Origin of the sequence: Albibacterium profundi, from assembly GCF_042159835.1 — a bacterium.
GTDB lineage: Bacteria > Bacteroidota > Bacteroidia > Sphingobacteriales > Sphingobacteriaceae > Albibacterium > Albibacterium profundi.
The window spans coordinates 1038088-1095758 of sequence record NZ_JBBVGT010000002.1; the positions used below are offsets into that span (position 1 = coordinate 1038088).

55 protein-coding genes (1 of these 55 running past the window's edge) are annotated in these 57671 nt (G+C 41.1%); 29 read left to right on the forward strand and 26 right to left on the reverse strand.

Annotated elements, in window-relative coordinates:
- Nucleotides 1-636: the 5' portion of a murein L,D-transpeptidase catalytic domain family protein gene (locus WKR92_RS05990; RefSeq protein ID WP_375556912.1), read on the reverse strand. The gene continues 168 nt to the left of window position 1, outside the view; the window shows 636 of its 804 coding nt (coding positions 1-636); its start codon is at nt 634-636; the stop codon falls past the left edge of the window.
- A 182-nt stretch (nt 637-818) separates the two neighbouring features.
- On the opposite strand from WKR92_RS05990, the gene WKR92_RS05995 reads away from it, so the two are divergent.
- From WKR92_RS05995 to WKR92_RS06005, 3 genes are read left to right on the forward strand one after another with little or no spacing between them, the layout of a single operon-like run.
- Nucleotides 819-1238 (forward strand): cobalamin B12-binding domain-containing protein, encoded by a 420-nt coding sequence (locus WKR92_RS05995; RefSeq protein ID WP_375556913.1) that lies wholly within the window; start codon nt 819-821, stop codon nt 1236-1238.
- A 20-nt stretch (nt 1239-1258) separates the two neighbouring features.
- On the forward strand, nt 1259-2047 hold the full coding sequence (locus tag WKR92_RS06000; RefSeq protein WP_375556914.1) for an enoyl-CoA hydratase/isomerase family protein: 789 nt from the start codon (nt 1259-1261) through the stop codon (nt 2045-2047).
- Nucleotides 2048-2058: 11 nt separating this feature from the next.
- A complete protein-coding gene (locus WKR92_RS06005) occupies nt 2059-3129 on the forward strand; it encodes an AI-2E family transporter (RefSeq protein WP_375556915.1) in 1071 nt (356 codons plus the stop codon).
- A gap of 68 nt (nt 3130-3197) precedes the next feature.
- On the opposite strand, the gene WKR92_RS06010 is transcribed toward WKR92_RS06005, so the two are convergent.
- Nucleotides 3198-3776: a porin family protein gene (locus tag WKR92_RS06010; protein WP_375556916.1), complete on the reverse strand. Its 579-nt coding sequence runs from the start codon at nt 3774-3776 to the stop codon at nt 3198-3200.
- Between the two features lie 151 nt (nt 3777-3927).
- Between WKR92_RS06010 and WKR92_RS06015 the strand changes: the two genes are divergently transcribed.
- Nucleotides 3928-4143: a hypothetical protein gene (locus WKR92_RS06015; RefSeq protein WP_375556917.1), complete on the forward strand. Its 216-nt coding sequence runs from the start codon at nt 3928-3930 to the stop codon at nt 4141-4143.
- On the opposite strand, the gene WKR92_RS06020 is transcribed toward WKR92_RS06015, so the two are convergent.
- A complete protein-coding gene (locus WKR92_RS06020) occupies nt 4140-4679 on the reverse strand; it encodes an AAA family ATPase (protein WP_375556918.1) in 540 nt (179 codons plus the stop codon). The two genes, WKR92_RS06015 and WKR92_RS06020, sit on opposite strands and share 4 nt — an antisense overlap.
- Nucleotides 4680-4874: 195 nt before the next feature.
- Between WKR92_RS06020 and carB the strand changes: the two genes are divergently transcribed.
- Nucleotides 4875-7691, forward strand: coding sequence for a carbamoyl-phosphate synthase large subunit (gene carB / locus WKR92_RS06025; protein WP_375556919.1), 2817 nt, complete (start codon nt 4875-4877; stop codon nt 7689-7691).
- A 105-nt stretch (nt 7692-7796) separates the two neighbouring features.
- On the opposite strand, the gene radA is transcribed toward carB, so the two are convergent.
- From radA to WKR92_RS06045, 4 genes are all read right to left on the reverse strand, one after another.
- Complete coding sequence (gene radA / locus WKR92_RS06030) at nt 7797-9176, reverse strand: DNA repair protein RadA (protein WP_375556920.1); 1380 nt, start codon at nt 9174-9176, stop codon at nt 7797-7799.
- Between the two features lie 4 nt (nt 9177-9180).
- Nucleotides 9181-10734 carry an Rne/Rng family ribonuclease gene (locus WKR92_RS06035; RefSeq protein WP_375556921.1) on the reverse strand — a complete coding sequence of 518 codons (1554 nt, stop codon included), beginning with the start codon at nt 10732-10734 and terminating at the stop codon, nt 9181-9183.
- Nucleotides 10735-11126: 392 nt separating this feature from the next.
- Nucleotides 11127-11963 carry a tetratricopeptide repeat protein gene (locus WKR92_RS06040; RefSeq protein ID WP_375556922.1) on the reverse strand — a complete coding sequence of 279 codons (837 nt, stop codon included), beginning with the start codon at nt 11961-11963 and terminating at the stop codon, nt 11127-11129.
- Between the two features lie 22 nt (nt 11964-11985).
- Complete coding sequence (locus WKR92_RS06045; protein WP_375556923.1) at nt 11986-12276, reverse strand: HU family DNA-binding protein; 291 nt, start codon at nt 12274-12276, stop codon at nt 11986-11988.
- A 214-nt stretch (nt 12277-12490) separates the two neighbouring features.
- On the opposite strand from WKR92_RS06045, the gene mutY reads away from it, so the two are divergent.
- Nucleotides 12491-13567, forward strand: a complete 1077-nt coding sequence (gene mutY / locus WKR92_RS06050; protein ID WP_375556924.1) for an A/G-specific adenine glycosylase — start codon at nt 12491-12493, stop codon at nt 13565-13567.
- An 11-nt stretch (nt 13568-13578) separates the two neighbouring features.
- On the forward strand, nt 13579-14004 hold the full coding sequence (locus WKR92_RS06055; protein ID WP_375556925.1) for a single-stranded DNA-binding protein: 426 nt from the start codon (nt 13579-13581) through the stop codon (nt 14002-14004).
- A gap of 34 nt (nt 14005-14038) precedes the next feature.
- Here the strand turns inward: WKR92_RS06055 and aspS are convergent, their stop codons facing one another.
- The gene (gene aspS / locus WKR92_RS06060; RefSeq protein ID WP_375556926.1) at nt 14039-15790 is read right to left on the reverse strand and encodes an aspartate--tRNA ligase; all 1752 of its coding nucleotides are present in this window, start codon (nt 15788-15790) and stop codon (nt 14039-14041) included.
- Between the two features lie 32 nt (nt 15791-15822).
- Nucleotides 15823-17751 carry a 1-deoxy-D-xylulose-5-phosphate synthase gene (gene dxs / locus WKR92_RS06065; protein ID WP_375556927.1) on the reverse strand — a complete coding sequence of 643 codons (1929 nt, stop codon included), beginning with the start codon at nt 17749-17751 and terminating at the stop codon, nt 15823-15825.
- A gap of 165 nt (nt 17752-17916) precedes the next feature.
- On the opposite strand from dxs, the gene WKR92_RS06070 reads away from it, so the two are divergent.
- The 3 genes from WKR92_RS06070 (at nt 17917) to WKR92_RS06080 (ending at nt 21020) form a co-directional block, all read left to right on the forward strand.
- Entirely contained in the window at nt 17917-18669 is a 753-nt protein-coding gene (locus tag WKR92_RS06070) for a segregation and condensation protein A (protein WP_375556928.1), read from the forward strand.
- Between the two features lie 137 nt (nt 18670-18806).
- On the forward strand, nt 18807-20078 hold the full coding sequence (gene glyA, locus WKR92_RS06075) for a serine hydroxymethyltransferase (protein ID WP_375556929.1): 1272 nt from the start codon (nt 18807-18809) through the stop codon (nt 20076-20078).
- A 108-nt stretch (nt 20079-20186) separates the two neighbouring features.
- Nucleotides 20187-21020, forward strand: coding sequence for a siderophore-interacting protein (locus tag WKR92_RS06080; protein ID WP_375556930.1), 834 nt, complete (start codon nt 20187-20189; stop codon nt 21018-21020).
- Nucleotides 21021-21194: 174 nt separating this feature from the next.
- On the opposite strand, the gene WKR92_RS06085 is transcribed toward WKR92_RS06080, so the two are convergent.
- Nucleotides 21195-21893 (reverse strand): ComF family protein, encoded by a 699-nt coding sequence (locus WKR92_RS06085; RefSeq protein WP_375556931.1) that lies wholly within the window; start codon nt 21891-21893, stop codon nt 21195-21197.
- A 2-nt stretch (nt 21894-21895) separates the two neighbouring features.
- On the reverse strand, nt 21896-22942 hold the full coding sequence (gene rlmN, locus WKR92_RS06090; protein ID WP_375556932.1) for a dual-specificity RNA methyltransferase RlmN: 1047 nt from the start codon (nt 22940-22942) through the stop codon (nt 21896-21898).
- 165 nt (nt 22943-23107) lie between these two features.
- Here rlmN and WKR92_RS06095 point away from each other — a divergent pair, with 165 nt between their 5' ends.
- The 8 genes from WKR92_RS06095 (at nt 23108) to WKR92_RS06130 (ending at nt 32109) form a co-directional block, all read left to right on the forward strand.
- Nucleotides 23108-24280, forward strand: coding sequence for an amidohydrolase family protein (locus WKR92_RS06095; protein ID WP_375556933.1), 1173 nt, complete (start codon nt 23108-23110; stop codon nt 24278-24280).
- A 65-nt stretch (nt 24281-24345) separates the two neighbouring features.
- The gene (locus WKR92_RS06100; RefSeq protein WP_375556934.1) at nt 24346-25896 is read left to right on the forward strand and encodes a lipopolysaccharide biosynthesis protein; all 1551 of its coding nucleotides are present in this window, start codon (nt 24346-24348) and stop codon (nt 25894-25896) included.
- On the forward strand, nt 25886-26323 hold the full coding sequence (gene dut, locus WKR92_RS06105) for a dUTP diphosphatase (RefSeq protein WP_375556935.1): 438 nt from the start codon (nt 25886-25888) through the stop codon (nt 26321-26323). The genes WKR92_RS06100 and dut overlap by 11 nt, the downstream gene beginning before the upstream one ends.
- Before the next feature lie 19 nt (nt 26324-26342).
- Nucleotides 26343-28061, forward strand: a complete 1719-nt coding sequence (locus WKR92_RS06110; protein ID WP_375556936.1) for a tetratricopeptide repeat protein — start codon at nt 26343-26345, stop codon at nt 28059-28061.
- Nucleotides 28051-28830 carry a lipoprotein insertase outer membrane protein LolB1 gene (lolB1, locus tag WKR92_RS06115; RefSeq protein WP_511261554.1) on the forward strand — a complete coding sequence of 260 codons (780 nt, stop codon included), beginning with the start codon at nt 28051-28053 and terminating at the stop codon, nt 28828-28830. Before WKR92_RS06110 ends, lolB1 begins: the two co-directional genes overlap by 11 nt.
- Before the next feature lie 97 nt (nt 28831-28927).
- Nucleotides 28928-30238 carry a murein hydrolase activator EnvC family protein gene (locus tag WKR92_RS06120; RefSeq protein ID WP_375556938.1) on the forward strand — a complete coding sequence of 437 codons (1311 nt, stop codon included), beginning with the start codon at nt 28928-28930 and terminating at the stop codon, nt 30236-30238.
- 103 nt (nt 30239-30341) lie between these two features.
- Nucleotides 30342-30548 carry a Sec-independent protein translocase subunit TatA/TatB gene (locus tag WKR92_RS06125; protein WP_375556939.1) on the forward strand — a complete coding sequence of 69 codons (207 nt, stop codon included), beginning with the start codon at nt 30342-30344 and terminating at the stop codon, nt 30546-30548.
- 121 nt (nt 30549-30669) lie between these two features.
- Complete coding sequence (locus WKR92_RS06130; protein WP_375556940.1) at nt 30670-32109, forward strand: lytic transglycosylase domain-containing protein; 1440 nt, start codon at nt 30670-30672, stop codon at nt 32107-32109.
- A gap of 17 nt (nt 32110-32126) precedes the next feature.
- On the opposite strand, the gene WKR92_RS06135 is transcribed toward WKR92_RS06130, so the two are convergent.
- Entirely contained in the window at nt 32127-32633 is a 507-nt protein-coding gene (locus WKR92_RS06135; RefSeq protein WP_375556941.1) for a phosphoribosyltransferase family protein, read from the reverse strand.
- Between the two features lie 124 nt (nt 32634-32757).
- Nucleotides 32758-33327 (reverse strand): C40 family peptidase, encoded by a 570-nt coding sequence (locus WKR92_RS06140; protein WP_375556942.1) that lies wholly within the window; start codon nt 33325-33327, stop codon nt 32758-32760.
- Nucleotides 33328-33566: 239 nt separating this feature from the next.
- Here WKR92_RS06140 and pdhA point away from each other — a divergent pair, with 239 nt between their 5' ends.
- Both pdhA and WKR92_RS06150 read left to right on the forward strand, forming a co-directional pair.
- Nucleotides 33567-34562: a pyruvate dehydrogenase (acetyl-transferring) E1 component subunit alpha gene (pdhA, locus tag WKR92_RS06145; RefSeq protein ID WP_375556943.1), complete on the forward strand. Its 996-nt coding sequence runs from the start codon at nt 33567-33569 to the stop codon at nt 34560-34562.
- A 38-nt stretch (nt 34563-34600) separates the two neighbouring features.
- The gene (locus WKR92_RS06150; RefSeq protein WP_375556944.1) at nt 34601-36289 is read left to right on the forward strand and encodes a pyruvate dehydrogenase complex dihydrolipoamide acetyltransferase; all 1689 of its coding nucleotides are present in this window, start codon (nt 34601-34603) and stop codon (nt 36287-36289) included.
- Nucleotides 36290-36370: 81 nt separating this feature from the next.
- Here the strand turns inward: WKR92_RS06150 and WKR92_RS06155 are convergent, their stop codons facing one another.
- The gene (locus tag WKR92_RS06155) at nt 36371-36829 is read right to left on the reverse strand and encodes a low molecular weight protein-tyrosine-phosphatase (RefSeq protein ID WP_375556945.1); all 459 of its coding nucleotides are present in this window, start codon (nt 36827-36829) and stop codon (nt 36371-36373) included.
- A 108-nt stretch (nt 36830-36937) separates the two neighbouring features.
- On the opposite strand from WKR92_RS06155, the gene WKR92_RS06160 reads away from it, so the two are divergent.
- Nucleotides 36938-39046: a S9 family peptidase gene (locus WKR92_RS06160; protein WP_375556946.1), complete on the forward strand. Its 2109-nt coding sequence runs from the start codon at nt 36938-36940 to the stop codon at nt 39044-39046.
- 2 nt (nt 39047-39048) lie between these two features.
- Here the strand turns inward: WKR92_RS06160 and WKR92_RS06165 are convergent, their stop codons facing one another.
- Genes WKR92_RS06165 through WKR92_RS06180 form a run of 4 tightly spaced genes read right to left on the reverse strand, consistent with a single transcriptional unit; the run spans nt 39049 to nt 42893 of the window.
- Nucleotides 39049-40074 carry an asparaginase gene (locus tag WKR92_RS06165; RefSeq protein WP_375556947.1) on the reverse strand — a complete coding sequence of 342 codons (1026 nt, stop codon included), beginning with the start codon at nt 40072-40074 and terminating at the stop codon, nt 39049-39051.
- Between the two features lie 40 nt (nt 40075-40114).
- Nucleotides 40115-40885: a TatD family hydrolase gene (locus tag WKR92_RS06170; protein WP_375556948.1), complete on the reverse strand. Its 771-nt coding sequence runs from the start codon at nt 40883-40885 to the stop codon at nt 40115-40117.
- 51 nt (nt 40886-40936) lie between these two features.
- Nucleotides 40937-41866 carry an FKBP-type peptidyl-prolyl cis-trans isomerase gene (locus tag WKR92_RS06175; RefSeq protein WP_375556949.1) on the reverse strand — a complete coding sequence of 310 codons (930 nt, stop codon included), beginning with the start codon at nt 41864-41866 and terminating at the stop codon, nt 40937-40939.
- A 19-nt stretch (nt 41867-41885) separates the two neighbouring features.
- Nucleotides 41886-42893: a DHH family phosphoesterase gene (locus tag WKR92_RS06180; RefSeq protein WP_375556950.1), complete on the reverse strand. Its 1008-nt coding sequence runs from the start codon at nt 42891-42893 to the stop codon at nt 41886-41888.
- Between the two features lie 158 nt (nt 42894-43051).
- Between WKR92_RS06180 and WKR92_RS06185 the strand changes: the two genes are divergently transcribed.
- On the forward strand, nt 43052-43471 hold the full coding sequence (locus WKR92_RS06185) for a nucleoside-diphosphate kinase (RefSeq protein WP_375556951.1): 420 nt from the start codon (nt 43052-43054) through the stop codon (nt 43469-43471).
- 94 nt (nt 43472-43565) lie between these two features.
- On the opposite strand, the gene WKR92_RS06190 is transcribed toward WKR92_RS06185, so the two are convergent.
- Together WKR92_RS06190 and ahcY are read right to left on the reverse strand one after the other, a co-directional pair.
- A complete protein-coding gene (locus WKR92_RS06190) occupies nt 43566-44285 on the reverse strand; it encodes a pyridoxine 5'-phosphate synthase (protein WP_375556952.1) in 720 nt (239 codons plus the stop codon).
- A 3-nt stretch (nt 44286-44288) separates the two neighbouring features.
- The gene (ahcY, locus tag WKR92_RS06195; protein WP_375556953.1) at nt 44289-45602 is read right to left on the reverse strand and encodes an adenosylhomocysteinase; all 1314 of its coding nucleotides are present in this window, start codon (nt 45600-45602) and stop codon (nt 44289-44291) included.
- Between the two features lie 162 nt (nt 45603-45764).
- Here ahcY and WKR92_RS06200 point away from each other — a divergent pair, with 162 nt between their 5' ends.
- Nucleotides 45765-46175, forward strand: coding sequence for a BrxA/BrxB family bacilliredoxin (locus WKR92_RS06200; RefSeq protein WP_375556954.1), 411 nt, complete (start codon nt 45765-45767; stop codon nt 46173-46175).
- A 64-nt stretch (nt 46176-46239) separates the two neighbouring features.
- On the opposite strand, the gene cdaA is transcribed toward WKR92_RS06200, so the two are convergent.
- Nucleotides 46240-47031: a diadenylate cyclase CdaA gene (gene cdaA, locus WKR92_RS06205; protein ID WP_375556955.1), complete on the reverse strand. Its 792-nt coding sequence runs from the start codon at nt 47029-47031 to the stop codon at nt 46240-46242.
- An 89-nt stretch (nt 47032-47120) separates the two neighbouring features.
- Here cdaA and rsgA point away from each other — a divergent pair, with 89 nt between their 5' ends.
- From rsgA to WKR92_RS06220, 3 genes are read left to right on the forward strand one after another with little or no spacing between them, the layout of a single operon-like run.
- On the forward strand, nt 47121-48041 hold the full coding sequence (gene rsgA / locus WKR92_RS06210; RefSeq protein ID WP_375556956.1) for a ribosome small subunit-dependent GTPase A: 921 nt from the start codon (nt 47121-47123) through the stop codon (nt 48039-48041).
- A gap of 15 nt (nt 48042-48056) precedes the next feature.
- Nucleotides 48057-48515 carry a D-aminoacyl-tRNA deacylase gene (gene dtd, locus WKR92_RS06215; RefSeq protein ID WP_375556957.1) on the forward strand — a complete coding sequence of 153 codons (459 nt, stop codon included), beginning with the start codon at nt 48057-48059 and terminating at the stop codon, nt 48513-48515.
- The gene (locus WKR92_RS06220; protein WP_375556958.1) at nt 48515-48844 is read left to right on the forward strand and encodes a nucleotide pyrophosphohydrolase; all 330 of its coding nucleotides are present in this window, start codon (nt 48515-48517) and stop codon (nt 48842-48844) included. Before dtd ends, WKR92_RS06220 begins: the two co-directional genes overlap by 1 nt.
- 4 nt (nt 48845-48848) lie before the next feature.
- On the opposite strand, the gene WKR92_RS06225 is transcribed toward WKR92_RS06220, so the two are convergent.
- From WKR92_RS06225 to purD, 5 genes are read right to left on the reverse strand one after another with little or no spacing between them, the layout of a single operon-like run.
- Nucleotides 48849-49577, reverse strand: a complete 729-nt coding sequence (locus WKR92_RS06225) for a 2-phosphosulfolactate phosphatase (protein ID WP_375556959.1) — start codon at nt 49575-49577, stop codon at nt 48849-48851.
- A gap of 16 nt (nt 49578-49593) precedes the next feature.
- Nucleotides 49594-50673: a glycine cleavage system aminomethyltransferase GcvT gene (gene gcvT, locus WKR92_RS06230; protein ID WP_375556960.1), complete on the reverse strand. Its 1080-nt coding sequence runs from the start codon at nt 50671-50673 to the stop codon at nt 49594-49596.
- A gap of 47 nt (nt 50674-50720) precedes the next feature.
- Nucleotides 50721-51320 (reverse strand): ribonuclease HII, encoded by a 600-nt coding sequence (rnhB, locus tag WKR92_RS06235; protein WP_375556961.1) that lies wholly within the window; start codon nt 51318-51320, stop codon nt 50721-50723.
- 7 nt (nt 51321-51327) lie between these two features.
- Nucleotides 51328-54114 carry a DNA polymerase I gene (gene polA, locus WKR92_RS06240; RefSeq protein WP_375556962.1) on the reverse strand — a complete coding sequence of 929 codons (2787 nt, stop codon included), beginning with the start codon at nt 54112-54114 and terminating at the stop codon, nt 51328-51330.
- Between the two features lie 24 nt (nt 54115-54138).
- A complete protein-coding gene (gene purD / locus WKR92_RS06245) occupies nt 54139-55422 on the reverse strand; it encodes a phosphoribosylamine--glycine ligase (RefSeq protein WP_375556963.1) in 1284 nt (427 codons plus the stop codon).
- 194 nt (nt 55423-55616) lie between these two features.
- On the opposite strand from purD, the gene WKR92_RS06250 reads away from it, so the two are divergent.
- From WKR92_RS06250 to WKR92_RS06260, 3 genes are read left to right on the forward strand one after another with little or no spacing between them, the layout of a single operon-like run.
- The gene (locus WKR92_RS06250; RefSeq protein WP_375556964.1) at nt 55617-56381 is read left to right on the forward strand and encodes an enoyl-CoA hydratase/isomerase family protein; all 765 of its coding nucleotides are present in this window, start codon (nt 55617-55619) and stop codon (nt 56379-56381) included.
- Between the two features lie 11 nt (nt 56382-56392).
- Nucleotides 56393-57268 carry an SDR family oxidoreductase gene (locus tag WKR92_RS06255; RefSeq protein WP_375556965.1) on the forward strand — a complete coding sequence of 292 codons (876 nt, stop codon included), beginning with the start codon at nt 56393-56395 and terminating at the stop codon, nt 57266-57268.
- Nucleotides 57269-57315: 47 nt separating this feature from the next.
- Nucleotides 57316-57600 carry an ATP-dependent Clp protease adaptor ClpS gene (locus tag WKR92_RS06260; protein ID WP_375556966.1) on the forward strand — a complete coding sequence of 95 codons (285 nt, stop codon included), beginning with the start codon at nt 57316-57318 and terminating at the stop codon, nt 57598-57600.
- Nucleotides 57601-57671 lie beyond the last annotated feature (71 nt).

The following is a 57671-nucleotide window of genomic DNA, read 5'->3' on the forward strand; positions in this document are numbered from 1 at the left end:
TACCGCTGGGCAGCCATGACTCAAACCCAATCTGTTAAGGCTATTAATGGCCGATTGACTAACATAGGATGCCCCGTGCATAACGATGGCCCTGCTTCGGGCGTTGTCATTGAAGCCCGAGTCCATTCCATCCAGACGTAAAGAACGACCGTGCTTCCCATAGTAGACCTCGCCAGTTAGGTAGAAACCTAAGCTGCTCTGATGGGAATTGTTAATATTAGAAAAACTAGTCGCCATATCTCCGCCACTACCACGACCATGAGATACCCATGTGTTTAGCAGAAGACTGGAATTAGTCAAATCGACAATCCATAGACGCTTCTTCTTACTAGACTGACTAAAATCAGCAATCGATATAATATGTGAAGTAGACGACGAGTTACGATTTTCTTGGAGGTTCAAGTACCCTGTATACGCTCTTTCGAAAACATCGAAGCGAAGGCCACTTGAGGCCAAATCAGCATCCTGGTAGATTGTAGAAGCTTGTTGTTCTAAAATCATCTCTGGAGCTAAAACTAAATTTTCTTCTTCTTTGGGGTCAACATTAACAGGGTTTACCGGAACCCAGCTAAGAGTAACCATAGCGATAATAGCTAAAACTACTACAGGAAATGTCGACAACTTTAATCTTTTCATAATTCATTCCTCTCGATCCAATACAAAGATAAAGAAAATAACAGGAGCATAACAAACATTTTTATAACTAATAGGCAATTTCATATATAAATAGGAAACAAAATAACGCTTAAATGACATAAAGTTCTTTTTGATGCTTATGCAGATTCCATATAAAATCTTTAACTTTAGACAAAAAACCTATGTCAAAAGATTTTAACAGACCGATTCGCGTTTTAGTTGCCAAGGTTGGTTTAGATGGTCATGATAGGGGAGCAAAAGTTATTGCGACTATGCTACGTGATGCTGGAATGGAAGTGATTTACACAGGTTTACGTCAAACCGCAGAAATGGTGGTAAACACAGCTTTACAGGAAGATGTTGATGCAATAGGTGTATCGATATTATCTGGTGCCCACATGACCGTTTTCCCTAAGATCATACAACTGATGCGTGAAAAGGGAGTTGACAATGTACTCCTTACCGGTGGAGGGATTATTCCCAAAGATGATATGATCGCTTTACAAAATTTAGGAGTTGGCAAACTATTTGCCGCTGGATCTACATTGGGCGATATCGCCGACTATATAAAGGAATGGGTGGTAGAGAATAGAAATTATTAACAGTATATCAAGCGAAAATCATGATGGGAACCGACTATGAAAACCTTGCAATATCATTAGAGGAATCGATATGTTTGATTTCAATAGACCGAGAAAAAAAATTGAACGCCCTGAATAAGGCAACCCTCAACGAACTCCATCAGGCTGTAACCTCGGCTCTGCGAGATGAAAGCATATCTTCGATTATCATCACCGGAAAAGGAAGCAAAGCATTTGTGGCCGGAGCTGATATATCTGAGTTTTCTAATTACAATGCTGAAGAAGGGAAAGAATTAGCTGCTGAAGCGCAAACAAAGGTATTTGACGTTATACATCACGCTGGGAAACCAATTATCGCAGTTATTAATGGTTTCGCTCTCGGAGGAGGTTTCGAACTTGCGCTTGCGTGTCATATGCGGATTGCCAGCACATCGGCTAAGTTCGGTTTTCCAGAAGTTTCCTTAGGATTGATACCGGGTTATGGAGGCACTCAAAGGCTCACGCAGATCGTCGGCAGAGGTTTAGCTTTCGAACTTATTTTAACGGGTGAGATGATAACTGCAGAACGCGCGTACTCATTGGGGCTTGTTAACTATATTACCTCTCCGGAAGAGGCGATCGACAAGGCAAAGGAAATACTTGAGATCATAGGATCCCGATCTCCACAGGCGCTTGCTGCCGCTATTAAAGCAGTGAACGCTTCTCAACAAGCTTCTGGGTACGAGGTGGAGATCGATGAGTTTTCTAAGCGTTTTGGGACAGCAGAGTTCCGAGAGGGTGTAGCTGCATTTATCGAGAAGAGAAAACCTAATTTTAAGAAGAAACCTTAGCGAGATAACGGATGCCGATACCATTGTATAATTCCAAAGAGCGAAACCTGTTAACCTTAGGCATCCTAGTCATCTTAGGTGCTTTTATTGTCTATTCAATACGTGGAATTTTTGGGGCCTTGTTAGGTACGATGGTCATGTATACCATATTTCGCCCCGTTCTCTTGCATTTGGTTCTAAAATGGAAATGGAAAAGAAGCATTGCCGCGATATTTATAATTCTTTTCTCCTTTTTGGTAATCGTGGTCCCCATACTAGGTGTGAGCTCGATGGTTATTTCTAAGGTTGGCAAACTACAGGAAAACACACAATGGATACAGGAGACGATTAATAAAGTAAATGAGTTTGCTGGCGACAAACTTGGGCAGCCGGATTTAATGGCCGACGGGCTACGTAACATTATTAATTCTGCTGGCAGCATATTCACCTCGCTCTTGAGTGGTGCGGCAGACTTGGTATTGAGCCTGTCGGTGATGTATTTTTTGCTGTACTTTGTTCTGGTTGAATACAAGCAGTTCGAAGCGGGACTTCTCCGCTATTCACCATTTCGGCAAGAGAACGCGCTTCGTTTTGGTCGTGAACTCAGAAATATCACGTATTCAAATGTATTGGGGCAAGGCTTTATTGCTATGCTACAAGGCGCCTTAGTAACCCTCGGTTATGTGATATTTAACTTCGACGATCCGCTTTTTTGGGGGATTATTTGCGCTATTCTTTCATTTATTCCCGTATTAGGCGCTCCGATGGTCTTTGTACCAGCGAGTCTTGTGGCAATCGCTCAGGGAAATAACTTTGACGGGATAGGTATGTTGCTGTTTGGTTTTATCATTATTACCAATATTGATAATGTTTTAAGGTTGATTATAGCAAAGCGAGTAGGAGATATCCACCCTATCATAACCATCATTGGCGTCATCATCGGTATACCGCTCTTCGGTTTAATGGGTCTGGTATATGGCCCTTTACTACTTTCCTATTTTCTAATTACGGTCCGAATTTACGAGACGAACAAAATTGCAGAAAAACGGTTAGATCGACTTCAAAAGGAAGGTATGATAAACAAAGAAGAACGAATAGAATAAGAAAAGGCGATGGGCAATGCTCATCGGCTTTTCTTATCAACGACTCATATCAATGAGATTTTTTAAGGTTAAAATAGTCTGTAACCTACGCTCAGCGTCCAAAGCTTAAGTTTTCCATTGTCGTCATCGTCGTTGTCATAGACGTCGCTTAATCCGTGTTCGTAACGCAAGTCAGCTCTAAATTTCATAATATCAACGCCGACACCTCCGGTTAATGCAAATGTTTGGTTCTTATATTCATCAAATTTCGTAACCTGACTAATATTTTCGCCGAAGGTATTCTCTTCATCCAAAACAAATGATACTACTGGCCCCACCTGAACGCGTCCAGCTATAGGACCTAAACCGATGCGTGTACCTAGTAATAGAGGTAAATCAAGCGTACTGAATTTCGATGTTCCTTCTTCCCCTTCCGATCCTTTGCTTGTAAAGTATAGCTCGGGTTGAAAATGGAATCCAGCTCCTCCTACACGGGCCCAAACACCGCCGAGGAGCCCTGTCCGCGTTTTGGTGTCTAACGAGATATCGTTAAGATTAGAAAAGTTTGCTCCTGCCTTCAATCCAAATTGGATAGAGGGTAGAATCTGTGCGGAAGCAATCATTGTCGTTCCGACTAATAAAATAAGGCTGAGAAAAAGTTTTTTCATGATTGATGATTTTTGTTTTTAATCTCTAACAAGCAGCAAATTTCGAGCCTAAAAGTCTTTTTTGCAGTTTTTAACTAAATCTATCCTCCTGCGGTGGACTCTTGACTTCCATTGGCTTTTTACCTACTTTTGCTTAAACATATCGTATAACATGAAAGACTTGACTATTACTGCCGAGCAATGGGATAAATTAAAAATAAAGCTCCTGCGCAAATACAACCATTTGAGCGCGGAAGACCTCGCTTTTGAACCAGGAAAGGAAACTGAACTAGTTCAACGCTTATCGCAGCGTCTTCGTCGCACACATGAGTACGTTGTTTTCACTCTCAAAAAAGGCATGTTTGACTTGGATAGCAATCGGCTTTAAGTGACGTCTACTAAATAATTCGCGACAATTCGCTTTGCGTTTTCAAATCTGTTTTCTCCGAGACCGGAGACTACCTGATAGTTAGCGTTGCGTGCCTTTAACTCTTTATGCCAAACACTCATAAAATACGCGCGCAGGTTAGGAAAGTCGCGTAATTCATCATCCTCCCAAGGCAGATCGATATCCATTAGTAAATATAGGTCATAGTGTTGTTTAGCAAGCTCCGCCAATACTTCGGGCGGCGTTCCGGAAAAAAGATAATCGCTCCAAATCTTCACTGTGAGTACCATCGTATCACAAAATACGAGACCATTTCTGGCCTTGCTTATCATTTCCTTTTCCAACGCCAACTGCCCCCAAAAGATATTAACTTCGTCTTCCAGTGTGTAATTCCGGTCAAGCCCCTGACAATATTCACGAGAATATTCTGGAATATAGATTGTATCAAAAGCTTTTGCAAGCTGTTCGGTTACGACGGATTTGCCGGTAGACTCTGGGCCTACTACAGCTATTTTAAGGATTTTATCGACAGACATAGGCGCTGCAAGGTACGACTTGGGGAAGAATAAATAAAACAAGTCATCGGATTTCAGAATTATTCCGATTTTTTTATCGGAATCAAAAGAGAATCTATTATCTTTGCACTCCGACACAGCTGTCGGAATTTCCCTTCTAATAAGTAAGAACAGATCCGGCGCTTATCTCAAAGATTTGTACTTTTAAAATTTAAAATGCCAAAAAACACTTCCATCCGCTCCATCTTAATTATTGGCTCCGGACCAATAATCATCGGTCAAGCTTGTGAATTCGACTATGCGGGATCTCAGGCTGCGCTTTCTCTTAAAGAAGAAGGTATCGAGGTCTCGATTATCAATTCCAATCCGGCAACGATCATGACAGACAAGGTTATCGCTGATCATGTTTATCTCTTACCGCTTACATGTGAAAGTATTGAGCAGATATTGTCTGAACGACAAATTGATGCGGTATTACCCACTATGGGCGGGCAGACCGCTCTTAATCTCTGTATTGAGGCAGATGAACGAGGTATCTGGTCCAAACACAATGTGGACATTATCGGAGTTGACATTGCGGCAATCGAGAAAACCGAGAATCGTGAAGAATTTAGACAACTCATGGTTGACATTGGTATTGGCGTAGCCACATCGAAGATTGCAAACTCGTTTCTTGAAGGAAAGGAAGCGGCTCAAGAAATAGGCTTCCCACTGGTTATACGTCCGTCATACACACTCGGTGGCACGGGTGGCGGTTTTGTACACAAAAAGGAAGAATTCGAGACAGCACTAAGTAGGGGTCTTCAAGCATCCCCAACTCATGAAGTTCTTGTAGAACAGGCGGTATTGGGATGGAAAGAGTTCGAACTCGAGCTTTTGCGGGATAATAACGACAACGTTATCATCATCTGTACAATTGAAAACTTTGATCCGATGGGAATACATACCGGTGACTCAATTACTGTGGCTCCTGCCATGACACTGAGTGACCGCTGCTATCAGGACATGCGGGATCAAGCCATTAAAATGATGAGAGCCATCGGGAATTTTGCTGGAGGTTGTAACGTTCAATTCTCGGTAAACCCCGAAACAGAAGAGATTATTGCCATTGAAATTAACCCAAGGGTTTCTCGTTCATCAGCACTGGCATCGAAAGCAACTGGCTATCCTATTGCCAAAATAGCCTCCAAATTGGCCATTGGTTACAACTTGGATGAGATCGAAAATCAGATCACAAAAACCACATCCGCATACTTTGAACCGAGTCTTGACTATGTCATTGTTAAGGTTCCTCGCTGGAACTTTGACAAATTTAAAGGCGCTAACACGGAACTGGGCCTACAAATGAAGTCTGTAGGCGAAGTGATGGCAATTGGCCGTACTTTCATCGAGGCACTGCAAAAAGCTTGTCAAAGTTTGGAAACAAACCGTTTAGGCTTAGGAGCTGATGGAAAACAAAATAGAAACTTGGAAGAGATTATGCATAGTCTCGAACACCCAAGTTCAGACAGGTTATTCCATATCAAAGATGCCTTTGAAATGGGTGTACCGCTTGAGTCGATACGAAAAGTGACTCTTATCGACAAATGGTTCTTGCAGCAAATACAAGAGCTTGTTCATTTAGAAGTAGAACTTAAACGCTATCAGCTCAACAATATACCGAAAGAGTTTTTTGTTACCTTAAAACAAAAAGGATTTTCGGATGCACAAATTGCATGGTTACTCGGCAATGTAACCGAAGAAGATGTCTATCAGAGAAGAAAATCGCTTGACATCCATCGTGTTTTCAAAATGGTAGATACCTGTGCCGCAGAATTTCCTGCACATACACCTTATTTTTATTCCACTTTTGAGGACGAGAACGAATCGGTTGTAAGTGATCGTAAGAAAGTGATCGTTTTAGGTTCCGGCCCGAACAGGATTGGACAGGGCATTGAATTTGATTATTCATGTGTACATGGATTAATTGCAGCTAAAGAGGCAGGCTACGAAGCTATCATGATTAACTGTAACCCGGAAACAGTTTCTACCGATTTCAATATGGCTGATAAGCTATACTTTGAGCCGGTTTTCTGGGAACACGTGCGCGAGATTATCGAACATGAAAAACCGGAAGGTGTTATTGTTCAGTTAGGCGGACAAACCGCTCTGAAAATGGCTGAAAAACTGCACGAACACGGCATCAAGATTATCGGGACCTCGTTCGAAAATATGGATTTAGCTGAAGACAGAGGAAGTTTTTCTGATCTACTTAAGGATCTAGATATCCCGTATCCTAAATATGGGGTAGCTGAGAGTGCTGAAGAAGCATTAAAAGTGGCTAATGAAGTGGGGTATCCTGTTCTAGTACGTCCAAGTTATGTGCTTGGGGGACAAGGCATGAGCATCGTCATCAATGATGAAGATCTGGAGAAGGCAGTTGTGAAGCTATTAAGAAACTTGCCAGGCAACCGCGTTCTAATCGACCATTTCTTAGACCGTGCAGAGGAATCCGAATCAGATTCTATCTCCGATGGTGAAGATGTTCATATTATCGGGTTAATGGAACATATTGAACCTGCAGGTATCCACTCTGGCGACTCCAATGCTGTACTACCACCGTTTAGCTTATCCGACAATGTCATCAAGCAAATGGAAGAGTACTCGATCAAACTTGCCAAAGCTCTGAATGTACGCGGATTGCTAAATATCCAGTTTGCCGTCAAGGACGAAAAGGTATACGTGATCGAAGCCAACCCTCGGGCGTCAAGAACAGTTCCTTTCATCGCTAAAGCATATGATGTGCCTTATATCAATATTGCGACGAAAGTGATGTTGGGGGCAAACAAATTGAAGGACTTTACCATTGAAAGAAAACTTAAAGGTTATGCCATAAAAGAACCTGTTTTCTCATTCAATAAATTCCCAGATGTAGATAAACAATTAGGCCCTGAAATGAAATCTACCGGCGAATCTATCCTCTTCATCAAGGATTTGAACGACGAGAAATTCAGAGAATTGAATACGAAGAAATCAATGTATCTTAGTAAGTAACCTGACTCTTTAACATTAATTAATAAGAACGGCACTTCTCTAAACGAGAAAGTGCCGTTTATCATTTATTTCGGAGGCCGAGGCCTCGTAATCGCTACCCTGTCACTAACCAAATAGTTGCTGGAACAATTCTTCCACTTTGGATAAAGCCACGATTTTTATTTTAAAGCGATTAAGGTCGAGCCCTTTAATGTTATACTTAGAAACATAAATAGTTTCAAAGCCTAGCTTATCTGCTTCTGCAATTCGCTGTTCAATCCGGTTGATTGCTCTGATCTCTCCCGAAAGACCCACTTCACCTGCAAACACAACGGTCGACGGCAAGGGAATATCTTGCTGTGAGGAAATAATAGCCATCAGAACAGCTAAATCAATCGCAGGATCTTCAACACGCAAGCCGCCTGCAATATTGAGAAATACATCTTGAATGGAAAGACGAAAACCGAATCGCTTTTCAAGAACTGCGAGGAGCATGTTCATTCTCTTTGCTTCAAATCCGGTTGTAGAGCGTTGTGGGGTTCCGTAGGCAGAGGTACTCACTAGAGCCTGCACCTCGATCAGCATCGGTCGTACCCCTTCCAGCATAGCTGCAATTGCAATCCCCGACAAAGACGATTCACGCTGTGACAGCAATATTTCGGAGGGATTAGATACTTCACGCAATCCGGCACCCTGCATCTCGTAAATACCCAATTCGGACGATGATCCGAACCTATTTTTTACCGCACGTAAAATGCGATATACATGATGCCTATCGCCTTCAAACTGCAGTACGGTATCCACCATATGCTCCAAAACTTTAGGACCAGCTATAGAGCCTTCTTTCGTAATGTGACCAATTATAAACACGGGTGTTCCCGACTCTTTTGCATAACGGAGGAGTTCTGCGGTACATTCTCGGACCTGCGATACACTACCTGGCGATGAATCGATATGCGCGGAATGCAATGTCTGAATAGAATCAATAATGACGAGCTCAGGTGCAATCTGTTCGATCTGCTTAAAGATATTCTTCGTAGCGGTCTCCGTCAAAATATAGCAGGATGCTTTAGACGATTGATCGATCCGCTCGGCACGCATTTTTATCTGCTGCTCGCTTTCTTCACCAGAAACATAAAGAACTTTTAGTTTTGGCAATGTTAACGCCAATTGAAGCATTAATGTAGATTTACCAATTCCCGGCTCCCCGCCAATAAGAACCAGGGACCCAGGGACAATACCCCCGCCCAATACTCTGTTGAGTTCCTGGTCAGGTGTTTCTATTCTTAATTCTTCTTTGTAAACGATCGAATGAATCGCTGCAGCCTTAGACGCACGCAGTGTGCCCGACTTTTCAGTTCGCCAGTCGGGGACTTTCGTCCCTCCTTTTTCAACCACCTCTTCAATAAAGGTATTCCATTGACTACAGGAAGGACATTTTCCCAACCACTTGGCACTTTCAAATCCACAATTTTGACAGAAATAAGTCCTGCGCGTCTTGGCCATATTACTAAAGCTTAATCTCTTCGTCTTTGTTATTCAGAAAATGGAACTCCGTTAGGTAATAGGAGCCGATACTCTTTACCTTAATCCATTTATTATATTTGAAAAACCACTTGATCCGTTTGGACAGAAAACCTTTTTTAATATACGCTTCAATATAAGGGTGAACACATAAAGTAACCCCTTGTTCATTCTGCTCATTCAAGATGTAGTTGAGATTGCTCTCTATATCATCCATCAAGACAATACTTGCTCGAATCTCGCCCGTACCATCACATGCTGGGCATTTCTCATTGGTAACAATATTCATCTCAGGACGTACCCGTTGGCGAGTAATCTGAACAAGTCCGAATTTACTCGGCGGCAAAATAGTGTGTTTCGCCCGGTCATCCTTCATGCACTGTTTCAAGTATTCGAAAAGTTCTTTGCGATTAGGAGCCTTATGCATATCTATAAAATCGACCACCACAATGCCACCCATATCACGCAGGCGAAGTTGACGTGCAATTTCCTTAGCGGCTTCCTTGTTGACCATCAAGGCGTTCTCTTCTTGATTTTCTTTATTAGCCGTTCGATTACCGCTATTCACATCCACCACATGTAGCGCCTCCGTATGTTCAATCACGAGGTAGGCACCGCCATGCAAATTCACCGTTTTCCCAAAGGCCGACTTGATTTGCTTTTCTACACCGAAATGCTCAAAGATTGGCTCCTTGTGTTTATAATATTTAACGATCCGCTCTAAGTCGGGAGAAATATCATGAATATAGGAACGTGTCTCCTCAAAGATCAAAGAATCATTTACATGAATATGTGTAAACTCATCCGTAAGGAGGTCTCGTAAAATCGTCGACGTTCTGTCCATCTCACCAAGCACCTTATTGGTTGGCTCAGCCACCTGCAAGCGTTTGACAAACTTCTCCCATTTCGAAACAAGATCTAGGATATCTTTCTCTATTTCCGCCACACCCTTCCCTTCAGAGACGGTCCGGATAATGATCCCAAAATTCTTTGGTTTTATTCCTTCTACTATTTTCTTGAGCCTATTCCGCTCACTGCCCGTCTTGATCTTTTTTGAGATCGAAACGACGTCCGAAAAAGGAACCAACACTACGAAACGTCCCGCAATGGATAAATCCGAACTTAAACGCGGCCCCTTAGTTGAGATCGGCTCTTTTGCAATCTGTACTGGCAATAGCATATTCCGACTAAGTATCTCAGAAATTTTGCCAGATTTATTTATATCCTTTTCAAGATTTAATGAAGTTAAGAGCTTTTCTTTAACACCTCCATTTTTCACAATCTTGGTAAGCTTGATGAGTGTCTGTACCTGTGGACCTAGGTCTAAATAATGCAGAAATGCATCTTTCGAGTATCCAACGTCCACAAAAGCGGCATTTAAGCCCGGCATAATCTTTTTAATTCTGCCAAGATAGATATCGCCAACAGCGTAATTATTGTTTACTTGTTCGGTATTAAGCTCAACAAGCTGTTTATCTTGAAGCAAGGCGATCGTAACACCTGAATCAGGTGCAGAATCGATTATTAATTCCTTAACCAACAGCTTTTGTATTTGAAAGTTGCTATACCACCTCGGAAATCAGTTCAACGACAGCGACCGCACCCTATCTGATAAGGCACGGTCCCATATTATTATAAGAGAAATCTGAACTTCCAGCCCATGGACTAAGACGCAACTTTCGGTGAAACCATAAGACTTATATATACGAACACAAACCGAAAAAGCTATGCTTATCGGCACCAAATAGGTAGAAACGTAACAGCCTGTAACTCATATATTAGTTACAGGCAATTAACATATCTATAGATTAAACTATTTTTTCTTGTGTCTATTTTTTCTTAAACGTTTCTTGCGTTTGTGGGTTGACATCTTATGTCTCTTTCTTTTTTTTCCGCTTGGCATAATAATTTTTTTTAATGTTTTTAATGTTATTAATTACTCAACTCATCGACTTTTCGATCAATAAATTGAGATAAGCTTGGATCAGCAGCTAATTCTTTACTTTTCTGATAAGCCTGTATAGCATCTTGATTCAAGCCAATATTTTCATAGCTTGTTGCGAGATAAAACCAAACCTCTGCGTCATTAGGTGTTTGTTCGATTACGGTATTAAATCGATCCACCGCTTTATCGAATTGTCTAGATTGCATCGAAAACAATCCTAAATTATAATTCGCTTTTAAGTGATTCGGATCTTGTTCAACAACTTCTAACAGCATTGTGATGCCCTGCATCGGTGCAGGTCCATTTACCAAGGAGGTAGCAACACCAGCTTTGGCATCCAAATTATTCTCATCAAACTCAAGCGCCTTCTCATAAGCGTCCTTAGCGTGCTGCATGAGGACTGGAGCCATTACAGTATCGGATAAATGCTGATATGAATCAGTAAACAAATCACCTGTTTTCAACCAACTTTCTAAGGAGGGCTCATTCTCAGCGACCTCTTCATAAGCGTAGGCTGCTGGCATTGGTTGGTTAACATCTTGCCAAAGAGTAGCAAGCTTTTTATAAAGGGGTAGTTTTTCTCCATCAGGGGCAGCTGCTAATTCAGCTTCAACCTCCTCTATTGTTCTCGTCAAATCGGCACTTAGACCTTGTTTTGCAATTTCAGAAACAGATTCCAGAGAGAACACATCGGTTGCTACAGCAGTTTCAGCAGTTGCTTCAGCCTCGTCGTCTTTAATTAAACTCTTTACGGGCTGCAAGAACAACACTACCATAAGTAGTACAACCCCTGCAATTGCTATTATCTGTTTGGTTTGTAACACGCTCTCTGAAATTTAGATCGACTTATTTAACTTTATTTCCAGATTTTACCTTGTCTACGAAAACTTTAGCTGGTTTAAAGCTTGGCACGTAGTGCTCTGGGATAATGATTGCTGTGTTTTTTGAAATATTACGAGCAGTTTTTTGAGCACGTTTCTTAACAACGAAACTTCCAAAACCTCTCACATAAACATTCTCGCCTTCAATCATTGAGTTTTTAACAACTTTGAAAAACGCTTCAACGGTCGCTTGCACATCTTGTTTCTCTAATCCAGTCTTATTGGATATTTCCGTGATAATATCTGCTTTAGTCATGTTTTTAATTAAATTTTTATTTTTAAGCTTTTCTTATTTTCTATTAACAGAATCGGGATGCAAAAGTATCGCTTTTAAATGATTAAACAAAATCAAAATCAACAATTATTTCACGAAACTTCCTACTAACCAACACCTAAGCAAATCCAATTGAAATATTACAAAGAAAAAAGCTTAAGGGTTTAGCATCACCATCTCTTATGGTATAGAAAAGATGAAATATATTTTTGATTTTTGCGGCATGTACTTCTCCCAAACAATACTAACATGGTATCATCAAAACAAGCGTGACCTGCCCTGGCGTACAACGCAGGATCCCTATGTTATTTGGCTATCCGAAATAATCCTTCAACAAACGCGCGTCAACCAAGGGATATCCTATTTTTATACATTCTTAGAAAATTATCCAACGATTCGTGATTTTGCCAATGCTCCGGAAGACGATATCCTACGGCACTGGCAGGGATTAGGTTACTACTCCAGAGCTCGAAATATGACCAAGGCTGCGCAAAAAGTCATGAGCGATTTCCAAGGTGTTTTTCCTACAAATTATCAGGAACTAATCAAGCTCCCTGGCATTGGCGAGTATACAGCGGCCGCGATTTCCTCGTTTTCGGCCAATGAGCCAAATGCAGTATTGGACGGCAATGTTAGTCGCGTTCTATCCCGCTATTTTGGAATAAAGGAAGCTATTAATTCGACTGCGGGGAAAAAGTTATTTCAACGTATGGCGCAAGAAGTACTGCCGCAAGAAAATGCTGGTATTTTTAATCAAGCTATTATGGAATTTGGCGCTCTTCAATGCAAGCCCCAATCCCCAAATTGTGATAGATGCCCATTAAAAACGGATTGTTACGCGTTTCAAAACAAGGAAATCCATCTGCTGCCCTCCAAACTTAAGGCTGCAAAAAGCAAGAACCGCTTTTTCCATTATTTTATCGTCCGGAAAGGAGATTCTATTCTTATGCAAAAAAGAGATGGAAACGACATATGGAAAAACATGTATGAGCTGCCCTTAATTGAAACGGAGGAACAAGTGTCCGACGTGCAAATCCAGTCTTCGCCTCAATATAGAAATGCATTTGGAGAAAAGACATCAATCATTTATCAAAGTCAGATCATTAAACATGTTCTGAGCCACCAAAACATTTACGCTCGTTTCTATGAAATTAAAGACGCAGATGAACAGCGGATGATAAAAAAATCGAGGAATTATGTTTTGATAAAAGATTTAGATAAATTAGCTAAACCAAAGCTTATATACACTTTTTTTGATTCATTCTTCACTTAACCAATTAAATTATGTCAGGTATCAACAAAGTTATTTTAGTAGGGCATTTAGGAAAAGATCCGGATATACGTCACCTAGACAACAACGTAACTGTGGCAAGCTTTCCATTAGCCACCTCAGAAACTTATAACAAGGACGGAAAACGAATGGAACAAACCGAGTGGCACAACATCGTTATGTGGCGCGGTTTGGCTGAAATCGCAGAAAAATTCCTCCATAAAGGCAAATTAGTCTACATCGAAGGCAAGATCCGCAGCCGATCCTATGAGGACAAAGAGAACATAAAACGTTATACTACAGAGATTGTCGCAGATAGCTTTACCATGCTTGGGCGGAAAAGTGATTTTGAAGGTCCCTCTAATGGTGGGAATAGAGAAAATGAAACCTCGGTAGATTTTAAAGAGAACCAGAACGAAGATGATGATCTCCCTTTTTAAGGAGATCATCCATTCCTTTATTTAAAAGCCGGTATCAATCGACCTCTTTTAAGCTAATTTGAAGTTCATCCAATTGACGATGATCCAATGCAGATGGGGAGTCTATCATTACATCTCTACCTGCATTGTTTTTTGGAAATGCTATGACATCACGAATCGAGTCTAAGCCGGCAAAAATAGAAACTAACCGATCGAAGCCAAGTGCAATTCCACCGTGTGGTGGCGCCCCGTAAGTAAAGGCGTCCATCAAGAACCCGAATTGTGCCTTCGCTTCTTCTGGAGAGAAGCCGAGTAATTCGAACATTTTAGATTGACTTTCTCGATCGTGTATTCGAATGGAACCACCGCCAATCTCTACACCGTTAATAACCACATCGTATGCATTAGCCCTCACACTCAATGGGTCTGAATCTAACTTACTGACATCAGCGGGTTTCGGTGCAGTAAACGGGTGGTGCATGGCATGATGCCGATTGTTTTCTTCATCCCATTCCAACAATGGAAAGTCTACAACCCAAAGCGGAGAATAAGTATCCTTGCTTTTCAAGCCTAAAAGTCGAGCCATCTCCAAACGTAATTCAGAAAGCTGCTTCCGTGTCTTTTCCGCAGGTCCAGCCATAAGTAACATCAAGTCGCCCGGCTTTGCATTCATTTTATCGGCTATTGCTTTCAACTGACCTTCGGTATAAAATTTATCTACAGACGACTTTAAAGATCCGTCAACAAGGTAGCGTATGTACACCAAACCGCTGGCCCCGATCTGCGGTTTGCGAACGAAATCGATCAATGCATCCACCTGTTTCCTTGTATAGGAGACACAATTTTCGGCAGTTATACCTACCACAAGTTCTGCAGACGAAAAAACCTTAAATTCTGAATCCTTTACCAGATCGTTTAATTCGACAAACTTCATATCAAATCGGATGTCCGGCTTATCAGATCCATAAAGGCGCATTGCATCAGCGTAGTCCATCCTTGGGAAATCGCCTAAAACAACACCTTTAACAGACTTAAACAGATGTTTAATCAAGCCTTCGAAGATATTTAGAATATCCTCTTGTTCTACAAAAGTCAGTTCACAGTCGATCTGAGTAAACTCTGGCTGCCTGTCTGCTCTAAGATCTTCGTCCCGAAAGCATTTAACAATCTGAAAATAACGGTCAAAACCAGAGACCATTAATAGTTGCTTAAACGTTTGCGGAGACTGCGGAAGCGCATAAAATTCTCCGGGGTTCATTCTACTCGGCACTACAAAGTCCCTCGCACCCTCAGGTGTCGACTTAATCAGCACTGGAGTTTCAATTTCAAGGAAATTTTCAGCGTCTAAATATTTTCGGATTTCTTGCGCCAGCCTATGGCGCAGAACAATATTCTGTCGTACCGGATTTCGGCGAAGATCCAAATACCGATATTTCATACGAAGCTCTTCGCCGCCGTCCGTTTCATCCTCTATGAGAAAAGGTGGTAATTTCGCTTCATTTAAAACTTCGAGCTGTAAAACTTTAATTTCAATCTCACCGGTCGGGATTTTTACATTCTTGTTCGTTCTTTCTATAACAGTACCAACAACACGAATAACAAACTCCCTCCCCAGTTCCCGAGCCTTCGCGCGCAATTGCGGGTCATCTTCTGAGTTAAATGTAAGTTGAGTAATACCAAAGCGATCACGCATATCCACAAAGGTCATACCACCCAAATCGCGTGATTTTTGCACCCATCCACAAAGTTGCACCTCTTTTCCTAAATCGGCAATCGTTAAATCGCCACAAGTATGAGTTCTCAGCATATATTCTGTTGTTGTATCTTTATTTTTTCAAATTAGCCCGCCAACGTATCTGTAATTCTACTTACGGCTAAATTCTTTACTTCTTTGATTATCGAGTTAGCATCATATCCACACTCATTCCAAAGTTCTGATTGTTCACCATGCTCCACCACTCTATCAGGAATGCCTAAGCGAACGACCTGAGCAAAATAGCTCTTGTCCGCCATATACTCTAAAATCGCGCTGCCCATTCCCCCCTCAAGCACCCCGTCTTCGACAGTGATAATCTTTTTGTATTTCTTAAACACCTCGTCCAGTAAAGAATGGTCAAGTGGTTTTGCAAAACGCATATCATAATGAGCAGGATAAATACCTTCCTCGTTTAATGCTATCCTAGCTTTGCTAACTTCATTCCCTATATGGCCAATGGAAAGAATCGCAACATCCTCACCGTCACATAGTTTTCTTCCTTTCCCTATCTCAATCTCCTTCATAGGCTGACGCCAATCAACCATAACACCCTGTCCGCGTGGATATCGGATCACAAAAGGCCCCATATCAGGCAACTGTGCGGTATACATCAAATTTCTTAACTCTTCTTCATTCATCGGGGCCGATACCGTCATATTCGGAACACAACGCATATATGCCAAATCATAGGCCCCATGATGTGTTGCTCCATCTGCGCCAGCAATGCCTGCACGATCCAAACAAAAAACAACATTGAGCTTCTGCAAAGCTACATCATGAATGACCTGATCATAGGCCCGCTGCATAAAACTAGAATAGATATTACAAAACGGCACCATACCCTGTGTTGCCAAACCCGCTGAAAAAGTGACCGCATGCTGCTCGGCAATACCAACGTCAAAAGCACGGTCCGGCATAGCTTTCATCATGATATTCAATGATGAACCTGATGGCATGGCCGGCGTGATACCCATGATTTTGTCATTCTTTTCGGCTAGTTCAACAATCGTATGACCGAAAACATCTTGATATTTAGGAGGTACCGGTTTAATGGGAACCGATTTTTTTATCTCGCCTGTAATTTTGTCGAACAAACCCGGGGCATGCCATTTGGTTTGATCTTTTTCTGCCATCGCAAAACCTTTACCTTTCACGGTTATACAGTGCAGGAGCTTAGGCCCTGGGATATCTTTCAAATCTTCCAATGTCTTCACCAAGCGCTTAACATCATGCCCGTCGACCGGACCAAAGTATCTGAACTTCAAGGATTCAAACAAATTGCTGTTCTTTAGCAATGTGCCTTTAATGCTCTTTTCAATCTTCTTAACCATGCCCAGAGCATCCGGACCTAATTCGGAAATTTTCCCCAAGACAAAACCAATGTCGTCGCGAAAACGATTGTAGGACTTTGAAGTGGACATACTTGTCAAGTATTCCTTCAACGCTCCTACATTGGGGTCAATAGACATACAGTTATCATTTAAAATAACCAGCAAATTGGTATTCGCAATTCCTGCATGATTCAGAGCCTCGAAAGCTAATCCAGCTGTCATTGCACCATCACCAATTACTGCCACATGCTGCCTATCCGTTTCTCCCTTATACGCCGAAGCCACCGCCATACCTAATGCCGCGGAAATGGACGTTGACGAATGCCCCACGCCAAAGGTATCATACTCACTCTCACTGCGTTTTGGAAAGCCGCTTAATCCATTATATCGACGATTGGTATAGAACAACTCCCGCCGACCAGTCAGGATTTTGTGACCATAAGCCTGATGTCCTACATCCCAGACCAGTTGATCATAAGGCGTATTCAGTACATAATGTAAAGCTACCGTCAATTCCACCACTCCCAAGCTTGCTCCAAAATGCCCTCCATACACCGAAACCACGTCAACGATATATTGACGCAGCTCCTTACTTAGCTGCTCTAAATCAAACTCTTTCAGCTTTTTTAGATCTGCGGGTGTGGTTATATTTTTGAGTAACTCTCCCGGTTCAAAATCCATATTCAAAACTTCTTACAAAACTTTTACAAATTAAGTCATAATATTTATAACATCCTAAGCGAACACCTTCCTAAGGTAATGATACAGGCTTATTGATTAATGAAACAGATTCAATACTAATATAAGTTTTTTACATTTGCATATAAAGATTCTTGGCGATTATCGATGAAGGAAACACCATTTGAAATTAACCTCCCACAGTTTGAAGGACCCTTTGACCTGCTATTATTCTTCATTGAACGCGATGAATTAAACATACATGACATCCCCATCGCTAAAATAACCCAAGATTTTTTAGACTATATCCAGCAAATGACGGCATTGAATGTCGAAATCGCCAGTGAGTTTATTTTTGTTGCCGCGACGCTCATGCGAATCAAGGCCAGAACCTTGTTGCCTAGCAATAAAGCGGATGAAGAAGATGAAATCGATCCTAAAGAAGATCTTATACAAAAGCTAATTATATACAAGCAGTTCAAAGATATTTGTGAAGAGCTACGTACGTTAGAGGAAAAACGAAGTAAGATGGAAAAACGAAAATATATCCATCAAGATCTAGACCGAGCTGCTGAGACAAGGGAATATCAAGAGGAGCTCCAGTCGTTCGACCTGTACAAGCTCATGCACGTCTATGAACGCCTAATGAAAAATCACCATGGTCGCAGCCAAGAAGTAAAACATCAGGTGGTTCAATATCCGTATACGATTGAAGCACAAAAGAAAGCCCTGGCCGACCTGCTCCTGGTCAATGAAAAAATTGACTTCCAGACGCTTTTAAAAAGCTCTGAGAATAAGGTGCATTTCGTATACAATTTCTTGGCGATCCTAGAAATGCTTCAGCAGCAATTAGTGGACATCCAAATACAAAGTGGCTATAACAATTTTTTGGTCTTAGGAAAAAACGAACACCAGAATTAAGCAATTTCCTTTTTATTAAACAGCGGTGGCTACCACTGTTTAATTCGACAGGCGCAATCGACGATTTTCCAAATATTTCCGGCATTAAAACATTCATTTTTATATCTTTGGCTTTTATCTGATTTTATTTAGAACACATGGAAAGAGACAATCTAATATTCGACCTGATCAACGAAGAATTGGAGCGACAAGAAGAAGGCTTAGAGCTAATCGCCTCCGAAAATTTTGTTAGCAAACAGGTGATGGAAGCCGCTGGATCGGTATTGACGAACAAATATGCTGAGGGGCTTCCGGGAAAACGTTATTATGGAGGTTGCGAAGTAGTTGACGAAATTGAAACCATTGCAATCGACAGAGCCAAGCAGCTATTTAATGCTGAATGGGCAAACGTCCAGCCACATTCCGGAGCTCAGGCAAATGCTGCTGTCTTTCTGGCAATCTTAAAACCAGGTGATAAAATACTAGGTTTTGATCTTTCTCATGGCGGACATTTAACCCATGGGTCACCTGTAAACTCTTCAGGCAAACTTTATCAACCGTTTTTCTACGGAGTTGAGAAAGAAACCGGTCGGATCGATTACAAGGCACTCGAAGAAACGGCACTTCGTGAAAAACCAAAATTGATTATTTGCGGTGCTTCAGCTTATTCTCGGGATTGGGATTACAAATTCATTCGCGAAGTAGCTGATAAAATTGGCGCATTGGTATTAGCTGATATCTCCCATCCAGCCGGACTGATAGCACGTGGTTTGTTGAATGACCCGCTTCCACATTGCCATATCGTGACTACTACCACACACAAAACACTTCGTGGCCCTCGTGGTGGTCTAATCCTTTTGGGCAAAGACTTCGAAAATCCATTCGGACTAAAAACTCCAAAGGGTGAAACCCGAATGATGTCATCGCTGTTAGACCTGGCAGTTTTTCCTGGAACACAGGGAGGCCCATTAGAACATACCATTGCAGCAAAAGCTATCGCATTTGGCGAAGCCTTAAGCGATGAGTACATGGACTATATTGTTCAGGTTAAGAAAAATGCCGAAGCAATGGCCAAGGCTTTTATTGAAAAAGACTATCAAGTTATTTCCGGAGGAACCGATAACCACCTAATGCTTATCGATCTCCGCAATAAAGATATCACCGGAAAGGTAGCGGAACGCGTGCTAGGAGAAGCCGGCATCACCATTAACAAAAACATGATCCCTTTTGATGACAAATCCGCATTCATAACATCGGGAATCCGCGTAGGAACCGCTGCTATCACAACCCGCGGTTTGAAAGAAGAGGATATGAAAACCGTTGTCGATTTTATTGACGAAGCACTAATGAATCATGAAAACGAGGATAGATTAGCTGAAATATCCACACAGGTAAATGAGATGATGGAACGTTTCCCTCTATATAAATAAAGAGACCGACTAAAGTCGAACCATACTACAAAGACAAAGAGCCACATATCCGTATGTTGGCTCTTTGTTATTTTATAATAGTAACTTTGGGAAGTTACACGAATGAGAATGAACAATAGCATGAATCCGACAGCGCAACGGTCTATATTAACCGTGAAGAAAAAAGAAAATCTAACGCCGCATTATATACGTATTACATTCACCGGCGATGACGTTCCTCTATTTAAGGACGCAACGATCGGCAAAAACAACAAAATTTTTCTTCCGCCCGAAGGAACTAAGGAAGTTCACTTCCCGATGGTTGACGAAGCCAACGGTGACGCAGAAGAAATCCCTGAAAATCTAAAGCCGATAAGACGCACCTATACACATCGCGGTATCGACTTGGATAAAGGAGAAATGTACGTCGATTTCATAGCACATGGCGATAGTGGGCCGGCATCTGCTTGGGCCCTCCGCGCAAAACCTGGTGATCCGCTTGGAATAGCCATGAAACTTGGGACCGGCCCTCTGCACCCGCCTGCAGATTGGTTTCTTTTCGTTTGTGATGCAACAGGTATTCCTGTAATAGCGAGTATCTTGGAACATCTACCGGCAAATGTCAAAGGTGAAGCATACATCGAAGTTCTTAATGAAGAAGAGGAATTGCCGCTGGCGACTGAGGCAGATATTTCAATTCACTGGATTCACAATCCTCAACCAGGAGAAAAGCAAGTGCTGCCCGAGGTTGTCCGAAAAGCTAATATTCCAGACCATAGCAATACCTCAGTTTTTGGATACGTAGCAGCTGAGTTCTCTAGTGTTAAAGCAATCCGCTATTTCTTACGTAAGGAAGTTGGCTGGCCGCAATCAGCCTTATATGCCTATTCTTACTGGAAGTTCGGCAAAAGCGAAGACGGGTCAGTTAGCGACCGTCAAGAAGAAAAAAAATCGTTTTCATAAGAATGTAATTTGTGGCTATTAGCCGACAAATGACAAGGAGCTTGTTCTACTCAATTCCCAATCAGTACCCAATTGTGTCCCTATTGGACTCGCTCAAACGGCCGTTTACAGAGTGTCTATTGCATTCCAGTAACCGACAACTACCAGCGCGTACTGAGCATGCCTTAATCAACTTTACTTCGTGAAAGCGAGTGTAGCAACACTTAGCTTAATGTTCTGTACTCGCAATAGCGCGATGGCACAAGCCTCCAGGGTAGCGCCGGTGGTCAACACGTCATCGACTAACAAAACATGCTTATTTTCAAATTCATCGGGTTTATGAATTGCGAACATATTTTCCATGTTTTCAAAGCGCTCATATCGCCCACTGGTTTTGGTCTGGCTTTTCTTATGAACCAAACGAATGAGGTTACCTGTTGAAACCTGAGCTCCCAATACTTCTGACAAACCATGTGCGATGTATTCACTCTGATTATAGCCTCGCTGTCGTTGTCTTTTCTTGTGCAAAGGGACGGGGACAATGACATCGATATCTTGAAAGTAGGCTGAATCTTTGACAATCTCTCCATAGCGCTGCCCTAGAAACCGAGCCAGTGCAAAGCCATTCTGATATTTAATGTGGTGGATAATCCTTTGAACGCGTGAACCACCCGTAAAGTATAAGTAAGCACTCACCTTAGCAAGTGGAAGACGAGCTTTAAGTCGCCGATCAATCAGACTATCCGAATCAAGATGATAATTGGTTACCGGCAAATCATAACTGCAATTTAAGCACAAGTATTTTTCTTGCTTGACCAGGTTTCTATTGCAGCCAATACAGAGTTCAGGAAAAAGAAGCGCAATAGAGTCTTTAACTAAATCTATAAGAGACATGTTTATTTTTCCTTGACAGCCAGCTGCCCGCAGGCAGCATCAATATCTTTACCTCTGCTTCTACGTATACGCGTGTTAATTCCCTTTTCCCGTAAAAAGTCGGCAAAAAGGTCGATTTTATCAGCTCCCGCATTTTCGTAATCGGCAAAAGCTATGGGGTTGTATTCGATTATATTGACCATACAAGGAACGTGCTTGCAAAACTGAGCTAATTCAGCAGCGTCGATCAACTCATCATTAAAATCATTGAAGACAATATATTCATAGGTTACCGGATTTTTAGTCTTCGCATAATAGTACTTTAATGCTTCAGCAAGGGCATCGAGCGAGTTTTGCTCATTGATTGGCATAATCTCGTTACGTTTCTTATCGTTCGCTGCGTGAAGTGAGAGTGCCAGATTAAAGCGCACCTCATCATCTCCTAACTTTTTAATCATCTTAGCAATACCAGCCGTGGAAACCGTAATTCGTTTTGGCGACATATTAAGTCCATCAGGCGACGTGATCCGGTCGATCGACTTCAGCACATTCGAATAATTCAGCAGTGGCTCACCCATACCCATATATACGATATTGCTAAGAGGTTTATGATAGTTCTCTTCAGCCTGTCGGTTAATCAGAACCACTTGATCGTAAATTTCGTCCGCGTTCACATTTCTCTTTCGATCCATGTAGCCTGTCGCACAAAACTTGCAAGACAAACTGCAACCTACTTGTGAACTCACACAAGCCGTCATCCGATTGGACGTAGGGATCAAAACTCCTTCAATTATATTAGAATCATAAAGTTTGAAGGCATTCTTAATAGTTTCATCTGAGCTTAATTGAGAGCTATGAATAGAAACCGGATTGATTACATATTGTGCTTTTAACTTTTCACGAAGATCTTTGCTTAAATTACTCATCTGATCAAAGTCAACACAGGATTTCTGCCAGAGCCATTCATATATCTGCTTTGCACGAAATGCCTTCTCACCAATACCTTCTATATTCGCTTTTAATTCATTGAGAGTCAATGAACGAATATCAATTTGTTTAGAAATTCCCATGATGTCGCAAAGTTACAGGTTTTTGAACAGAAAACTCCATGGCAATTAATTAACGATAGATAAAATAAAAGCACATTTTGTTCGTTGCGTCAATTTTTTTTCTATATTAGAAAAGTATTAATTTTGTTGCGTTCATAATTGATCGCTTAAAACCTCTTTTTTAGAATGCGTAGATACGTCTCGGCCGATTATCTTTTCCCAGTAAATACCCCTCCTATAAGGAACGGGGTAATCGTAATGGATGAAGAAGGAGAGATCATCAAATTAATTTCGGACGAACAGGTGCCTTCGGGAATATCAGTTGAAGAGCATCGCGGTATCCTTGTTCCGGGTTTTGTTAACTCTCATTGCCATTTAGAGTTATCGTATCTACATAAGCAGATACCATCCGAAACAGGCTTAATCGACTTTATTCGTTCCGTGACCGCCGAACGGTCGGTTGAGCAGCAGGCCATTGATACGGCCATAAGAGAGGCGGATGAAGCCATGCAAAAAGAGGGCATCGTGGTGGTTGGTGATATCGCCAATACGCTGAACAGCCGCCAAGTAAAACTCGATAGCTCCATCCACTATCATACATTTGCGGAGGTGTTTAACTTTAATCCTGAAGAAGCGAAAGAAACATTTAAAAAAGGCAACGATCTTTGCGAAGCTTTTTCACCTTTATCTTCATCGATTACTCCTCATGCTCCATATTCAGTTACCAAAGAGCTATTCCGATATATAAAGTCTTTTTGTGATGATGGACACAATCTGATTAGCATTCATAATCAAGAGTCTGAAGAAGAAAACAAGCTCTACCGATACAAAACAGGTGCATTCGTTAATTTTTACGAGTCATTCAACAAGGATATCAGCTTCTTCAAAGCCCAAGCTCGGAACTCCCTGAGATCCGTTCTTCCTTTGCTACCTGAGTCGCAGCGGATTTTACTGGTTCATAATACCTATACGTCTTTTAAAGACAACAATTTTGTGGACCGTTACAAACGTGACGTCACATGGTGTCTTTGCCCTAATGCGAACTTATATATTGAGAGCCGACTGCCGAATATCGACCTGTTTATCCGTTCGCGCCGACCCGTTGTTCTGGGAACCGATAGCTTAGCGTCAAACGACAAATTATCCATCCTGTCCGAGATTAAAACTCTCTTGAAGAATTCGAGTAATTTATCACTTGAACTGGCAATTAAATGGGCGACGATCAATGGAGCCAAATATTTTGGTGTCGACGACGTCTATGGTAGTTTGGAACCCGGAAAGAAACCAGGCGTCAATCTGCTTACAAACAACAAAGGTCTGAATATAACGGATGCAACAGAAGTCGTAAAATTAGCTTAGGGAAGCTCAAAAACAATTGTAACTTTGTTTTTTCGAAAACAAAGGTGTAAATCAAATTTCAGAGCTTGTCTACCTTAAAAAAATTTGCAGGACAAACACTTATTTATGGACTAAGCTCCGTAATTGCAAGATTACTTAGTTTTGTACTTACGCCCGTCTATGTTAAAGTCTATCAACCTGCAACCTTCGGTATCTTTACCAGCCTTTATAGTGCCGCGGCCATTTTAAATGCGGTTTTGGCTCTTGGGATGGAAACCACCTTCTTCCGTTACCTACAAAAGCATGAAGGCGACAAGCGGGCGGTATTGAACAATACTTTCTTTTTTACACTTATCACCTCCGGCGTTTTCTTGTTAGGAACCATCTTGTTCGCAAATGACATTTCTACTTTCTTATTTGAGGAAAAGGGACCTGAGCGGGTTGCGTACATCTACCTTTTTGCTTTTATATTGACTCTAGACGCCTTAGCAGTCATACCTTTTGCTCTCATCCGGGCAAATGAAAGGCCGATGCGTTATGGTGTGATCAAACTGGTTAACATTGCCGTTATGGTCACCTTTACGCTGTTGTTTATTGTGATATTGCCTTACATTGCAAAAAACAACTTAGTTGGTGCTGATTGGATCAGCGGTTGGTTGAAGTTCCAAGAAAATTCAGTACCGGTTTCCGCTAATACACTCCCTGAAATATGGGTCGGATATGCTTTTCTGGCGAACCTAATCGCCAGTGTAGTCACGCTCATTTTGCTAATACCGGAATTGTCACAATTGCAAATCCGTCCGAATAAGAAATTAATGAAAAGCATGCTATGGTATTCACTTCCCATCTTGATTGCCAATCTTTCTTTTATTATCAATGAACACTTAGATAAAGTCTTCCTTCTTAAATTATTGCCGGAAGGTATCGGCGAACGCGACTTGGGGATTTATGGTGCTTGTTCAAAAATTGCCGTTTTCCTCAGTATTGCCGTTCAAGCTTTCCGTCTCGGAGCAGAACCTTTTTTCTTCAGTCACGCCAAAAACCCGAACGCACGGACAACCTATGCGGTTATTATGGATTATTTTATCATTTTGATGTGCGTGGCTGTGGTGGGTTTAGTTGTGAACATCGACATTCTAAAGTATTTTATTGAAGGTAAAAACCTCGAAGAACAGGCCTTATATTGGTCCGGTTTGAAAATTGTCCCAATCTTATCGTTAGGCTATATTTTTCTTGGGATTTATATGAATCTTTCGATTTGGTATAAGTTATCTGATCAAACTCGTTTTGGTCTGTATATCTCAGGTATCGGTGCCATGATCACGATATTTCTAAACCTTATTTATATCCCGGAATATAGCTATGTAGCATCGGCTTGGATAACCCTGCTAGCCTACTTTGTAATGATGGTGCTATCCTATCTCTTAGGACAAAAAAACTACCCGATACCCTACCATATTAAAAAGAACATTTGCTATATTGGTGCTGCCGCATTATTGAGCTATTTCTGTTTTTATGTACTCAACAGAGATCTTATTATCGGCAACGTAATTTTGCTAACGTTCATTGTTGCAACCATTTTCATAGAAAAGAAAAATTTCATAAATCAAATATCAAAGAATAGAGATGATAGTTAAAGTGATTAATAAATCTGGGAACGATCTGCCAAATTACCAAACAGAAGCTTCCGCTGGGATGGATCTGAGAGCCAATCTTCCTGAGGGAAATTTAAAAATAGGAACGTTGGAACGGATTTTGGTTCCTACAGGATTATTCATGGAGTTGCCTCTGGGTTTTGAAGCCCAAATCCGCCCACGCAGTGGTTTAGCGTATAAGCACGGCATTACCGTTTTAAACTCTCCGGGAACAATCGATGCAGACTACCGAGGAGAGATCAAAGTTCTTTTGGTTAATTTATCAAACGAACCATTTGAAATAGTTCATGGAGAACGGATTGCTCAAATGATAATCGCTGAACATGAGCAGGTAGACTGGGAAGAAACGAGTGAGCTAACTGACACCGTTCGTGGAGCGGGTGGATACGGCCATACTGGTGTTGTTTAATGTTTAGATTTACGTATTAATGAAATCAATCCTCTTTTCCGTCTCCTTCATCTTAATGTGGTTGTCTGCATTCAGTGTATTTGGGCAAAAGCTCGATAACCAAATTCAGGACGATAGCGTACAAGTAGACTCCATCTATCAACGAGCCCTAAACAACCTGAACACTGGGGAGTTTTATACTGCACAGAATCAGCTAGAGCAGGCCTTAGCTTTGGATAGTACCCACCAAGACGCTAACCTGAATCTGATGCGTATCTATTATGCCCAACGGAAATTTGAGGAAGCTAGGAATATAGCACTGCGCCTTACTGCATTAAATCCGCAACGAGAGGATCATTGGATCGCTTTGGCGGACACCTACAAAGCGCTAGAAGACTATACAGGTTTGATACGAGTGTATAATAAACTTATTCGGTTAAACCCCGAAGAATCTTCATATTACTATGATAAGGCCTTCACTCTTTCACTAAACGGCCAGGAAGAAGGTGCATTACAACTTTATCAGAGCATTGAAGATAAGTTTGGCCTGACGGACCGTCTCTTCCTTGCAAGGAACGAGTTATATAGACAGCAAAAAGATCGTAAAAAAGCTCTCTCTGTTGCAAAAAACTTTGTTCAACACAAGCCTCATACGAGTCATTCTCATTTGATGTTGGCAAATACGTATCTTGATTTTGACAAGCCGAAAGATGCATTAAAAACGTTGGAGGGACTCGAATCTGAATTCCCGAACGACCCGTATATACCGCTGACGAAGGCAGACGCATACCAAGCATTAAAAGACTACTCAAAGCTATCGGATGAACTGCAGAAGGCGTTCGTAATGGATAGCCTATCGATGAACAATAAAGTACGGACCGTGTATAATGTGTTGCAAGGAAGCAACGAGGGAAAATCGTTAAAAATAGCTGCGGACATAAGCAATGTCCTCGTCGATAAGTATCCCAATGAGGCGTTGGCACAAGCTGTATTTGGTGACATTGCTTTACAACAGGGTAAAGAGGACCTAGCTTATGAGGCATTTTCTAAAGCTATCGACTTGAATAAGAAGCTATATATCGTTTGGGAACAGCTTCTGCAATTAGAAGTTGCCAACAACAAGCTCTTGGAAGCTCAAGAACATGGACTGGAAGCTATCAATCAATTCCCCGACAATTCGATAATATTGCTTTTTACCGGCTATGCATATCTTCTTGACAAAAAATATCAAGAGGCTCGCGCGTTCTTAGAAGAGTCCTTAAATAAAGCCGATCCGAAAAATGAAGCTTTAATGGTACAAATATACAGTGCTCTGGGGGATAACTACCATGCACTCGATATGGGGCCGGCATCCAATATAGCGTATAGCGAAGCATTAAAAATTGATAGCAACAATACATACGTGCTTAATAATTTTGCGTATTATCTTGCGTTAAGAAAAGAGGAACTGACTAAAGCGGCAAGCATGTCTAAAAAATCGAATGAACTAGAACCGGATAATGCCTCTTATCAGGACACCTATGCCTGGGTGCTGTTTCAACAGGGTGATTACGATGCAGCACTGATGTGGATTGACAAAGCAGTTAAAAGTTCAGTCGACCCGTCGGCGACACTGATTGAGCATAAAGGTGACATCCTTTTTAAACTTGGTAAAAAACAAGAAGCAGTCAAGTTATGGGAACGTGCTTTGAAACTAAGCGAGACAGGTGATAATGAAAAATTGAGTCAAAAAGTGGATACAAAAGAATATGTGGACTAGTAGAAACATAATAATCGGAATTTTCTTGCTGTTGTTTACAACAGCTTGTTCAACCACCAAAACCGTCAGTACAAGCGGCGGGGCAGCTAAAGAGCTTTCCAAAAAAGCTAAACGAGATTTTATGTCAGCGATTGCAGCAAACAAATTGCAATATGAGACATTTAGCACAAAGGCTAAAACAAAGTTGAGTGTCGATAACAAATCCTTTAATTCAACACTAAACATCCGGATTAAAAGCAATGAGACAATCTGGATCTCCGCCACCGCTTTTTTAGGGATTGAAGCGGCAAGAATTATGATAACACCCGATCGGATCCAAATCATAAATAGATTACAAAGCACGTATATCGACAAGCCGTTTGAATATATCTATAACTATACTGCCCGAGAGTTGACATTCCAAGAGCTAGAAGATCTTCTCATCGGTAATGCAATGGCTTTCTACGACAACGAGATCAACCAGATGTTGACATTGGGGGATTCCTATTTGATTATGGGTCAGTTAGAAAATTTAGATTTCGAAATGACCTTCGGAGAAAATTATTCTTTAAAACAGACTAAACTTTCCGAGGACAGTCGCAGTCAAAGCATGCAGGTTGACTATAGAAACTTTACGGATGTCGAAGCTTTCAAAGTCCCTAAAACAGTAGATATAAGTCTGACAGCTGAAAAAGCAGATTTAAACGCTGAAATGGAATACGAAGATATACGTTTTAATAAAGACGTAGAATTTCCATTTTCAGTTCCTACACGATACAAAAAGCTATAAGGCTATGGTTCAATAAAGTGTGAGCTGTTGGAAATATAATTATTAACTTCGTAGCCGAAAAAAGAACGTAAGGGGTTTACACTTAGCACTGAGAAGAATGAATTTGATTAGAAAGATAACCATTGTTTTAACACTGATATTCCTTTCTGCCGTAAGTTTCGCACAATCCAGTGCGGAGCTAAAAAAACAACGTGAACGCCTCGACCGGGAAATTAGTCTCCTTAATGAAAGTTTAAAAGAAACTTCCAGTAGCAAGGCTCTCACTTTAAAGCAGGTCAATGCTCTCAACACACAGATTCAACTTCGAGAACGTAAGATCAGTACGATAAGCTCAGAAGTGCGGCTTATCGAAAGACAAATTCAAGATAACACGCAGGAAATTAAGAAACTGGAAGAGCAGCTCGAGAAACTTAAGAAAGATTATGCTAGTATGATCCGTTTTGCGTTCCGGAACAAGAACGGCTATAATAAAATGATGTTTATCTTTGCGTCAAAGGACTTTAATCAAGCTTTTAAACGCGTTAAGTACCTTCAGCAATTCAGCGAATCCCGAAAAAACCAAGCAAAAGAGATCGAAGAGACCCAGGGAACCATCAAGCGGAAAATTGAGGAGCTAGCTGCAGCGAAGAAAGAACAATCCGCCTTATTAGAAGTTCAGCAGGCCGAGCGAAATAAGTTGAATGGTCAAAAGAGTGAAAAATCGAAGGTAGTCAGTAGCTTTGCGAGTCAGGAAAAACAATACAAACAAGAAATATCAAAAAAGCAACAAGAGTCGCAACGATTAGCCCGTGCAATTCAAGCTGCCATCAGGCGAGAAATCGAAGCCGAAAGAAAACGTGCCGAAGAAGAAGCTAGGCTAGCTGCTGCAAAAGAGGCGGCCCGAGCAAAAGCAGCGGGAGAAACCCCTAAACCGGTCGAAACCGAAAAACCTGCGGCTACAGCAGCACCAAAAACTGCTTCGGGAGTTTTATCTGCAACACCCGAAGCCGCTAAACTCTCCAATGAGTTTATGGGAAATCGCGGCAAACTTCCTTGGCCGGTTGCGCAAGGAACGATTACCCAGGGCTTTGGTATGCATACCTACGGCAAGGGTGTCAAGATGGAAAATAACGGTGTTAACATTCGCACGAACAGCGGAGCTGCCGTTCGCGCAATCTTCAATGGAGAGGTGACCAGCGTGGTTCAAATGATGGGAGCCGGCTACGCAGTGATCATTCGCCACGGTAAATATTTCTCAGTTTATTCGAACCTACGATCGGTTTCAGTATCACGCGGCACAAAAGTTACAGTAAAGCAAGCAATCGGTACAGCGGCCACAGACCCTGATGAAGGTACTACGGAGGTGCATTTTGAACTTTGGGAGGGTTCGGCCCCAATAAATCCAACTCCTTGGCTTGCACGTTTCTAAATAATAGTCGTATATTTGTTTTCCTATCTGAAATGTTTTTGCATGGACGATTCAAGGGTTTATTATTAAGGTTTATTATTAATATACTTTTAAAAGTACACAAATGATTAGTACAACTTTAGGAATTTTAGGTTTGGGCGGACAAGAATTAATTCTCATAGCCTTAGCGCTATTGCTACTGTTCGGAGGAAAGAAGATTCCTGAACTAATGCGTGGTTTAGGGAAAGGGATTCGTGAGTTTAAGACGGCTCAGAACGAAGACGATAAGACAGTTTCTACCAAAGAAAAGGTAGAGGAAGAGCAAAAATAACAACCATTAAACAGCACTGAAATTTGCATTCTGCATATTCTGCTAAAGCAGTGTAGAATGCTTTTGTATTTATACAATAAATAGAGAAGGTGATCGTTTTTAAATAAAACCGATAATCAATATGCTATTAAAGCGCACCTCAGCAATAGGGCTGTCCTTACTTTTATTCAGCAGTATAGCATACAGCAACCCTATTGCGAAAACAAAGAAGGCTGACTCTACACGGATGGCTATGGTTGAGCCAATCAACTCAGCCGAAACAACAAAGGCAAGTTTACCACAACTGACAGCAGACGAGAAGCGTTTAGCTTCAAAGCCCATACATGACTTATTGGAGACTCAACACTCTCCCTTCCGACAACTTTTGGAAGCTAACCATAACAGTTATGTTAGCTCATATATCAACAAATATGCCAGTAGAAATTACACCTCACACTTGGCTGAGATGAAAGGACTCGCTTCCTATTATTTCCCTATTTTTGAAAAAATATTCCGAGAAGTTGGTATTCCTTCTGATATCAAGTATTTGTCTGTCATTGAGTCATCCCTAAATCCACATGCAGTATCAAGAGTTGGCGCAACAGGCCCTTGGCAGTTTATGTATGCGACAGCAAAGGGTTATGGTCTGCAAATCAACTCGTATGTAGATCAACGTAAGGATCCGATAGAGGCAACTTATGCTGCAGCGAACTACCTGAAAGAGGCCTACGATGTATATGACGACTGGCTTCTGGCCATTGCTTCGTATAACTGTGGAATGGGAAATGTAAACAGAGCTATTAGACGGAGTGGAAAATCAAATCCTTCATTCTGGGACATCCGGCCATATCTGCCAAATGAAACAAAAAATTATATTCCTTCTTTTATAGCAATTAGTCATGTTTTGGGGAACCCAACTGAATATCCGGTTGAAGTATCATATGCGGATCTTCCCGAGGCTGTAGACATCATTATGGTGAGTCGTAATATCAGCTTGGCTTCCGTTGCCGAAACGCTTGGAATCAGTCAGGATTATCTTTATACGTTAAACCCATCGTACAAAAAGAAGATCATTAACGGAACGAAGATAAATCCGGGGCGACTCATTGTACCGAAGGTTGCAAAGCGCGATTATGCTAAATTGTACAACTTTTTAGAAGGCAAATTGAACGGACAGAAAGTAATGCTTGCCAACAACAATGAAAGGAAGGGCGATCATTCGGCCAGTCCGCAATACCATCGGGTAAGGAAGGGCGAAAAACTAGCAGAGATAGCTTTACACTACAACGTTGAAACACGAGAACTCCTTGCATGGAACAACCTAAAAGAAGGAACTAAAATTGAAGGCAGAAACCTCATCGTCGCCACTGCTAATCCAGATGTAAAACAGCGTATCGCCGAAGAACCAAGCAAATCCAAAGAGAACAGCTATTACATCGCATATAAAGTGAGAAACGGTGATACGTTAGATGGCATTGCCAAAAGATTTAAAGGATCAACGGTTTCGTCACTTAAAGCGATGAATGGTTTGACGAACAATACGATTAAGCCCGGCATGACCCTTAAAATTATGCAGGATTAAAGTAGCGTTCTCGTCAGTTAGATAAGATAGGCTCCATCCTTATTTTTGTCGTCGGAGAAAACAACAGAAACGTGTTCATTTAAAACGGTTGACAATTTCAATCCCGCAAAATCACTTTCAACTGGATAGCTATGATGACTTCGGTCGATCATCACTGCGATACGCATTTTCTTTAAAGGGACATTAAGAAATACACCTAAGCCATAGGCCAGCGTCCTCCCACTGTTCAGAACATCATCTACTAAGACAACCACTTTATTTTTTGCCAAAGCAACATCCTTATCTGTATCTGCCTGCAAGTATGTACTTTCTTTATCTAAGGTAATCTTAATTAGATCCACCTTTTGTTTGGAAATTTTTGCAAGCTCTTCAATGATACGCGAAGCAAATACATAACCCCGTTCGGCAATAGCCGCGAAAACAAGCTCCTTCTCATCCATAGAATCTTCTAAAATTTGATATGCGATTCTTATCGTTCTCTGCTGCATTTGTTCACTATCGAGTATGGTTATTTTCTTTGACATATTGATCAGATAAAAAATAAAAGTAACTATTTTTTCGGACTAATAATTTAATCGAAAATGAAAAAATAAAAAAACCGAATGGAGAACATTCGGCTAATTTTAAGAATCTATATAGTTGATTAGGTTAGTCTACTGTATTCTCTTCTATATTTGCTGTTTCTGCGTCAGCAACTAATGCTCTACCGCCATTAAAATAATAACGCTTCCAATACGCATCTTCCAAGTCGCTTATCATTACACCTCGGCTAGATGAAGCATGAGCAAAACGGTTATCACCAATGTAAACCCCGATGTGGGTAATATTTCGGCTTCGTATTTTGAAGAAGACGAAATCTCCCGGCTGTAAATTGTTCTTGCTAACCTTGTCAACTTTGGAATAAATATTTCTAGAGTTATATCCGATGGTTGTATTAAAAACTTGCTCGTATAATTCTGCAGCAAACTTTGAGCAGTCGATCCCTTTCTTGGTTGTTCCACCTAAGCGATACGGCGTTCCAATCCAATCATAAATAAATTGATACATTTTGGTACTGGCAGTAGAAGCCGCAGCTACTCCCATTATTTGAGAGAAATATTCTTTAGCTAAATTATCGGGGTCGTTTGATGGATTTTCTGGGGAGGATTGATCTTGCGCGTTCGCGCGAAATGTTAAGCAGGTAAGCAGCATACATACTGCACATACTGTTGTTTTCATATAATCAAACTGAATTAAATTCTTTTAAAACTAAATTTGTTTAAGTTTGTTGTAAGATCTAAAGCAAATCTAAATTAAAACCTAATTGGCTCCAAGCTTTTTCTAAGATTTTTTTACTTTTCTATACATTGTGTCTGAAATACTATACACAATTTAAAATTAAGGTTGCATATTATCATAATTCAAATCAATTGATTAGATTTGCGTACCGCAATTTAAGATATTATTAATACGTAAAAATGAGTTCAATAGCGATTACAAAAGAAACCTATTTAGAGTGGTATAAATCTATGCTGCTCATGCGTAAGTTCGAGGAAAAGACTGGTCAGTTATACGGTCAACAGAAAATAAGAGGCTTTTGCCATCTCAACATCGGCCAGGAGGCAGTGGTTGCAGGAACGATGTCGGTTATCAAAGCTGAGGACTCAATGATTACGGCTTACCGTGATCACGCCCACGCAATTGCCAAAGGGATGAGCCCCAACGAAGCAATGGCTGAAATGTATGGAAAAGCAACCGGCTGTTCAAAGGGCAAGGGAGGTTCCATGCACTTTTTCAGCAAAGAGCATAAGTTTATGGGTGGACACGGGATTGTCGGCGGACAAATACCACTTGGCGCCGGAATTGCTTTTGCAGAAAAATTTAACGGTACCGATAATGTTTGCGTATGCTATATGGGAGATGGAGCTGTACGCCAAGGTGCTTTCAACGAGGCTTTAAACATGGCGATGCTTTGGAAACTTCCCGTAATTTTCGTTTGCGAAAATAATGGCTATGCTATGGGAACTTCATTAAAACGTACCACTAACCAGGTAGATATCTACAAAATGGGCTTTGCGTTTGATATGCCGAGCGCACCTGTTGATGGCATGGATGTCGTTGCAGTACATAACGCAATGGATGAAGCGGTTACTCGTGCCCGGAAGGGAGACGGCCCAACCTTCCTTGAAATCCGTACGTATCGTTATAAAGGACACTCGATGTCTGACCCTGCAAAGTATCGCACAAAAGAGGAGCTGGAATCATATAAAGGCAGAGATCCGATTATTTCTGTTAAAAATACGATCACGAAAAAGAAATATGCAGACGAAAAATGGTTTGAGGAAGTAGATGCTGAAGTGAAACAAATAGTAGCTGATGCTGTTAAGTTTGCAGAAGATTCTCCTTTTCCTGAAGTGGACGAGCTATATAAAGATGTGTACGCGCAGGAGGATTATCCGTTCATACATAACTAACATTTAATAGATTTTTAACGAAACTCAAATAAATAAGAATGGCTGAAGTAGTTCGAATGCCTAAAATGAGCGACACCATGACTGAAGGGGTAATCGCTAAATGGCATAAAAAAGTTGGTGATAAAGTAAGTTCTGGAGATGTTATAGCAGAAGTTGAAACTGACAAAGCGACAATGGATTTCGAATCTTACCAAGATGGTACGTTGCTTTACATTGGCCCAAAAGAAGGAGAGGCAGTCCCTATCGATGCGGTAATTGCAGTTTTAGGGGAAGAAGGGGAAAATTATGAGGCACTGCTAAAAGAAGAGAGCGACTCAGACTCCGGAGAAAAAGAAAATAACGCCGATAATAAAAAGAAGGACGACGAAGCAAAAGAGACGAAAAAAGAGGAGAGTTCTGATAGTGAATCTGGCAGTGACGTAACGGCGGAGGACCTGGGAGTTACGGTTATCACGATGCCTCTTTTGAGTGATACGATGACAGAAGGGGTGATCGCGGAATGGAACTTTAAAGTAGGAGACGAAATAAAAAGCGACGATGCCATTGCTGATGTGGAAACGGATAAGGCAACAATGGAGGTAACAGCGTATGCGGATGGCACCTTGTTATATATCGGTTTGGAAAAAGGCGAAGCTGCTAAAGTAAATGATATTATTGCTATGGTCGGGCCAAAAGGCACTGACATTACGCCTTTATTAAATCAGAAAAATACAGATAGCGATAAAGGGAAAGAACAAGATACAGAAAAAGAAGATACGGAAAAGAGTGATTCTAGCAGTGAGTCAGCCTCTTCATCATCTGATTCGAAAGATACTAGCTCCTCTTCAGACGATAGGATTAAAGCTTCTCCTTTGGCAAGAAAAATGGCTAAAGAGAAAGGCATTGACCTTAAAGATGTTCAAGGATCAGCCGAAGGGGGACGAATTGTAAAGAGAGACATCGAGGGCTTCAAACCGAAAGAAAGCAAAACTGAAACAGCTGCACCTACTCGTAAAGAAGAAGTTGGTGGTGAGAAAACAATTAATATTCCTCAATTTGTAGGTGAAGAAAGCTACACCGAAAAACCGGTGACGCAAATGCGTAAAACCATTGCAAGACGGTTATCAGAAAGTCTGTTTACAGCACCTCACTTCTATCTGACAATGAAAATTGATATGGACAGTGCAATGGCTGCAAGGGCAAAAATCAATGAGGTAGCTCCCGTTAAAGTTTCATTTAATGACTTAGTAGTGAAAGCAGTCGCAGTAGCATTGAAGCAACATCCTAATGTTAATTCTTCATGGCAAGGCGATAAGATTAGATATAACGAGCATGTGAATGTTGGTGTTGCGATTGCTGTTGATGAAGGTCTATTGGTGCCGGTTGTGCGTTTTGCAGACGGAAAGTCGCTTTCACACATCTCGGCGGAAGTGAAAGATTTTGCTCAAAAGGCCAAAGCAAAAAAACTTCAACCTGCTGATTGGGAGGGATCTACATTTACTGTATCGAACTTAGGAATGTTTGGTATTGATGAGTTTACAGCGATCATTAACTCTCCCGATGCGTGTATTCTTGCAGTAGGCGGTATTCAGCAAGTACCAGTCGTAAAGAATGGTGCAATTGTTCCAGGAAACATTATGAAAGTTACCTTAAGCTGTGACCATCGTGTTGTTGATGGTGCAACAGGCGCGGCATTCTTACAGACTCTAAAAAATCTATTGGAAGAGCCGGTTCGATTACTGGTTTAAGGAATAATAACTAATATCCAAAAGGGTTGCTTTTTTTCAAGCAACCCTTTTTTATTGGCAATAACAATATGTTTTCCGTGGCTATTCGGTATTCGTCGGTTTGTTACTCAATTCTTCTATCAATTGTCGCGAGTGCTCAAAAATCTGATTGAAGACAGGTTCAAACAACGTGTCATCCCAGTAAGGATCTTTTACATAAGTTTCTTCTCCTAGAAATAACTTCACCTTCGATCGTTGTTTATCATTGGCCGCCAGAGCTAATACATCATCATAGTTCTGTTGATCCATCACGAAGATATGGTCAAATTTGTCAAAGTCACTTGTCTGAATTTGGCGTGCGCGCTGATGTGATATATCAATATTATTCTTCTTTGCAACCGCAATTGCTCGCTTATCTGGCATATTACCTATATGCCATGCACCCGTACCTGCCGAATCAACCTCCCATTCTAGGCCGGCTTCACTGACCAAATGTTCTAAACAACCGTGACCCAAGGGCGACCTACAGATATTACCTAAACAAACAATTAAAATTCGCATGTATCAAATATATCAAAGCCTTTTTGTTAAAAAAAATTACGATCTTGTTTCTGCAATCAGAACAATTAAATTTTGAAAAACATTCTACTTATCCTTTGCCTTTTCATAATGGCATGTTCTCAAAAGACGATGACAGACAAGAATACCGACTGGCCGGACGCAAATGCTCCTGTGGCTGAAACCAAACCCTATACACGTATTATTCATCAGGACACCGTTATAGATCAATACTTCTGGCTAAATGACTATTTTAAGAAAGGTCCCGGTAGCTCCGCAGTAATTGACTATTTGGAAGCTGAAAATGCATATCTAAAGACCATGATGTCTGGAACTAAAGACTTGCAGGAAAGTTTATTCAAAGAGATGAAGGGACGGATTAAAAAAGATGATGAATCGGTTCCCTATTACCAAAACGGTTATTATTATTATACGCGCACAGAAGAGGGAAGCGAATATTTTAAATTTTGTAGAAAAAAAGGCAACCTAAATGCGCCGGAAGAGATCCTATTGGATGTCGACAAAATGGCTGAGGGCTATGCTTATTTTGCAGCTGTAGGGTTTAACGTAAGTCCGGACAATCAGCTAATCGCCTACGGAGTAGACACGCTTTCGAGGAGACAATATACCATCCATATAAAAAATATTAAAACAGGCGAAGTCCTCCAAGACAGACTAAGCAATACGACCGGTGGCTCCGTTTGGGCCAATGATAACAGAACATTGTTTTATACATCAAAGAATGAATCGACGCTATTGAGCGAGAAAATCAAAAAACATCGGATTGGTATCAATACCGCTGATGATGTCGTAGTCTATCATGAGCAAGACCCCTCTAATTACATTGGGGTCTCCAAAGCAAAATCTGGGAAATTTATTTACATCCATTCTCAGGCTACGACAAATTCTGAGACTCGATATATCGATGCGGACCAGCCGAATGATCCATTTACCGTATTTCAACCAAGAATGGAGAATGTGCTCTATGATGTCATAGCTTTAGAAGATAAATTTTTGATTCTAACCAATTTAGACGCACAGAATTTTAGGGTGATGGAGACAAGTTTCGAACGCACCGAGGTGATTAATTGGCAGGAGCTCATTCCACACCGAAATGACGTATTGCTTGAGGACGTAGATGAGTTTAAAGACTTTATTGTAATTTCGGAGCGGAAGGATGGATTGACGCAACTAAATATCAGAAACTTAAAGGACAGTGAAAGTTCCTACTTAGATTTCGGAGAGCCCGCATATACGACCTATACAAGTAGTAACCGGGAATTTGAATCGACCGAACTTCGTTATAATTATGCATCGCTAACAACCGCAAACTCTACTTTCGAGTATGATCTCGAAACAGGTGAGAAAACACTGTTGAAACAGCAGGAAGTGTTAGGTACGTATTCCCCCGAAGATTATGTTACGGAGAGAATTTTTGCAACTGCCCGCGATGGGAAAAAAGTACCCATATCATTGGTATACCGGAAAGATCTAGCACGAAATTCCGAAACTCCACTTCTATTATATGCATATGGTTCGTATGGCAATTCAATTGACGCCTCCTTTAGCCCTAACAGATTAAGTCTCCTCGACCGCGGATTCATCTTTGCAATAGCTCATATCCGAGGGGGCCAAGAAATGGGAAGACAATGGTACCTGGACGGCAAACTAATGAAGAAGAAAAACACCTTCACAGATTTCATCGACTGTGCGGAACATTTGATAACAGAAGGATATACGTCCTCCGAGCATCTATACGCGCAAGGTGGGAGCGCAGGAGGCTTGCTTATGGGAGCGATTATTAATATGCGCCCCGAATTATGGAACGGAGTCATTGCCCAAGTTCCCTTTGTCGATGTTGTTAATACAATGCTGGATGAAAGTATCCCTTTGACAACCAATGAATTTGATGAATGGGGTAATCCGAAAGAAGAGGATGCCTATATGTATATGAAAAGCTATTCGCCGTACGAGAATATAGAGGCTCAAAACTACCCGAACCTTTTGGTAACTACTGGACTGCACGATAGCCAGGTACAATATTTTGAACCGGCAAAATGGGTTGCGAAGTTACGCGCAACTAAAACGGGCGATCAAGTTGTATTGCTGCATACAAATATGGAATTTGGACATGGCGGCGCTTCGGGCCGATTCGATTATTTAAATGATGTAGCATTAAACTATGCTTTTCTATTCAAGCTTGAAGGCATCAATGAATAAGGTCAGTACGCACTTTGTGTTAATTCACCACGGAGACTCACTTCTACCCAGCGAGCAACGTCGTGTTGATCTTCAAATTCACCTTGCAGGTACATCAGTTTCGTAACGGCAGCTTCAAAGGTCATATCATAACCACTGAGTACGCCCATGTCCTTTAACCATTTGCTAGTTTCATAACGACCTAGTTCTACGGACCCAACGCGGCATTGTGAAATGTTTACGATATTCTTGTTATTTCGGATAGCTTCCCGCAATAAATTAAGGAACCACGTCTGCGTTGTTGTATTCCCCGATCCAAATGTTTCCATGATGACGGAACGTGCATCCGACTCGAGCACACTTCGAACGACCTTATCATTAATTCCCGGATATAATTTTAACACCGAAATTGAATTGTCCATTTTGGTATGCACAATAAACTCTTTTTCACTATTATCTTGCAATGCCGATTCGTTATATTTGACATGAACTCCAGCCTCAACCAGAACAGGGTAGTTAGGTGACCGAAACGCTTCAAACTTAGCTGAATTATATTTAAAAGCTCGATTACCACGATATAACTGTCCGTCGAAATAAATACCGACTTCATGAACAAGAGAGCGATCTCCCTTTTTCGCAGACGCGATCTCAAGCGCCGTAATTAGATTTTCCCGAGCATCGGTACGAATTTCACCGATGGGCAGTTGTGACCCGGAAATAACTACTGGTTTCTGCAAGCCTTCTAGCATAAAACTCAATGCGGAAGCCGAAAAAGCCATCGTGTCCGATCCATGGAGGATAACAAAACCGTCATATTCGTCATAATTCCGCCGAACTATTTCTGCCATCTCAACCCAGATTTCCGGAGTCATATTCGATGAATCAATAATTGGATCGAAAGAGCAAACAGTTAACTTATAATTGAGACGATTGAGCTCAGGAACATTTTTACTGATTAAGTCAAAATCAAAAGGTACAAACGAATCTGTCTGTTCGTCCATCACCATACCGATGGTTCCACCAGTGTATATTATCAGAATATGATTCATTCGAAAATTTATAGGCAAGCCCCGAAGTTAATAAAGAAGATTAAACTCCAAAAATATTTTTAGAGTTTTGCGTAGTTATTGCCGCTATATCTTCTAAAGGCAGATGATGAAGGTCAGCTACTTTCTGAGCGATATGGAGCAGATAGCTGCTTTCATTCTCTTTCCCACGAAATGGTACCGGTGCCAAATATGGCGAGTCAGTTTCCAAAACAATGTGCTCTAGAGGGATATCCTTCACGACCTTGTCAAGGCCTGCATTCTTAAATGTAACGACGCCGCCTATTCCAAGGTAGAAACCAAAGTCAATGGCCTTCAAGGCTTGATCATAGTCTCCTGTGAAACAATGAAAAATTCCTCTCAGCTTTTCGCTTTTTAACTTATTTAATAATATGAACAGTTCATCAAAAGCTTCCCTGCAATGGATAACAATAGGCAAGTTACGCTCTGTCGCCCAAACTACCTGAATCTTAAAAGCCTCAACCTGTTCATCGAACGTCGTTTTATCCCAATAAAGATCTAATCCGATTTCACCAACAGCGTAAATCGTATGTTGATCTAAAATTCTTTCTAATTTTAATAGCTCGTCCCTAAAGCCTTCTTTTTTTATGCTACATGGATGTAAGCCCAGCATTGCGTAACAATAATCAGGATAAGCTGCTACCGTTTGCATTACCTGATCAACCGAACTAAGATCAACATTCGGGAGAAACAATCGTTCAATATGATTTGCTAAGCAACGATCAATCTGCTTTTGAAGTTCCGGACTCTGAGCGTGGTAATAAATATGCGTATGGGTGTCGGTTAGCTGCATGACAATAAAAACAATAAAAAAAGCGCCTTGTCGGCGCTTTTTAAAAATATTCTATTCTTCTTTTTGTGGAGTTACCTCAACAATTTCAACTTCAAATTCTAAGGGTGTATACGGCGCAATTGCATTCATAGCACCTTGTTCCCCATAAGCAAGTTTCGAAGGGACGATCAGACGCGCTTTTGATCCCTCGGGAAGCAACTGCAAGCCTTCGTCCCATCCTGGAATAACTGCCCCAAGGCCTACTGGAATGGATATAGGTTCATAAGGACGTTGAGGATTGTAAACATTACCTCCAGCTTCTTTGGCGACTGCTTCAACAGAAGTATCAAAAACTTTTCTTTCGCCGGTTAAGAACCGTCCTGTGTAATTAACGGTCACGGTATCGCCAACTTTTGCAATCGGGCCATTTCCTTCTTCTTCAATAACATATTGAAGACCCGACTCCGTCGTCTGAGTAGTCAAGTTCTCTTTTTCTATAAAGCCTTCAATGATACCCGCTTCAGCGTTTTTCACCTTTTCTTGTTCAGCCGCAATATACTCCTCCACTTGGCTATGAAATACGCTATCCGAGAGCTCACCTTTGGGGATTACATGATTTACTTTGAAAGTATATACCAAATAAGACCCTTCGATCCCTTCGGGTTTAGGGATGCCACGTGCAACCATGCTGTCGATATTAAATTTGAAAACAGCACTATCACCGCTTCCTAATTTGAATAGTGCCGACATGATATCACCCTCATACATTGGCTTTTGAGCTGCCATGTATGTAGGCTGTCCTGTTTCATAGGTGCTCACAAGCAGAGAATCGTTTTCGGTTTTAATAATTGCACCTACAGATATGAAGTCACCTTCTTGAATTTTAGGTTGTCCGTTATCCTTAATAATTTTATATTGCATCCCGCCTTCTCCTTCTTGGAATTGCTGACATGCAGTTAGACCGAGCACCGCAAAGCCTAAAATAACAATTGATTTTTTCATTTTTTTTGTTTCGATTTTTCTAAGTTAAAAGATTTTTATATTTCGGTAAAATTGATTTAAATGTTTCTACAACTTGAGTCATAGGCTCAGTCGACTGTCCTCCGGCGGCATTTTTATGCCCGCCACCACCAAAATAAGCGCTACAGATTTCGTTACACGGTATGTCGCCGATCGACCTCAAAGAAAGTTTTACGCGCTCAGTCCGATCAATAATCAGGGCGGCAAGACGAATACCACTTACTGACAATGCATAATTGACTAGACCTTCGGTGTCTCCGGTAGTTACGTTAAATGTTTTTAGATCTTCCGAACTAACAGCAAAAAGCGCGGTGTTATATTCAGGTATTACTTCTAAACGATTGAGAAGGCAGAATCCCAAGAACTTCAAACGATTTTCAGTAGAACTATTGAAAATATGTTCATGAATTTTCCAATTCTCCGCTCCTAACGTGATCAGGTCAGCTACAATTAAGTGAACCTCAGCGGTAGTAGATTGAAATCTGAAAGATCCTGTATCAGTCATGATTCCCGTATACAATGAAGTTGCAATATCAGGCGTGATCGCCGAGCGATCGTCAAAATGGTTAACGATAAAGTCATATACCAATTGAGCGGTTGCAGCCGCATGATTGTCCCAATGCCTAAAATCATCGAAGCCTTCCGGTGTCAAGTGGTGGTCGATCATGACTTTCGTTCCCTTAGCGTTTCTGACACTTGGTGCCATGTCGTGAATACGAGAAAGATTATTAAAGTCTAAACAGAAGAGGATATCAGCATTTTCTATCAGTTGATCGGCTTTTTGCTTATTTGTGGGATACACGATTACCTGATCCTGGCCTGGCATCCAGAATAAAAATGAGGGATAATCAGAAGGTACTATCAAGTCAACTTCATGGCCATGTCCTTTCAACCAGTGATATAATCCTAATGAAGAACCCATTGCATCACCATCTGGTTTAAAGTGTGTTGTAATGACGATTTTCTGTCGTTTAGTTAATTTTTCTTTTAGTTCATTTAACAATAACATGCGCCTAATTCAAGAAAGCAAATCTATAAAAATTTATCTATAAACCTATTCACGTTTTTTCTTGTATTCATCTCGCTAAGAAAGCGTTTCTGCTCATAATGAACCGTGTGATGGTAGCTTTCGGAATAAAACTGTATTTTTGCAAAAAAGATTTAAATATGGCTACGAACAGAACTTTTACAATGATTAAACCTGATGCTGTAAGTAACGGGCATATAGGAGCAATTCTAAATGATATCACGAGTGCGGGATTTAAAATTATCGCACTTAAATACACTCAATTGACGGAAGAAAATGCAGGTGCCTTCTACGCAGTACACAAAGAAAGACCTTTTTACGGTGATTTGGTTACCTTCATGAGTTCAGGACCGATTATCGCAGCGATCCTAGAAAAAGATAATGCAGTCGAAGATTTCCGAAAACTGATCGGAGCGACAAATCCGGCGGAAGCAGCTAAAGGGACAATCAGAAAAAAGTACGCTGAATCGATTGAAGCGAATGCGGTACATGGATCTGATTCGGATGAAAATGCCGAGATTGAGGGCAGCTTCTTTTTCTCTCAGATTGAAAGATTCTAATCCAAAACTATTTTCCATAAAAAATGCCGGTGTCGTTTTAACAGCATCGGCATTTTTTTATATAAATAATCTAATAGATAATCTTGTTTCCGCTCTATGCGAGTGCCTCCCGATAGCTTTTAATCGTTTCCTCTAAGCCCATATAGAGAGCGTCTGAAATCAATGCATGACCAATACTCACTTCTAATAACCCAGGCATATTCTTTGCAAAATAAGGCAAGTTATCCAAGTCGAGATCGTGGCCTGCATTTAAACCTAAGTCACAATCTTTAGCTGCCAAAGCAGCGTTCAAGTAGGGTTCGAGAGCTTCCTCAGCACTAGCTTTTTTATAGTTAAGAGCGTAGTCTTCTGTATAAAGCTCAATGCGATCGGTACCAGTTTCCTTTGCAGCTTCAACCATTCTAACATCGGGATCTACAAATATAGAAACTCGTATCCCTTGTTCTTTAAACAACGATACCATATCCCGTAAATAATCACGCTCCTTAACGGTATCCCAACCATGGTTAGATGTAATCTGACCTCGGGCATCAGGAACCAAGGTTACCTGAGCTGGTTTATTTGCTATAACTAAATCGATGAATTTTTGCTCCTGACAATTCCCTTCAATATTAAACTCGGTACGTATATGCTCTTTCAGTGTATATACATCTTCGTATGTGATGTGTCGCTCGTCTGGGCGGGGATGAACCGTGATACCTTGGGCACCAAACTTTTCACATGCTAGAGCAGCTTGTAGAACATTAGGAGTATCCCCCCCTCGCGAGTTTCGCAGCGTAGCGATCTTATTGATGTTTACAGAAAGCTTTGTCATTTTTTAGTAGCGATAATGTTCCGACTTGAAAGGCCCCTCCACGGTGACACCTATATATTGAGCTTGTTCGGGTGTAAGAACGTCAAGTTCAACACCAATCTTAGCTAGATGCAATTCAGCCACTTTCTCGTCTAGATGCTTCGGAAGCGTATATACCTTGTTCTCATATTGATCCGTATTTTTCCACAACTCAATTTGCGCCAAAGTCTGATTAGTAAAGGAATTACTCATCACAAATGATGGATGTCCGGTTGCACAACCTAAATTAACCAAACGACCTTCGGCTAGTAAAATAATATCTTTCCCATCAATCGTATATTTATCCACCTGTGGTTTAATTTCTACTTTAGAAGCACCGTGCTTTTGATTCAGCCAAGCAACATCGATCTCATTATCGAAATGCCCAATATTACACACAACGGTTTTATCCTTCATACTCTCAAAATGTTCAGCGCGTACAATATCTTTATTACCTGTGCACGTCACTACGATGTCTGCTTCTTTTACAGCATTACTAAACTTTTTAACTTCAAAGCCTTCCATCGCTGCTTGCAAAGCACAAATCGGGTCAATCTCAGATACAATCACACGGACACCAGCACTGCGTAAAGATTCTGCGGAGCCTTTCCCTACGTCTCCGAAACCTGCGACAGCCGCCACCTTTCCTGCCAACATCAAGTCTGTCGCACGACGGATCGCATCAACTAGTGACTCACGACACCCGTATTTGTTGTCGAACTTCGATTTCGTAACTGAGTCGTTCACATTGATCGCCGGTATAGGTAATGTGCCATTTTTCATACGCTCATACAAGCGATGAACTCCCGTAGTTGTTTCTTCTGAAAGACCTTTGATTTCGCTTACCAGCTCTGGATAGCGATCGAGAACCATATTCGTTAGGTCGCCTCCATCGTCTAATATCATGTTTAAAGGCTTACGTTCTTCGCCGAAGAGCAAGGTTTGCTCGATGCACCAGTCAAATTCTTCTTCCGTCATTCCCTTCCAAGCATAGACAGATACCCCAGTCGCAGCAATGGCAGCTGCAGCATGGTCCTGTGTCGAAAAAATATTGCAAGACGACCAAGTTACCTCAGCTCCCAGGGCGGTAAGTGTTTCGATTAACACAGCGGTCTGTATAGTCATATGAAGACACCCTGCGATACGAGCGCCTTTCAATGGTTGGGATGCTCCGTATTCTTCGCGAAGCGCCATTAGTCCAGGCATTTCAGCTTCTGCTAATTCAATTTCTTTCCTACCCCAGTCTGCAAGAGACAAATCTTTAACTCTGAAGGGGATATATTCGGTTTTTACAGACATATGTTCTTAATTTAATTTTCCAAACAAAAGTACTGAATTAGACCTTATTATCAAATTGTTAAACAAAAAGCTCAATTATTACATTCAACTGAAAGAAGCATTTTGGCACCCAGTTGGGTTCATGTATATTTGTAAAAAGTTTAACATAGAAAGGAATACATAATGTACCCAGATTATTTAGTAGCGCCTATGCGCCAAGAATTAACCGACGTAGGTTTCGAAGACTTACGAACACCCGAAGAAGTTGATAATGCAATCAATCAAAAAGGAACGGTCTTAGTCGTTGTAAACTCTGTTTGTGGCTGTGCGGCTTCTAACGCCCGCCCAGCAGCTAAAGCTGCCATACAAAATGAAAAAAAACCTGCGAAGATCGTCACCGTTTTTGCTGGTGTTGAAAAAGATGCAGTAGACAAGGCGCGCTCATACATGGCACCTTACCCGCCATCGTCTCCGTCCATGGCATTGTTTCAAGATGGCAAACTCGTGCACATGATCGAAAGACATCACATTGAAGGTAAGCCAGCACAAATGATTGCCGACAACCTTGTTGCAGCGTTCAACGAATATTGCTAAAAAAAAATTAAATACATGAGAAGTGTATCTTGAAACATTGTATTTTAGGAGATACGCTTCTCATTTATAAATCTTCATTAAGAAGACGCTCAAGATCTTCATGGCCAATGTTCATATTCACATTGCCCTGCTTGGCATAGGAAATTTCCCCAGTCTCTTCACTCACTACCACCGCAACAGCATCGCTCAATTCGGTTACGCCAATCGCCGCTCGATGTCGCAACCCAAACTGTAGGGGCAGATCTTCGCTATCAGAAAGAGGTAGGATACAACTAGCGGTTTTAATTTTGAAGTCAACAACAACCACCGCTCCATCATGAAGAGGGCTATGCTTTTGGAAAATGCTCTCTAATAGGCGCTTGGAGAGTTGCGCATCGATATACTCACCACTGTTCTGATAATACTCCTCATCAAAATATTTGGAAAAAACCAATAGTGCACCTGTACGTGACTTTTGCATACTTCTGCATGCATCAACTATAGGTTTTAGGCGTGCTGTATTATCTTTTTCTACATCTTTCTTATTTAAAAAGAGTGACATAAAAAATCGATTTCTCTTTAAGGATATATTTTTTCCGATATGAAGTAGGAATCTTCGTATTTCTTGTTGGAAAACAACGATCAGTGCAATTGATCCTACACTAATAAAGCCACCGAATATTTCAGTCAGCAAACGCATATGAGATTGCTGGACAATGATAAAGACTAAGTAGATGATGATTAAGCCGACCAGGATGTTTACGGCAATTGTACCTCTAATCAGGTTATATATGTAATAGATAATTATCGCAACTAATAGTACGTCTATGATATCTAAAAAGCGGATACTGAGGAAGCTTAAATCGAAATTATCCATAGTGCAAGTTAAAAAAACTTTCCAAAAGATTCACTTTATGCGTAGATTTGAATTGTAAGCAAATCAACACCTATGAAGAGGGTTTTTAGATGAAGGGACTAGTGATTAAATCGACCGGCAGTTGGTACCAGGTGTTGGCTTCTGGTGGTGAGGTTTATTCTTGCAGAATTAAAGGGAAATTTCGAATCAAAGGTATAGTCTCAACCAATCCCATTGCAGTCGGAGATGAGGTTGACATCTCTTTAGAAGAGGATCAAGAAAAAGGTATTATTACAAAATTGCATCCAAGGCGCAATTACATTATTCGGAAATCGATCAATCTTTCGAAATCAGTCCAAATTATCGCAGCAAATCTAGATCAAGCTATTTTAGTCGTGACACTAGCAAGTCCGATGACCTCTTTAGGGTTTATCGATCGCTTTCTTGTAACTGCCGAAGCATATGATATTCCAGCAGTTGTTATTTTTAACAAACTGGACTTGTTTAGCGATGAAGGCCTAGAAGTGCTCGAGCAATTTGAGGATATTTACAAAGAAATAGGCTATCGGTGTTTTCGTATTTCTGCTCTAGAAGGAAAAAATATTGATGAGCTCCGCCGGAACCTTCAGAATAAAACAACACTCATTGCTGGTCATTCAGGCGTAGGTAAGTCTACGCTGATTAACCAACTAATTCCGTCTGCTGAACTACGAACGGGTGATATCTCGGCCTGGTCGGAAAAAGGAAAACATACAACTACATTCGCGGAAATGCTGGAGTTGCCAGAAGGTGGTTTTATAATTGACACACCTGGAATACAAGAATTCGGTGTAGTGGATATTGAACCACAAGAATTAGGGCATTTTTTCCCCGAATTTCGCGAGCGTCGGAATCAATGCAAGTATCATAACTGCAAACATATAAATGAACCAGGATGTGCCATATTGGAGGCTGTCGAAAATGAGGAAATTGCGCCTTCACGGTATCAAAGCTACTTAAGCATCTATCATGGCAATGAGACGCGAAACTAAATCACAAGGACGAAGATGAGAGCAGTAATTCAACGTGTCAGCAAAGCGAGCTGTCGTGTAAACAGTAATATTACGGGTGAGATAAAAGCGGGTTTATTAGTTCTTCTGGGTATAGAAGACAGCGATGATTTGAACGACATCAGTTGGTTAGCTAAGAAGATTACACATCTCAGAATATTCAACGATGAACAAGGGTTAATGAACAAGTCTTTGATTGATATAGACGGAAACATTCTTTTGATTTCTCAGTTCACATTGCTGGCAGCAACAAAAAAAGGGAATCGCCCCTCATTCATCCGCGCAGCTAAGCCCGAGCCGGCGATTCCCATCTATGAAGCTATGATTGCTGAATTAGAAAAAAGCCTAAATCGAAAAATCGCAACTGGAATATTTGGTGCGGATATGAAAATCGAATTAATAAACGATGGCCCTGTTACGATTATGATGGATACAAACAACAAAGACAATTATTGATGGAAATACAAGAAGCGCAAAAAATCGTGGACCAGTGGATTAAAACAACTGGAGTTCGTTATTTCAGTGAACTGACTAATACCGCCATATTAATGGAAGAAGTTGGTGAAATAGCAAGAATTATGGCACGTCGCTATGGAGATCAATCGTTCAAAAAGTCGGATGAAGTCATTGACCTTGCTGATGAACTCGCCGATGCGTTATTTGTTCTAATTTGTATAGCAAATCAAACCAACGTCAACCTAACAGAAGCATTCTCGAATAACATCCAGAAGAAGACGAAACGAGATAAGGATCGGCACAAGAATAATTTGAAGCTTAAGGATTAATTTACTAAATCATTTTTATCAACTTATCTCCTGATAGCACAGGGATGGAATCAACTGTGTCGAGTTCCAAACAAAATTTGATATCCGCCTCTATATTCAATTTTTCTAATCGTGCGCTGTGTGATGATTTTTTTAGATATGAGCCGATGTCCACTTTAGCAAGCTGATAAAGGTCAAAGGCCGCATGAGCTGCATCGTCCTTTATGAGGAACCCGTCTTTGAGTTTTTCAACAGCTGCACCTGCAAAGAGTGTATCTTCCAAGGAAAAATTTTCTTTCCAACCTGCACACAAGAGAACGACCGATTGGCCCTGGATTTTCAGCCAATTGCATAATGCTGTAATATTCAAGAACGATCCCACTAAAACTTTGCTGGCTCTTTTGCTTTTCGATAGCTGAATCGATCTTGTACCATTCGTTGTTGTCAATACAATCGTTTTTCCCTGAACCTTATCTATCGTATAGGAAAACGGTGAGTTCCCAAAGTTGAAGCCCTCTACGATGGCGCCGTTACGCTCAGCAGCGAGTAAGTGTCCGGACGAACTGTACTTAAGACACTCTTCAACAGTCGACACGGGAATTATCGATGTAGCACCGTTATGAATACCGTAGCAAATAGATGTTGATGCTCTAAAAATATCGATGACAACAACGATACTATCCTCTAAATTATAAGACGAAAGCAATGCCGGTGACAAGCAAACGCTCAATGTTCTTGTCTGATTCTTATTCAACAGGCGACAGGTTAAATTATTTAATAAAAGGTGGCTTCACCACAACAGCCCGTACCGGCTTATTACGGATATTAATAAATATGTTTGTACCCTCTTTCGAGAAATCTTTTTTCACGTAACCTAATCCAATCGATTTGCTCAAAGATGGAGATTGTGTACCCGAAGTAACTCTGCCTATTTGATTCCCTTTTTCGTCTTGGATTTCATAATCATGCCTAGCAATTCCACGATCAAGCACCTCAAAGCCAACCAGCTTATTTTTAATACCTTGTTCCTTTTCGTTCTTTAAGTTATCGGAGTTCACAAAATCCTTGGTAAACTTAGTCACCCAGCCCAGTCCAGCTTCTAATGGCGATGTTGATTCGTCTATATCATTCCCATAAAGACAAAATCCCATTTCCAAGCGCAATGTATCACGAGCACCTAAACCAACAGGCTTGATATCGAAGTCTTTCCCAGCTTCGAAAACAGCATTCCAAATATGTTCGGCATGTGAATTTTCAAAGTATATTTCAAACCCTCCTGCACCAGTATAACCGGTAGCGGAGATCAACACGTTGTCTACTCCTGCAAATACGCCCTTAGCAAACGTATAATAATCCATGGAAGATAGATCAATGTCAGTAAGGGCTTGTAATACGCGAACCGATTTTGGTCCCTGAACGGCTAGCAACGACGTTTTATCTGATATATCAACCATTTCTACGTCCTCGGTATTGTGCTTACTAATCCAATCCCAGTCCTTCTCAATATTGGATGCGTTTACGACAAGCATATATGTTTTTGCATCGATACGATACACCAGTAAATCATCTACAATCCCGCCATCTTCGTTCGGTAAGTAAGTATATTGGATTTTACCGTCGTATAGTTTCGATGCATCGTTTGAACTTACCCGTTGAATCAAATCGAGTGCTCGGTCACCCTTGAGGATAAACTCACCCATATGACTTACGTCAAAAACACCAACCGATTTACGGACAGCTTCATGTTCTGCGTTAATTCCTGAGTATTGCACCGGCATATTATATCCGGCGAAAGGTACCATTTTAGCCCCGAGCGATACGTGGACGTCGGTTAGTGCAGTATTCTTCATGTTTTAAAAACGACTTAGATTTTAGCAAAAGTAATCAATTTTTTGTTCTAGCCGAACATTTCCAACTGGACTATTTTTGTGCGAAAACTCTTTCTATGGTATGGGCTCAGGCCATGCTCAGCCACTGCTTGTCGATGTGCCAGAGTTGCATATCCTTTATTTTGATCCCAGCCATATTGCGGATATTGCATGGCAAGTTCGGTCATGTAATCATCTCGATAAGTCTTCGCTAAGATGGATGCAGCAGCAATCGACAAATATTTACCATCTCCTTGCACGACACATTCGTGGGGTATTGCCTTATAAGGCTTAAACCGATTTCCATCAATTATCAAGAATTCAGCTGAAACTTTAAGAAGATCCACAGCCTTATGCATCGCTAGAAATGAAGCATTTAGTATATTAATTTCATCAATTTCTTCTGGATCGACTTGGGCAACGGCGAAGGCTACTGCCTCTCGCTGAATCACTTCACGAAAAGCATAGCGCTGAACCTTGCTCAATTTTTTTGAATCGTTCAACCCGATGTGTTTAAAATCAGGAGGAAACACAACCGCCGCTGCAAACACTGGGCCAGCCAGACAACCACGTCCTGCCTCATCGCAACCCGCTTCTATATATCTATTTTGAAAAGCTGACAATAACATATCTTAATTAATGAGCTTCTAACCAATTCTTCCCTACACCTATCTCAACGACAATCGGCACCTCTGTGTTTATAGCATTTTTCATACGGTTTTCTACAATGACTTTAAACGTGTCAACCTCATCACGAGGAACGTCGAAAACCAACTCATCATGAACTTGCATCGTCATTCTTCCTTTTAATCTCTTTTCCCAAATATCCTTCTGAATTTGAATCATTGCAAGTTTGATCATATCGGCTGCAGACCCTTGTATCGGGGCATTGATCCCATTTCGCTCTGCAAAACCGCGCACCGTCGCATTCTGAGAATTAATGTCACGCAGATAGCGTCTTCGTTTCAATAACGTCTCAACATAACCATTCTCTCTGGCAAAGGCGATTGTATCATTCATATATTGTTTAATCCCAGGGTATTGGATAAAATATTGTTCAATAATGTCCGCGGCTTCGCGACGTGGAATACCCAGATTCTGAGAAAGACCAAAGGCTGACTGACCGTATATAATGCCAAAATTGACTGCTTTTGCATTTCTTCTCATCTCAGAAGTAACCGACTCAAGATCTACACCGTAAACTTTAGATGCTGTAGCGGTATGGATATCAAGACCTTGAATAAAAGCATCTTTCATGTTCTTATCGCCGCTAATTTCGGCAACTAGACGCAGTTCTATTTGAGAGTAGTCAGCCGCCACAATTACATGTTCCCTATCTCTTGGGACGAAGGCGCGTCGCACTTCCCGGCCGCGTGCTGTCTTCACGGGAATATTCTGAAGATTCGGGTTGGTTGAACTGAGTCGTCCGGTAGCCGCTACAGCCTGATTGAACGAAGTGTGAATGCGTCCTGATTTCTTATTTATAAGTTGAGGAAGCGCATCGACATAGGTGGATTTCAACTTCTGCAATTGTCTGAAATTTAAAATATCCTGTACGATATCACTTTTGGGAGCCAAACGTAGTAATACATCTTCGTTGGTTTGATACTGGCCTGTCTTCGTTTTCTTTGCTTTGGGGTCTAGAGCCAACTTAACGAAAAGAACCTCGCCCAGCTGCTTCGGTGAGGCAATATTAAATTGCACCCCGGCTTTCGAATGTATCTCTTCTTCCAACTGCCGGATCTCAATGGTGATGGCTTTCGATATCTCTTCAAGTACTGCCACGTCTAATTGTACACCTTCCTTTTCCATCTCAGCTAATACATAAATCAATGGAAATTCCATCTCATTAGCTAGCAATAAGGTATTTGCGTCTAATAATGGCAACAGAGCTTCTTTTAGCTGAAGTGTAATGTCTGCATCTTCACAAGCATATTCACCAGCTATCTCAACCGGGACATCTTTCATATTGCCCTGTTTTTTCCCCTTAGGACCAATTAGGTTCGAAATAGGTATTGTTGAATAGCCTAAATAGCTCTCCGCCAAAATATCCATATTGTGACGAGAGTCTGGATCAATCAAGTAATGTGCGAGCATGGTATCAAATAATGGCCCGCACATCTTTATACCATACCAAGATAGAACCAATATATCATATTTTAGATTTTGTCCAATTTTGGTGATATCGGGATTTTCGAGGATCCCTTTAAATTTATTTAAAATTACAAGACATTCTTCTCTTTCCAATGAAAGCGGAATATACCACGCACTTCCAGGTGAAACCGAAAATGAAAGTCCAATAAGATCACAGCAATTTGCATCTATTCCTGTTGTCTCAGTGTCGAAACAAATCGCCTGCTCCTGACTCAACTGTGTTATGAGAGTGTCAATCTGGCCCGACTCTGTCAAAACCTGATAATCATGCTCTGTATTCGATATATTTTTGCCAGGAAGCACAACTGCGGGAGAGGTCTCAGTTTCCGCACCTCCCTGTGGCTGATTAAACATATCAAACTGTTGACCTTGCACAGGTTTCGCATCATTCACATTAAAGTCCTCTCCGAAGACTCTCTTACCTAGGGTACGAAACTCTAATTCAGCAAATAGAGGTTCTAGAATTTCGGCGTCCGGATCTTCTAATTCCAGCCGGTTATCTTCTAACTCAATAGGTACGTCTAAAAGTATAGTGGCCAGTTTCTTCGACAGCAAGCCCTGCTCTGCAAAGTTTTCAACATTTTCCCGTTGCTTTCCTTTCAGTTGATGGCTATTTGCGATTATGTTTTCAACGCTGCCGTATTCTTTAATCAATTTCTTGGCCGTCTTTTCTCCGATTCCCGGAATTCCGGGGATATTATCAACAGCGTCCCCCCATAAACCTAGGATATCAATTACCTGCTCAACCCGTTCAACTTCCCATTTATCAAGTACTTCTTGAACTCCATGAACCTCAGCACCATTCCCCATACGGGCCGGCTTATAAATAAAAATTTTATCCGAAACCAACTGGGCAAAATCTTTATCAGGCGTCATGCAATACGTTACAAAATCCTCCTTTTCTGCTTTTTTTGCCAATGTTCCGATAATGTCATCCGCTTCGTATCCATCCAAGGTTATGACAGGGATATTAAAGCCCTCTAGCAGTCGGTGTATATACGGTATAGCTGCAGAAAGATCTTCGGGCATTGCCTCGCGCTGAGCCTTGTAAGTTTCGAATTCAAGATGTCGCAACGTTGGCGCAGCTGTATCAAAGACAGCCGCAATATGTGTAGGCTGTTCTTTTTTCAATACCTCTAACAACGTATTGGTAAAACCCATAATAGCCGATGTGTTTAGACCGGCTGCTGTAAATCGAGGATTTTTACTCAGTGCAAAATGAGCGCGATAAATAAGCGCCATTCCGTCCAATAAAAATAGTTTTTTCAAAATTATTGATTTTGTAACATCTAATTAAATATACTCCGTTAGGTCAAAGCCTATATCGGTCCTGAAATAACGCCCATTGTAGAAAATACGTCCCGAATCCGCAGTAGCCTGCTGAAGGGCATCGAAAAGAGTATCCTTCAATGCAGTAACCGCGATTACTCGTCCGCCGTTAGTAACAACCTCACTACCTTTAGCTGTTGTTCCAGCATGAAATAAAATAGACTCTTTGATATTTTCAAGCCCGTTAATCACCTTTCCTTTTTCATAGTTCCCTGGGTACCCTCCCGAAACTAGCATTACCGTCGCCGCGGTCTTTGGCGATAAGATCAATTCCTTTTCTCCCAAGTTTTGCTCGGCGACGCCTACCAGTAAATCTACTAAATCACTTTCAATTCGAGGAAATACACTCTCTGTTTCGGGGTCACCCATCCTCACATTATACTCGATCAAATAGGGGTTACCGGCCACGTTCATCAAGCCTAGGAATATAAACCCCTTATAAGGAATTTCTTCGTTCTTTAAACCTTCAATAGTTGGAACAATGATTCGATCTTCTACCTTTTTTAAAAACTCTTCACTAGCGAAGGGAACTGGCGACACCGAACCCATTCCTCCTGTGTTAAGTCCTTCATCATTCTCGCCAATTCGCTTATAATCTTTTGCACTTGGTAATATTTTGTACGAAAGGCCATCCGTTAAAACAAACACTGAGAGCTCGATACCTTCTAAAAACTGCTCGACAACGACCATGCTACTTGCCTTTCCAAATTTAGAATCAATCAGCATCGACTTTAACTCGGCTTTAGCCTCTTCATGTGTTTGGCAGATCAGCACCCCTTTTCCCGCCGCCAATCCATCTGCTTTTAGAACTATCGGTAAATCATGCTCCTCCAAATAAGCCAAGCCTTCATCAATCGTGTCTGCGGTGAAAGTTTTAGAAGACGCCGTGGGGATATTATATTTGTTCATAAATTGCTTAGAGAAATCCTTGCTACCTTCCAACTGTGCTCCTTCTCGCTGCGGACCTATGATGGCTATCTTAGCTAAATCAGATCGTTCTAAAAAGTAATCATGAATACCGTTCACCAATGGCTCTTCGGGTCCGACGACAATAAGGTCAATTGCCTCTTTCAATGCAAATGATGCAATTCCGTCAAAGTCATTAACCTGTAAATCAATGTTTTCCCCATATTGCTCTGTCCCTCCATTGCCCGGTGCTATAAAAATTTGGTCTATCTGATTACTTTGTGCAATTTTCCACGCAAAAGCCGATTCTCTACCCCCGGAACCTAGGATCAAAATATTCATGTTTTTAGTTTTAGCTATCAAAATAATTCCATCTATGATTACAAAGATATTTTTTTCTAAACAATAACGCTGACAAGATCTTATTTAATTCGAAACGCTCACCAAAGCCTTAGATAGATACAGCATTAAAATCGTACCTTTATCTTTGGCCGACCAACCGGAAAGGATGAGAGATAGCTGACAATTAAACTTATATGAAAACACTACAACTCACAGTTAACGACCGAATGGCACTAATTGGTTTCAACAGAGGTAAGTCGAACGCCCTCAACTTTGAAATGCTTCAAGAATTTGGTTCTCTTTTAAATAATATCGAACAAGATGAGAGCATTGCCGGCATCATCATCCATGGTAAAGAACGGTTTTTTAGCTCAGGCTTAGACCTGATCGAACTATACGATTATGATGAACAACAAATACGTGATTTTTGGAAATTGTTCCTAGAAGTCGTAGAAACATTTGTTTCCTTCAAGAAACCCGCGATAGCCGCCATTAATGGCCATAGTCCTGCGGGTGGATGCGTTATTGCATTGTGTTGTGACTATCGAATTATGAACCAAGGTGATTTCATTATCGGGCTAAACGAGATTCCGGTGGGACTAATTGTTCCAAGCAGTATTTTTTCGCTTTACAGTTTTTGGTTGGGTGAACGAAAAGCTTATCAATATCTTATCGAGGGGAAACTTTTAAGCCCTGACGAAGCACTGCAAGATAATCTGGTCGACCAAGTTGTTGACTCAACAAGACTTCGCTTAGAAGCTGAAAAAAAGCTTCAGACCTATATCCAATTCGATGCTAATGCATGGCAACAAAGTAAATTGAACATGCGCAGAGAGATGATTGCAAGTTTCAAGGAAAAGGACGACGAATTGATCAACACCCTCTTAAAACAATGGTGGGATCCGTCGACACGATCAATTTTGAAAACAATTATCAATAACCTGACCGAAAAGAAATAATGTCACATAACATGAATATTCAAGGTGCTTTAAAAGCGGATAGTTTGAACGGTAAAACGATCCTTATCACCGGCGGGGGAACCGGCCTAGGTAGAGCCATGGGCGCTTATTTTCTTGAACTAGGCGCAAATCTGATCATAACAAGCCGTAAATTTGATGTTCTGACGCTTGCTGCCAGAGAAATGGAAGATGCAACCTCCGGTTCTGTGTTGCCAGTGGCCTGCGACGTCCGCGATTACCAGCAGGTTGACCATTTATTAAAAACAGGTTTGGAAAAATATGGAAAGATAGACGGGTTAATAAATAATGCTGCGGGAAACTTTATATCGCCAACCGAACGATTATCAGCAAATGCCTTTTCTACAATCATTGACATTGTGTTGAAAGGAACCGTCAATTGCACCCTAGCATTAGGAAAACATTGGATTAAAGAAAAGCATAAAGCTTCCGTCTTAAATATTGTAACAACCTATGCATCTACCGGTTCAGCCTATGTCGTTCCTTCCGCTGCGGCTAAAGGAGGTGTATTATCGTTGACTAAATCGCTCGCTGCTGAATGGGGCAAGTACGGTATACGTCACAATGCCATTGCTCCTGGTTTATTTCCGACAAAGGGCGCTTGGGATCGCTTGCTCCCCGGCAATTTAGCGGAGAAGTTTAAACCGCAAAACCGTGTCCCACTTAATCGGACAGGCGAACACCAAGAGCTCGCCAACTTAGCAGCCTTCTTAATGTCAGACTTCGCAGAATACATCAACGGAGAAACGATTACCATCGATGGAGGTGAGTGGATACAAGGAGCTGGTCAATTCAACGACTTTCGCCATATTACAGATGAAATGTGGGACTCACTGGAACAGATGATCAAGAAAACAAATGCAGATTGAAAATAGCTTTTAATTTTTCTAATTTTGCACAAAAATCAGTTTAACAAATGCCAGAGACAGAAGTTCAAGAAGAGACCTTTACATTAGATGAAATCCTATCCGCTGTTAAAAAAAGTCACCGGCTTATCTTATGGAATGATGAGACCAATACATTTGATCACGTCATTCATTGTCTCGTAAAATATTTGGACTACACAGAAACACAGGCTGAGAAAATAGCCTGGACAGTTCACACCAAAGGAAAATGTCCGATCCTAGAAGGGTCTTGGACCGAGGTTGAAGTCTACCGCAAGATACTTAAACAGGAAGGCTTGACAGTTACCGTTGAATAGGCCTCCTAGCTTACGTCATCCATTTTCATTCTAATCAATTAGACCATTCGTTGTTCTTTGGAATCTGAGAA

Bases quoted from the DNA above. Each gene is read 5' to 3' on its own strand.
- WKR92_RS05995 (WP_375556913.1), top strand. From the start codon at position 819: ATGTCAAAAGATTTTAACAGACCGATTCGCGTTTTAGTTGCCAAGGTT.
- WKR92_RS06000 (WP_375556914.1), top strand. From the start codon at position 1,259: ATGATGGGAACCGACTATGAAAACCTTGCAATATCATTAGAGGAATCG.
- WKR92_RS06005 (WP_375556915.1), top strand. From the start codon at position 2,059: ATGCCGATACCATTGTATAATTCCAAAGAGCGAAACCTGTTAACCTTA.
- WKR92_RS06010 (WP_375556916.1), bottom strand. From the start codon at position 3,776: ATGAAAAAACTTTTTCTCAGCCTTATTTTATTAGTCGGAACGACAATG.
- WKR92_RS06015 (WP_375556917.1), top strand. From the start codon at position 3,928: ATGAAAGACTTGACTATTACTGCCGAGCAATGGGATAAATTAAAAATA.
- WKR92_RS06020 (WP_375556918.1), bottom strand. From the start codon at position 4,679: ATGTCTGTCGATAAAATCCTTAAAATAGCTGTAGTAGGCCCAGAGTCT.
- carB (WP_375556919.1), top strand. From the start codon at position 4,875: ATGCCAAAAAACACTTCCATCCGCTCCATCTTAATTATTGGCTCCGGA.
- radA (WP_375556920.1), bottom strand. From the start codon at position 9,176: ATGGCCAAGACGCGCAGGACTTATTTCTGTCAAAATTGTGGATTTGAA.
- WKR92_RS06045 (WP_375556923.1), bottom strand. From the start codon at position 12,276: ATGACTAAAGCAGATATTATCACGGAAATATCCAATAAGACTGGATTA.
- mutY (WP_375556924.1), top strand. From the start codon at position 12,491: ATGAAATATATTTTTGATTTTTGCGGCATGTACTTCTCCCAAACAATA.
- WKR92_RS06055 (WP_375556925.1), top strand. From the start codon at position 13,579: ATGTCAGGTATCAACAAAGTTATTTTAGTAGGGCATTTAGGAAAAGAT.
- aspS (WP_375556926.1), bottom strand. From the start codon at position 15,790: ATGCTGAGAACTCATACTTGTGGCGATTTAACGATTGCCGATTTAGGA.
- dxs (WP_375556927.1), bottom strand. From the start codon at position 17,751: ATGGATTTTGAACCGGGAGAGTTACTCAAAAATATAACCACACCCGCA.
- WKR92_RS06070 (WP_375556928.1), top strand. From the start codon at position 17,917: ATGAAGGAAACACCATTTGAAATTAACCTCCCACAGTTTGAAGGACCC.
- glyA (WP_375556929.1), top strand. From the start codon at position 18,807: ATGGAAAGAGACAATCTAATATTCGACCTGATCAACGAAGAATTGGAG.
- WKR92_RS06080 (WP_375556930.1), top strand. From the start codon at position 20,187: ATGAACAATAGCATGAATCCGACAGCGCAACGGTCTATATTAACCGTG.
- WKR92_RS06085 (WP_375556931.1), bottom strand. From the start codon at position 21,893: ATGTCTCTTATAGATTTAGTTAAAGACTCTATTGCGCTTCTTTTTCCT.
- rlmN (WP_375556932.1), bottom strand. From the start codon at position 22,942: ATGGGAATTTCTAAACAAATTGATATTCGTTCATTGACTCTCAATGAA.
- WKR92_RS06095 (WP_375556933.1), top strand. From the start codon at position 23,108: ATGCGTAGATACGTCTCGGCCGATTATCTTTTCCCAGTAAATACCCCT.
- dut (WP_375556935.1), top strand. From the start codon at position 25,886: ATGATAGTTAAAGTGATTAATAAATCTGGGAACGATCTGCCAAATTAC.
- WKR92_RS06110 (WP_375556936.1), top strand. From the start codon at position 26,343: ATGAAATCAATCCTCTTTTCCGTCTCCTTCATCTTAATGTGGTTGTCT.
- lolB1 (WP_511261554.1), top strand. From the start codon at position 28,051: ATGTGGACTAGTAGAAACATAATAATCGGAATTTTCTTGCTGTTGTTT.
- WKR92_RS06120 (WP_375556938.1), top strand. From the start codon at position 28,928: ATGAATTTGATTAGAAAGATAACCATTGTTTTAACACTGATATTCCTT.
- WKR92_RS06125 (WP_375556939.1), top strand. From the start codon at position 30,342: ATGATTAGTACAACTTTAGGAATTTTAGGTTTGGGCGGACAAGAATTA.
- WKR92_RS06130 (WP_375556940.1), top strand. From the start codon at position 30,670: ATGCTATTAAAGCGCACCTCAGCAATAGGGCTGTCCTTACTTTTATTC.
- WKR92_RS06135 (WP_375556941.1), bottom strand. From the start codon at position 32,633: ATGTCAAAGAAAATAACCATACTCGATAGTGAACAAATGCAGCAGAGA.
- WKR92_RS06140 (WP_375556942.1), bottom strand. From the start codon at position 33,327: ATGAAAACAACAGTATGTGCAGTATGTATGCTGCTTACCTGCTTAACA.
- pdhA (WP_375556943.1), top strand. From the start codon at position 33,567: ATGAGTTCAATAGCGATTACAAAAGAAACCTATTTAGAGTGGTATAAA.
- WKR92_RS06150 (WP_375556944.1), top strand. From the start codon at position 34,601: ATGGCTGAAGTAGTTCGAATGCCTAAAATGAGCGACACCATGACTGAA.
- WKR92_RS06155 (WP_375556945.1), bottom strand. From the start codon at position 36,829: ATGCGAATTTTAATTGTTTGTTTAGGTAATATCTGTAGGTCGCCCTTG.
- WKR92_RS06160 (WP_375556946.1), top strand. From the start codon at position 36,938: ATGGCATGTTCTCAAAAGACGATGACAGACAAGAATACCGACTGGCCG.
- WKR92_RS06165 (WP_375556947.1), bottom strand. From the start codon at position 40,074: ATGAATCATATTCTGATAATATACACTGGTGGAACCATCGGTATGGTG.
- WKR92_RS06170 (WP_375556948.1), bottom strand. From the start codon at position 40,885: ATGCAGCTAACCGACACCCATACGCATATTTATTACCACGCTCAGAGT.
- WKR92_RS06175 (WP_375556949.1), bottom strand. From the start codon at position 41,866: ATGAAAAAATCAATTGTTATTTTAGGCTTTGCGGTGCTCGGTCTAACT.
- WKR92_RS06180 (WP_375556950.1), bottom strand. From the start codon at position 42,893: ATGTTATTGTTAAATGAACTAAAAGAAAAATTAACTAAACGACAGAAA.
- WKR92_RS06185 (WP_375556951.1), top strand. From the start codon at position 43,052: ATGGCTACGAACAGAACTTTTACAATGATTAAACCTGATGCTGTAAGT.
- WKR92_RS06190 (WP_375556952.1), bottom strand. From the start codon at position 44,285: ATGACAAAGCTTTCTGTAAACATCAATAAGATCGCTACGCTGCGAAAC.
- ahcY (WP_375556953.1), bottom strand. From the start codon at position 45,602: ATGTCTGTAAAAACCGAATATATCCCCTTCAGAGTTAAAGATTTGTCT.
- WKR92_RS06200 (WP_375556954.1), top strand. From the start codon at position 45,765: ATGTACCCAGATTATTTAGTAGCGCCTATGCGCCAAGAATTAACCGAC.
- cdaA (WP_375556955.1), bottom strand. From the start codon at position 47,031: ATGGATAATTTCGATTTAAGCTTCCTCAGTATCCGCTTTTTAGATATC.
- rsgA (WP_375556956.1), top strand. From the start codon at position 47,121: ATGAAGGGACTAGTGATTAAATCGACCGGCAGTTGGTACCAGGTGTTG.
- dtd (WP_375556957.1), top strand. From the start codon at position 48,057: ATGAGAGCAGTAATTCAACGTGTCAGCAAAGCGAGCTGTCGTGTAAAC.
- WKR92_RS06220 (WP_375556958.1), top strand. From the start codon at position 48,515: ATGGAAATACAAGAAGCGCAAAAAATCGTGGACCAGTGGATTAAAACA.
- gcvT (WP_375556960.1), bottom strand. From the start codon at position 50,673: ATGAAGAATACTGCACTAACCGACGTCCACGTATCGCTCGGGGCTAAA.
- rnhB (WP_375556961.1), bottom strand. From the start codon at position 51,320: ATGTTATTGTCAGCTTTTCAAAATAGATATATAGAAGCGGGTTGCGAT.
- purD (WP_375556963.1), bottom strand. From the start codon at position 55,422: ATGAATATTTTGATCCTAGGTTCCGGGGGTAGAGAATCGGCTTTTGCG.
- WKR92_RS06250 (WP_375556964.1), top strand. From the start codon at position 55,617: ATGAAAACACTACAACTCACAGTTAACGACCGAATGGCACTAATTGGT.
- WKR92_RS06255 (WP_375556965.1), top strand. From the start codon at position 56,393: ATGAATATTCAAGGTGCTTTAAAAGCGGATAGTTTGAACGGTAAAACG.
- WKR92_RS06260 (WP_375556966.1), top strand. From the start codon at position 57,316: ATGCCAGAGACAGAAGTTCAAGAAGAGACCTTTACATTAGATGAAATC.